45 protein-coding genes (2 of these 45 cut by a window edge) are annotated in these 57671 nt (G+C 37.7%); 22 read left to right on the forward strand and 23 right to left on the reverse strand.

Annotated elements, in window-relative coordinates:
* Both greA and B5V81_RS02845 read left to right on the forward strand, forming a co-directional pair.
* On the forward strand, positions 1-219 hold the final stretch of the coding sequence (gene greA, locus B5V81_RS02840; protein ID WP_005773808.1) for a transcription elongation factor GreA. Its footprint begins 255 nt before the window's first position; 219 of the gene's 474 nt are visible here — the last part of the coding sequence; its start codon lies beyond the left edge, outside the window; it ends in the stop codon at positions 217-219.
* Between the two features lie 14 nt (positions 220-233).
* A complete protein-coding gene (locus tag B5V81_RS02845; protein ID WP_212112003.1) occupies positions 234-1292 on the forward strand; it encodes a glycosyltransferase family 4 protein in 1059 nt (352 codons plus the stop codon).
* A 1011-nt stretch (positions 1293-2303) separates the two neighbouring features.
* Here the strand turns inward: B5V81_RS02845 and B5V81_RS02850 are convergent.
* A complete protein-coding gene (locus tag B5V81_RS02850; protein ID WP_212112004.1) occupies positions 2304-3698 on the reverse strand; it encodes a TrkH family potassium uptake protein in 1395 nt (464 codons plus the stop codon).
* Positions 3699-4010: 312 nt separating this feature from the next.
* On the opposite strand from B5V81_RS02850, the gene trxB reads away from it, so the two are divergent.
* Entirely contained in the window at positions 4011-4973 is a 963-nt protein-coding gene (gene trxB, locus B5V81_RS02855) for a thioredoxin-disulfide reductase (protein WP_212112005.1), read from the forward strand.
* A gap of 39 nt (positions 4974-5012) precedes the next feature.
* Entirely contained in the window at positions 5013-5918 is a 906-nt protein-coding gene (locus B5V81_RS02860; RefSeq protein ID WP_039759773.1) for a LysR family transcriptional regulator, read from the forward strand.
* A 2241-nt stretch (positions 5919-8159) separates the two neighbouring features.
* Here the strand turns inward: B5V81_RS02860 and B5V81_RS02865 are convergent.
* The 3 genes from B5V81_RS02865 to carB all read right to left on the reverse strand — a co-directional run bounded on the left by B5V81_RS02865 (position 8160) and on the right by carB (position 13635).
* On the reverse strand, positions 8160-9362 hold the full coding sequence (locus tag B5V81_RS02865) for a pyridoxal phosphate-dependent aminotransferase (protein ID WP_212112007.1): 1203 nt from the start codon (positions 9360-9362) through the stop codon (positions 8160-8162).
* 319 nt (positions 9363-9681) lie between these two features.
* Positions 9682-9891 (reverse strand): cold-shock protein, encoded by a 210-nt coding sequence (locus B5V81_RS02870; protein ID WP_212112009.1) that lies wholly within the window; start codon positions 9889-9891, stop codon positions 9682-9684.
* Between the two features lie 258 nt (positions 9892-10149).
* On the reverse strand, positions 10150-13635 hold the full coding sequence (carB, locus tag B5V81_RS02875; RefSeq protein ID WP_212112016.1) for a carbamoyl-phosphate synthase large subunit: 3486 nt from the start codon (positions 13633-13635) through the stop codon (positions 10150-10152).
* Positions 13636-14275: 640 nt separating this feature from the next.
* Between carB and B5V81_RS02880 the strand changes: the two genes are divergently transcribed.
* Positions 14276-14794 (forward strand): methylated-DNA--[protein]-cysteine S-methyltransferase, encoded by a 519-nt coding sequence (locus B5V81_RS02880; protein ID WP_212112018.1) that lies wholly within the window; start codon positions 14276-14278, stop codon positions 14792-14794.
* A gap of 13 nt (positions 14795-14807) precedes the next feature.
* Here the strand turns inward: B5V81_RS02880 and B5V81_RS02885 are convergent, their stop codons facing one another.
* The 9 genes from B5V81_RS02885 to thiC form a co-directional block, all read right to left on the reverse strand.
* A complete protein-coding gene (locus tag B5V81_RS02885) occupies positions 14808-17129 on the reverse strand; it encodes an ATP-binding protein (protein ID WP_212112020.1) in 2322 nt (773 codons plus the stop codon).
* 288 nt (positions 17130-17417) lie between these two features.
* Positions 17418-20045 carry an aminopeptidase N gene (pepN, locus tag B5V81_RS02890; RefSeq protein ID WP_212112022.1) on the reverse strand — a complete coding sequence of 876 codons (2628 nt, stop codon included), beginning with the start codon at positions 20043-20045 and terminating at the stop codon, positions 17418-17420.
* Between the two features lie 65 nt (positions 20046-20110).
* Complete coding sequence (locus B5V81_RS02895; RefSeq protein ID WP_212112025.1) at positions 20111-20950, reverse strand: uracil-DNA glycosylase; 840 nt, start codon at positions 20948-20950, stop codon at positions 20111-20113.
* Between the two features lie 321 nt (positions 20951-21271).
* Positions 21272-22030, reverse strand: a complete 759-nt coding sequence (locus tag B5V81_RS02900) for a hydroxymethylpyrimidine/phosphomethylpyrimidine kinase (RefSeq protein ID WP_212112135.1) — start codon at positions 22028-22030, stop codon at positions 21272-21274.
* A complete protein-coding gene (locus tag B5V81_RS02905; RefSeq protein WP_212112027.1) occupies positions 22021-22626 on the reverse strand; it encodes a thiamine phosphate synthase in 606 nt (201 codons plus the stop codon). The genes B5V81_RS02900 and B5V81_RS02905 overlap by 10 nt, the downstream gene beginning before the upstream one ends.
* Positions 22626-23396, reverse strand: coding sequence for a thiazole synthase (locus B5V81_RS02910; protein ID WP_212112029.1), 771 nt, complete (start codon positions 23394-23396; stop codon positions 22626-22628). Before B5V81_RS02910 ends, B5V81_RS02905 begins: the two co-directional genes overlap by 1 nt.
* Before the next feature lie 5 nt (positions 23397-23401).
* On the reverse strand, positions 23402-23599 hold the full coding sequence (gene thiS / locus B5V81_RS02915) for a sulfur carrier protein ThiS (protein ID WP_039759793.1): 198 nt from the start codon (positions 23597-23599) through the stop codon (positions 23402-23404).
* A gap of 3 nt (positions 23600-23602) precedes the next feature.
* Positions 23603-24553, reverse strand: coding sequence for an FAD-dependent oxidoreductase (locus B5V81_RS02920; protein ID WP_212112031.1), 951 nt, complete (start codon positions 24551-24553; stop codon positions 23603-23605).
* Entirely contained in the window at positions 24550-26370 is a 1821-nt protein-coding gene (gene thiC / locus B5V81_RS02925) for a phosphomethylpyrimidine synthase ThiC (RefSeq protein ID WP_212112033.1), read from the reverse strand. Before thiC ends, B5V81_RS02920 begins: the two co-directional genes overlap by 4 nt.
* A gap of 1377 nt (positions 26371-27747) precedes the next feature.
* Here thiC and bgtC point away from each other — a divergent pair.
* Complete coding sequence (gene bgtC, locus B5V81_RS02930) at positions 27748-28722, forward strand: gene transfer agent tail collar protein BgtC (protein ID WP_212112035.1); 975 nt, start codon at positions 27748-27750, stop codon at positions 28720-28722.
* Positions 28723-29225: 503 nt separating this feature from the next.
* On the opposite strand, the gene B5V81_RS02935 is transcribed toward bgtC, so the two are convergent.
* From B5V81_RS02935 to B5V81_RS02955, 5 genes are all read right to left on the reverse strand, one after another.
* Positions 29226-30026: a heme ABC transporter ATP-binding protein gene (locus tag B5V81_RS02935; protein WP_212112037.1), complete on the reverse strand. Its 801-nt coding sequence runs from the start codon at positions 30024-30026 to the stop codon at positions 29226-29228.
* Positions 30023-31102, reverse strand: a complete 1080-nt coding sequence (locus tag B5V81_RS02940) for a FecCD family ABC transporter permease (RefSeq protein ID WP_212112039.1) — start codon at positions 31100-31102, stop codon at positions 30023-30025. Before B5V81_RS02940 ends, B5V81_RS02935 begins: the two co-directional genes overlap by 4 nt.
* A gap of 20 nt (positions 31103-31122) precedes the next feature.
* Positions 31123-32028: a heme/hemin ABC transporter substrate-binding protein gene (locus B5V81_RS02945; protein WP_212112041.1), complete on the reverse strand. Its 906-nt coding sequence runs from the start codon at positions 32026-32028 to the stop codon at positions 31123-31125.
* Between the two features lie 13 nt (positions 32029-32041).
* Positions 32042-33085, reverse strand: coding sequence for a hemin-degrading factor (locus tag B5V81_RS02950; RefSeq protein WP_212112043.1), 1044 nt, complete (start codon positions 33083-33085; stop codon positions 32042-32044).
* Between the two features lie 260 nt (positions 33086-33345).
* On the reverse strand, positions 33346-35523 hold the full coding sequence (locus tag B5V81_RS02955) for a TonB-dependent hemoglobin/transferrin/lactoferrin family receptor (protein ID WP_212112044.1): 2178 nt from the start codon (positions 35521-35523) through the stop codon (positions 33346-33348).
* A gap of 241 nt (positions 35524-35764) precedes the next feature.
* On the opposite strand from B5V81_RS02955, the gene B5V81_RS02960 reads away from it, so the two are divergent.
* Positions 35765-36550, forward strand: coding sequence for an energy transducer TonB family protein (locus tag B5V81_RS02960; protein ID WP_212112045.1), 786 nt, complete (start codon positions 35765-35767; stop codon positions 36548-36550).
* 1007 nt (positions 36551-37557) lie between these two features.
* Here B5V81_RS02960 and B5V81_RS02965 read toward each other — a convergent pair.
* A complete protein-coding gene (locus B5V81_RS02965) occupies positions 37558-39651 on the reverse strand; it encodes a lytic transglycosylase domain-containing protein (RefSeq protein WP_212112046.1) in 2094 nt (697 codons plus the stop codon).
* A gap of 250 nt (positions 39652-39901) precedes the next feature.
* On the opposite strand from B5V81_RS02965, the gene dapA reads away from it, so the two are divergent.
* Both dapA and smpB read left to right on the forward strand, forming a co-directional pair.
* Complete coding sequence (gene dapA / locus B5V81_RS02970) at positions 39902-40786, forward strand: 4-hydroxy-tetrahydrodipicolinate synthase (RefSeq protein ID WP_212112047.1); 885 nt, start codon at positions 39902-39904, stop codon at positions 40784-40786.
* A gap of 18 nt (positions 40787-40804) precedes the next feature.
* A complete protein-coding gene (gene smpB, locus B5V81_RS02975) occupies positions 40805-41281 on the forward strand; it encodes an SsrA-binding protein SmpB (protein ID WP_100129991.1) in 477 nt (158 codons plus the stop codon).
* 24 nt (positions 41282-41305) lie between these two features.
* On the opposite strand, the gene B5V81_RS02980 is transcribed toward smpB, so the two are convergent.
* On the reverse strand, positions 41306-41974 hold the full coding sequence (locus B5V81_RS02980) for a uracil-DNA glycosylase (protein WP_212112048.1): 669 nt from the start codon (positions 41972-41974) through the stop codon (positions 41306-41308).
* 567 nt (positions 41975-42541) lie between these two features.
* Here B5V81_RS02980 and rpoZ point away from each other — a divergent pair.
* The 11 genes from rpoZ (at position 42542) to panB (ending at position 51943) form a co-directional block, all read left to right on the forward strand.
* Positions 42542-42940: a DNA-directed RNA polymerase subunit omega gene (rpoZ, locus tag B5V81_RS02985; protein ID WP_212112049.1), complete on the forward strand. Its 399-nt coding sequence runs from the start codon at positions 42542-42544 to the stop codon at positions 42938-42940.
* A 137-nt stretch (positions 42941-43077) separates the two neighbouring features.
* Complete coding sequence (locus tag B5V81_RS02990; RefSeq protein WP_212112050.1) at positions 43078-45300, forward strand: RelA/SpoT family protein; 2223 nt, start codon at positions 43078-43080, stop codon at positions 45298-45300.
* A gap of 16 nt (positions 45301-45316) precedes the next feature.
* Complete coding sequence (gene pyrE / locus B5V81_RS02995) at positions 45317-45895, forward strand: orotate phosphoribosyltransferase (protein ID WP_212112136.1); 579 nt, start codon at positions 45317-45319, stop codon at positions 45893-45895.
* Positions 45896-45989: 94 nt separating this feature from the next.
* Positions 45990-46580 (forward strand): DUF2062 domain-containing protein, encoded by a 591-nt coding sequence (locus B5V81_RS03000; protein WP_212112051.1) that lies wholly within the window; start codon positions 45990-45992, stop codon positions 46578-46580.
* A 20-nt stretch (positions 46581-46600) separates the two neighbouring features.
* Entirely contained in the window at positions 46601-47002 is a 402-nt protein-coding gene (gene acpS, locus B5V81_RS03005; RefSeq protein ID WP_212112052.1) for a holo-ACP synthase, read from the forward strand.
* Positions 47003-47082: 80 nt separating this feature from the next.
* On the forward strand, positions 47083-47895 hold the full coding sequence (gene lepB, locus B5V81_RS03010) for a signal peptidase I (protein ID WP_212112137.1): 813 nt from the start codon (positions 47083-47085) through the stop codon (positions 47893-47895).
* On the forward strand, positions 47876-48583 hold the full coding sequence (gene rnc / locus B5V81_RS03015) for a ribonuclease III (RefSeq protein WP_212112053.1): 708 nt from the start codon (positions 47876-47878) through the stop codon (positions 48581-48583). The genes lepB and rnc overlap by 20 nt, the downstream gene beginning before the upstream one ends.
* On the forward strand, positions 48576-49481 hold the full coding sequence (era, locus tag B5V81_RS03020) for a GTPase Era (protein WP_212112054.1): 906 nt from the start codon (positions 48576-48578) through the stop codon (positions 49479-49481). The genes rnc and era overlap by 8 nt, the downstream gene beginning before the upstream one ends.
* A gap of 14 nt (positions 49482-49495) precedes the next feature.
* Complete coding sequence (gene recO / locus B5V81_RS03025; protein WP_212112055.1) at positions 49496-50296, forward strand: DNA repair protein RecO; 801 nt, start codon at positions 49496-49498, stop codon at positions 50294-50296.
* A complete protein-coding gene (gene panC, locus B5V81_RS03030; RefSeq protein WP_212112056.1) occupies positions 50271-51131 on the forward strand; it encodes a pantoate--beta-alanine ligase in 861 nt (286 codons plus the stop codon). Before recO ends, panC begins: the two co-directional genes overlap by 26 nt.
* On the forward strand, positions 51128-51943 hold the full coding sequence (gene panB / locus B5V81_RS03035; protein WP_212112057.1) for a 3-methyl-2-oxobutanoate hydroxymethyltransferase: 816 nt from the start codon (positions 51128-51130) through the stop codon (positions 51941-51943). Before panC ends, panB begins: the two co-directional genes overlap by 4 nt.
* A gap of 588 nt (positions 51944-52531) precedes the next feature.
* On the opposite strand, the gene B5V81_RS03040 is transcribed toward panB, so the two are convergent.
* Positions 52532-53149 carry a YfbR-like 5'-deoxynucleotidase gene (locus B5V81_RS03040; protein ID WP_212112058.1) on the reverse strand — a complete coding sequence of 206 codons (618 nt, stop codon included), beginning with the start codon at positions 53147-53149 and terminating at the stop codon, positions 52532-52534.
* Entirely contained in the window at positions 53142-54014 is an 873-nt protein-coding gene (ygfZ, locus tag B5V81_RS03045) for a CAF17-like 4Fe-4S cluster assembly/insertion protein YgfZ (RefSeq protein ID WP_212112059.1), read from the reverse strand. Before ygfZ ends, B5V81_RS03040 begins: the two co-directional genes overlap by 8 nt.
* Before the next feature lie 64 nt (positions 54015-54078).
* Here ygfZ and B5V81_RS03050 point away from each other — a divergent pair, with 64 nt between their 5' ends.
* Entirely contained in the window at positions 54079-55407 is a 1329-nt protein-coding gene (locus B5V81_RS03050; protein ID WP_212112060.1) for a dihydroorotase, read from the forward strand.
* 413 nt (positions 55408-55820) lie between these two features.
* Here the strand turns inward: B5V81_RS03050 and B5V81_RS03055 are convergent, their stop codons facing one another.
* Positions 55821-56192 (reverse strand): TIGR02301 family protein, encoded by a 372-nt coding sequence (locus B5V81_RS03055; RefSeq protein WP_212112061.1) that lies wholly within the window; start codon positions 56190-56192, stop codon positions 55821-55823.
* Positions 56193-56675: 483 nt separating this feature from the next.
* Between B5V81_RS03055 and cysS the strand changes: the two genes are divergently transcribed.
* Positions 56676-57671 carry the 5' portion of a cysteine--tRNA ligase gene (gene cysS / locus B5V81_RS03060; protein WP_212112138.1) on the forward strand. The gene runs 513 nt beyond the window's last position, so 996 of the gene's 1509 nt are visible here — the first part of the coding sequence; it begins with the start codon at positions 56676-56678; its stop codon lies off the right edge, out of view.

Below are 57671 nucleotides of genomic sequence, written 5' to 3' on the forward strand. Positions count from 1 at the left end.
AAATTTGGAGCGACCATTAAACTCTTAGATGAGGATACTGAAGAAAAAAAAGTATATCAGATTGTAGGGGATCAAGAAGCTGATGTAAAAATTGGTAAAATTTCTATTTCTTCACCGATTGCACGTGCACTCATTGGTAAGCAAGAGGGTGATGTGATTGAAGTGAATGCGCCTGGTGGTGCGCATAATTACGAGATCATTAAGGTTCAGTACATTTAAATATCTAAAGTGTTATGCGTGTATCTTTGGAAGAAACTGAAATTATTGCACCTCACTTTAAGAGGCGTTTATCGGGGGTGACATCTACGATTATTCAGCTTATTCCATTGATGCGCAAACAGGGGATGCGTATATCCACTCTGGGGTTTGGATTGCCAAAAAAAATGCCGGCTCTTGCATTTATAGACCTTTTCGGACTTTGGAAAAGTCCGAAAGGGAAGCTGTTTCGTATTTGGCATGCAAGGCGCAATATTGAGATGCTTTGTGGGGTCTTTTTGCGCGATATCTTAAAAATGAAGCTGAAACTTATCTTTACATCGGCTTCACAACGCCATCATAAGCCTTTTACCAAATGGTTGATTCGCCGTATGGATAGGGTTATTGCTACTAGTACACATACGGGTGCTTATCTAGAAGTGCCTCATAAAGTTATTATGCATGGGGTAGATGTAAGGCGTTTTACGCCACCACAGACTCTTAATGATTACTTTTCTTCGACAGGATTTCCAGGGAAATATGCGGTAGGATGTTTTGGACGTGTTCGCAGCTCAAAGGGAACAGATTTATTTGTTGATGCCATGATAGCATTATTGCCCCACTATCCTGAGTGGACAGCACTTATTGCTGGTCGTACGACAGAACAACATTATCATTTTGAAAAAGAATTACGCAAAAAGATTGCTAAGGCTGGTCTGAATGATCGCATTATTTTTCTTGGTGAGATTCTGGATATCCCTGTGTGGTATCGTCGCCTGTCCCTTTATGTTGCGCCTTCTCGTACAGAGGGGTTTGGTTTGACACCCTTGGAGGCAATGGCATCACAGGTTGCGGTTGTAACGAGTGATGCAGGAGCTTATAAAGAATTGGTTGTAGAAGAAACAGGAACGGTTGTAAAAGCAGGAGATGGTTTGGCTTTAACGGCAGCAATTGAGCCTTATTTTGCTGATGTGGAGAAAACATTGGTAGCCGGAAAGAAAGCTTTAACCCATGTCCGTACGCATTTTCCTTTGGAAAAAGAGGCAAGAGAGATTGAAAGTGTTTACAAAGAACTGTTTGCGGAAAAAACACTTTAATATTATATCAAAAATCTGCTTGAGGAATGATAAAAAATACTTCCCTTAAAGGTTATTTCATAATCATTAAGAGAATAGCTCAATGATATAATGTTATTTAATAAAATTGATCTTGGCTTCAGTAGAATACTATAAGAAGTTTTCAAAATTTTAGATCAAGGATTAAAAATGTATACGCTTGAGAGCGATATGTGGCTTATGATAAAAGCATACGAGGAGGAAGAAAAGCTATTTTCGTTCTCGTGATATTTTAAAATAAGAAAATAATATTGTAACTCGAGTCTAGAGATTTATGCGCTATCTTAACGGTGTTGTGTTGATATTGTTACGTTTTGTAAGACTTAAATAGATAGAAAAAATATTTCCTTATCTTAAAAAATATAGTGATGGTATTATCCATAGATGAAATAGTCGTACATATTTTTAACAAATTCATAATAAGATGGATATAAGCTCAATATATTGATTAATATATATAATTTTTCTTTTGAATTTGAGTAAGAGCTTTGAATATCGTAAGATTTTCTCAAGTCAAACCTATTAATATTAAATCAATAAGAGCCACTTTTATACATATTAGGAGGATTATCGTGAAATGGGAGTGATGAGTATTGTGAGATGTTTTTTTAAAAAATTGTGAGTTTGTAATAAATAATATTTTGTTTTTTACAAGGACATAACTTATTAGAGAAAAAACATTTTTATCAGCAAATATTCATATTTTTTTAATGAGAGCTTATTCGTAAAAAAAGGATGTTCTATGTATCCATTTTATTCTATAAAAAAGCTTAATAATGTCATGTAAAGTGTTATATATTATGGCTTTGAAAGCTGTTGACACTTGATTGTCTTTTCTGAAATATTTTTATGTCAATCATTTATACGATGATTTATTTAAAATTTTAGGAAATATTCAGTCGATTAATTGAAGAGTGAATATTATTCTGCATATTGTTAATGCCTGTTTATCTTGTCAATTTTTTACCATGATAGAATAAAATGCTCTATGCATTAGAATTGTTCACGCCAGAAAGCGGGAATAAAAAGGACGAATATTGTTATGATTTCAAGGCGTCCAGCTAACATTAGAAAACTTAAAATCCATAAAGCATTATCGTTGATTGTAGAGAAATTACCAACGGGGCCAATAATATTTCCAAAGCCTGGGCCAACATTTGAAAGTGCTGTTAAGACTCCCGTAAAAGAAGAGGTAAAATCAAGACCGGTTGTAAGCAAAAGTGCAGTGCCGATAATAAGGCAGAACATATAAAGACAAACAAAAAACAAAACGGCTTGAGCAACATCGTTTGATATATTTGAGTGATCGTAGCGCGCCTTTACAACGACATGAGGAGAAAGAAGCTTTTCTATATTTGTTTGTGTAAGACGCCAAAGAATAATGAGACGATTGATTTTCATTCCACCAGAAGTAGAGCCAGCACATCCACCTGTAAAAGAAAAAATGAAGAAAATTCCAAGCGCAAATGGTCCCCAAAGTTGATAATCTTCAGCGCTGTAACCTGTGGTGCTAATAATGGATGAAAGGTGAAAAATGACATCAAGGAAAATTAAGTGAAAAGCACGATGATCATGAAATCGTAGCCATGCTGCTAAAGCAAAGCTGAAAAGGAGAACGATATGGAGGAAAACAATCACTTGTGGGTCAAGAAATCGTTTGGAGTGTCCAGGAAGGACTAATTTAACATAAAGTACGAAAGGCAAAGCAGAAAGCAACATGAAGATTGTTGAAATAATTAAAATAGCTGGTGTATCAGCAAAATAGCCAAAAGAAGCATCATGCGTTGAAAAACCAGCCGTTGCTACTGTACTCATTGCATGATTAATGGCATCAAATAAACTCATGCCCGCAGCAAAATAAGAAAGCATACAAGCCAATGTAAGTCCAACATAAGCGATAATAATTCCATTAGCAATTTGGTTGATGCGAGGCAATATTTTTTCAGATTTATCAGATGATTCCATATGAAAAAGTCGTACGCCCCCCACACGCAGTGAAGGCAAAAGCAAGAGAGCTAAACCGATAAAACCAATGCCTCCAATCCAGCATATAATAGAACGCCATAACAAAATACTTCGCGATAAATTATCAAGACCAGAAAGAACAGTGGAACCTGTTGTTGTAATGCCAGAAACAGATTCAAAAATGGCTCCTGCTAGAGAAATAGGAAGAGGGGAAAGATAAAGAGGTAAGGCACCTACGATGCTTCCTGTAAGCCACAGACAAACAGTGAGCATAAAGCCAAGTCGTGCTGAAAAACGACAAGTAGCTCCTTTCGTTGCCAAAAGAAGCAGCGTGGCTAACATGGTGGTTATGGCACAAGAATAGAGAAAGATTATCCAATTACGGTTATTGTCGTGCAAATCCACAAAAATTGGCAAAAGCATCGCTCCTCCCATGATTAACGCAAAACGTGCACAGACATTGATAATAAAATGAAAAATGACCGTTCCCTATCTTTGTATCTCTTTTTTAATATGGTTTTGTGCTCATAAAAATCTACGTTGTTCTCGTTATAGGATAAAGATTAATTCTTAACATGAGCATGCCTTAATGAATTGGTAATCAGACCTTTTCATAAAACTTGAAAAGGGATATACATATAACATAATTGAGACTCTTTAAAAATATTTTTTTAAAAGGCTGCATTCCGTTATCATTTATAGAATAATTAAGTTGTAAAAAGTGAAGGGGATTGAATGGTACAATCGCATATTCGTTTGCTGATTATTGGCTCAGGTCCGGCTGGTTATACAGCGGCGATTTATGCGGCAAGAGCAATGCTCCAGCCGGTTTTAGTGACAGGCTTGCAGCAGGGTGGACAATTGACAATTACAACGGATGTTGAAAATTATCCAGGTTTTTCTGATCCTATTCAGGGACCATGGTTAATGGAACAAATGGCAAAACAAGCTGAAAATATGGGGACAAAAATTGTCTATGATACAATTATAAAGGCGGATTTATTGAAGTATCCTTTTGTCTTATATGGAGATTCAGGAACACAATATTCTTGTGATGCACTGATTATTGCAACAGGCGCCCAAGCGCGCTGGCTTGGTTTAGAAAGTGAGCAGACCTTTATGGGCGGTGGTGTTTCTGCTTGCGCTACATGTGATGGCTTTTTTTATCGGGACAAGGATGTTATTGTTGTAGGAGGAGGGAATACAGCCGTTGAAGAAGCCCTTTATTTATCGCATATAGCAAAAAGTGTCAGTATGGTTCATCGGCGAGAACAGTTTCGGGCAGAGAAAATTTTGCAAGATAGGTTGCTTGCGTGTAATAATGTACGTGTTCTTTGGAATCATGTGGTTGAAGAAATTATGGGGCTTCCAGCTCAGGGGGCAAGGGGCGCTGTTGTAACAGGGGCACGTTTGAAAAATGTTAAGACGGGTGACGAGATGAAAGTGGAGGCAGAGGGAATATTTATTGCCATTGGGCATGATCCTGCTGTTTCTCTATTTGAAGGACAGCTGAAACAAAAGCAAAGCGGCTATTTATGGACAGCACCGGATTCAACAGCAACAAGCATTACTGGTGTTTTTGCTGCAGGGGATGTAACCGATGAAACATTTCGCCAAGCTGTAACAGCAGCGGGAAGGGGATGTATGGCAGCATTGGAAGCAGAACGTTTTTTAGATATATCTACTAAGCGTTCATAATTCATCGAGAACATAGAGAATCTAGAGGTAGGATTAATTGTGGCGCCACCGTTGGATTGGGACAAGTTAAGAGTTTTTCACGCTGCAGCAGAAGCGGGATCTTTTACGCACGCTGCTCAAAAGCTTCATTTATCCCAATCAGCAGTTTCACGACAGGTATCGGCTTTAGAACAAGAGGTTGGAGTATCTTTATTCCAGCGTCATGCACGTGGTTTGATTCTTACAAAACAGGGAGAAACTCTTTATCGTACAGCTCATGATGTTTTGATGAAGCTTGAAAGTGTACGTTTGCAATTGAGTGAAAGCTATACAAAACCAACAGGGCATTTGCGTGTAACTTCGACCTTTGGAATGGGGGCAGGGTGGATTGCAGAGCGTATGCCAGAATTTCTTAGTCTTTATCCAGATATGCAAGTTCAGCTTTTGCTTTCCGATGAAGAACTTGATTTGACAATGTGTCATGCAGACTGTGCTGTTCGCTTACATCAACCCCAACAACCTGATCTTATACAAAGAAAATTATTTACAATTCATATGCATGTTTATGCTTCGGAGAAGTATATTGCCAATTACGGAAAACCTGAAAAATTGTCTGATCTCGATGAACATCGTATTATTTCGTTCGGTGAACCTGTTCCCCCTTATTTGTCAGGTTTAAATTGGTTGGAAAAAGCTGGTAGAAGTGATGGATCATTGCGCATTTCAGTTCTACAAATCAACAGTATTATTTCAATAAAGAATGCGCTTATGCGTGATCTTGGGATTGCTGTGCTACCTGATTATATTGTCAATAATAATGAGCACTTGGTACGTCTTTTTCCTGATATGGTCGATATCCCTTCTTTTGATACTTTTTTTTGTTATCCTTATAATTTAAAGAATTTGGCAAGGTTGAATGCTTTTCGGGATTATATTTTCTTAAAAGCGCGTCAGTGGTCTTTTTAATATTCATGCCTTAATTTATAAGAGATAATTAAGCGTTTTACACCTTAAGATTTTCATAATATTCTTTCGTTTTAAATTTTCCCATATTGAATCAATCAAAATTACTTGCTTACACGTCACAAGCGCGTGGAACATGTGGATAAAAATGTACAAGAAAGATATACCTCTTTTGAACAGCCTCAAGTGCCAAGAGCTTTTGCAATATTAAAAGACTGGAAAAGTATGTGAGTGGTGTCTGCTTTCTTCTTCACAAGTATAAATATTGAGGGGAAATGGCTTTATCATTATAACATTCACGAGGGCAGTCGTGAGATGGAGGTAGATGTCTTGAAGAGATGTTTCTTTAAAACAAGCACGTGAGTATGTATGCAACGCAATGGCGATCTATTTTACGTGAAAGTTGAAGGGTGTGTCTCCATTAAAGAACGCGACAAACAAAAGCGTGAGGCAATAAGCAATTTCTATTATTTAAAGGATATTTTTCTAGAGACTTTTAAAAGTTGAAAAGCTGAATTAAAAGGCGATGGTAAAGAGAGCAGTTTGTTTTTTCCCCTTAAAAATTCATATTTTTTCTCCAATTAGGTTGCCTTCTCTTTTCAAAAATTACACAGAACAGAAATACGTTCACTTCCATCTGGCATATAAAAGCTAATAGGACTCGTAAAGCGCTGAACTATCGTAAGGATTTTTTCAAATATGCTGCGGCTGGTTAGTTTTGGATGTTGATTGACAAGCAGTAGAATAAGGACGAACTTTCTTAAGGAAATAACGCTATAAAACTCAAAATATACCAGCAACCGATTAGAGAGATATCTCGACTTTTTACAGAATATTTTGCCGAATAACAACCATAACCACAATTGACTTTGCATTTTCTTATTCTTACAGGGAGGCATTCTTTTCCCTTATGCTATATTCATAAAAATCAGGTTGAGGATGATATGGGGATCATCATTGATTCGAGAATATGAAAGACCGACAGATACGATAACAGAGTTTCACGTACCTTTATCATGAGAGGTATTAGAAATTTTAAAACAAGCGCATCTACTGTCTCACAAAAATTTTTTCTGTTAAAAGTTGTGGTCACTTTTTTGATAGTTGTATATCAAAGGATATGAAAGAATAAACTTCAAGCTTGTTTGCATGAGTTTCACTCTAGTTGACGGTATTGGCTCGCTGAAACCATTTTAGGTTATATGGTGAAGGTATTCGTTTGGATAAATACTTTTGCAGAAAGGGATAAAATATCTTTTATAAATGTGTTGAAATGTGGAGGCTATTATAACATTGAAAATTGGACAATCATATGAAGGATGACTTCTTTCTATTTAATTAAAGAGAGAAGTCCAAGATTGAGAAAAAGTTAAAGCTATGTGTTTATTGCATAGCAGATACGCTTAAGTCTTTATTGTGATTCTGCTTATAAAATGACATAAAATACCATCTCTTGATTATGTTGCCTCCCATTGCATTTTCTTGAGTGTTCCCTTACGAAAATCTGACAGATTGATTTTATCTCTGAAGATTTTCCAGATTTGCCGGGCATTTGTCCGGCTTTTTTTTATTCCTAAAAGAATGCCTAGAGATTGCAATGCATAGGAAGATTGATAAGGAAAAGATTTCAAAAATTGCGGATATCCAAATTTTTTTTTACGTAGACTAAAGCTCACCGAGGAATTTGGGAGAGGTTTATTCTGTTGGACCATAAAAACTCTCTCTTTAAGAGTGTGCTATAAAACATGTAAAACTTTGTGCATGAAGTGTTTTTTATGAGAGTATGAGGATGGATATTGAGGGCTTGTTGATAAAACCTGTAAGTCAATTAAGGGGTTAATAGTGAAAAATTAAGGGAAATTGAACTATTTTGTATAACGGAGAGGGGGGAGACATTTTTTCATTTTCAGGCGAAAAGGATGCCAAGAAATAGAAAAGATTTAATTGTAAAGGCCATTTAATTATAAGGGCAATCGTTTTTTTTAAGTACAAGCTCTTTCTTAATGTTATAAATTGGATAGAGAAAACTAAACAGTTTTTTATCTCTCATGACAACAGACAGATTCATTTTTTTGATTGCTGGATTTTTTTTGATCTTTATCTGCAGTTTCTATTTTTTTGTTATGTTTATGCGTGAATATTTTTACTGAATCGATAGGATCTATCCTTAATATAGCTTTTGATATTTTGTAGGATAGATTGACATTCAGCAAAAAATAATCACAAGAGATGATGTTAAAAATTTTAAATTAAGCTGTTGCAAAAGTACTGGATACGTGTGCAAGCTTCTTCAAGTAGTTTTTTTGAAGTTGCATAAGAAATACGAAAAGTTGATCCAAGTCCAAAAGCAGATCCTTGGACGACAGCGACAGCTTCTGTTTCCAGAAGCGCCATAGTAAAGTCTTCATCATTCCTAATATATTGGCCGTTTGGTGTTTTTTTGCCAATAAGTCCTGCGCAAGAAGGATAAACATAAAAAGCACCTTCGGGTGTTGGACAATGAATGCCAGGTGTTTGGTTTAGCATGGAAACAACGAGATCACGGCGTGCTTGAAAAATACTTTTATTTTTAGCGATAAAGTCTTGAGGCCCATTGAGTGCTTCAACCGCAGCCCATTGTGAAATAATACTCGTGCCAGATGTTTGCTGACCTTGAATGGTATCCATAGCTTTAATGAGTTCTTGTGGACCACCTGCATAACCGATTCTCCAGCCCGTCATCGCATAGGCTTTAGAAACACCATTCATTGTGAGTGTACGCTCATAAAGCGCAGGTTCTACTTGAGCGGGAGTCACAAAGGTAAAATCTTCATACGTGAGATGTTCATATATATCATCGGAAAGGATATAGATATGAGGATATTTTACTAAAACATCCGTGAGCTTTTTCAATTCATTATATGTATAAGCGGCACCTGATGGATTTGAAGGAGAGTTAAAGATGAACCATTTTGTTTTGGGTGTAATGGCAGCTTCTAGCTCTTGTGGTTGGAGTTTATAAGAAAACTCGGCTTTTGTTTCTAAAAAGACAGGCGTACCATCATTAAGTGCGACCATTTCTGGATAACTTACCCAATAAGGGGTTGGAATAATGACTTCATCCCCTTTATTCAATGTTGCCATCAAAGCATTAAAGAGAATTTGCTTTCCTCCGGTACCAACAATAATTTGTTCAGGTTGATAAAGAAGGTTATTTTCTCTTTTAAACTTTGCAGAAATTGCTTGGCGCAATTCTGCAATTCCAGATATAGGAGGGTATTTTGTTTCTCCCCTTCGAATGGCTTCAATGGCGGCATTTTTGATATTATCTGGGGTATCAAAGTCTGGTTCTCCAGCACTTAAAGCAATAACATCGTGCCCTAATGTTTTTAAGTGACGGGCTCTTTGGGAAGCAGCAATTGTTGCAGAAGGTTTGATATGAGACAGCTTGTCGGCAATAAAAGCCATAATTTAAAATCCTTATATTATATCAACAAATGGTTATTGCTTTAAAGATATTCTATAAGAGATTATATTGTATGCAATAAAAAACTTCTAAAATACTTTGACATACGTTTTTTTCGTATTGTTTTTTGAGAATTTTAACGAGAAATTCTTTTCTTAAGGATTATAAAAGTTTTAGAAGAAGGATAGGAATATTTTGATATATTGTGCAAAATAGATTAAGCAGTATTTTTTTCTCGAGGTCAATTTTACTTTATATAAAGTAAAAAATCTTCGTCGTTATAGACGAAGATTCTCAAATAAAATATTGCAGAATTTAACTTTAGAGCGCTGCAAGATTGCCCGCGGCAAATTTTCCTGAACGACGATCTTGAAGAACATCATAAGAAATTTTTTGCCCTTCATTAAGATGACTGAGACCAGAACGCTCAACGGCGGAAATGTGTACAAATACATCTGCACTGCCATCACTAGGCTGAATGAATCCAAAACCTTTTGTTGTATTAAACCACTTAACTGTTCCTGTAGACATAGGAAACTCCTTAGATATATAATTATATTGTGCACTGAAGCGATAATTCTTCAATACGATTTTAGATCGAAATTAGGTGGGAGAAGTTTCGTAAAAAGTGCAGAAAGCACAGGAAAGAAAGTCACGTAACCGAAAATTCGATAAAACTCATATAGGAGCCTTTAGAATAAAAAGCAAGCTTTAATTGCTCTTTTTTCTACAAAGAAAAAATCGAGAAAAAGTATCAAAAAGCGTATGCTTGTCCGCATAGCAAGAACGTTAACTGAAATAACTTTGCAAGGAACGTACTTCAAGGCGCTTTTTCTTGATTGCTTTGATCGCTTCTACAACAGCTTCGGCTCCCGCTATTGTTGTGTAATAGGGAACATTTTGCATGAGTGCTGCATAGCGTAATGATTTGGAATCTGAGATGGCACTGGCAGTGCTGGTTGTATTAAAAATCAATTGAATTTGGCGATTACGAATGGCATCTTCGATATGTGGGTGCCCTTCTAAAACTTTATTGATTTTTTTTGCCTCAACATGATGTTCGGTGAGAAACTTTTGTGTTCCACTTGTAGCAACAACAGAAAAGCCAAGCTCTGTTAAACGTTTTATAGGATTTAAGATGCGCTTTTTATCTTCATCTCTTACAGAAACGAATAAAGTTCCCTCCTTAGGAAGTTTTACACCAGCCCCAAGTTGCGCTTTAGCAAAAGCAAGCGCAAACTCATAGTCAAGTCCCATAACTTCACCGGTTGAGCGCATTTCTGGACCAAGAAGCGTATCAACACCTGAAAAACGAGCAAAAGGAAATACGGCTTCCTTAACGGCAATATGTTGTTTTTTCTGCGAAGAAGGCAATCCACCATAAGCTTGGAGAGCATTATGAAGCGTTTCTCCTGCCATAATACGTGCAGCCATTTTAGCGATAGGGCGACCAATTGTTTTTGCAACAAATGGGACAGTACGTGAGGCACGGGGATTGACTTCTAAAACATAAATGGTGTCATCTTTAATGGCATATTGTACATTCATTAAGCCACGAACATGAAGTGCTTGTGCTAATGCTTTGGTTTGGCGCTCTAATTCATCGACTATGCTATGGGAGAGCGTATGGACGGGTAAAGAACATGCTGAATCACCAGAGTGGATTCCTGCTTCTTCAATATGCTCCATAATCCCTACGATCAGTGTTTCTTTGCCATCGCAAAGACAATCAACGTCTACTTCAATGGCTTCTGTTAGATAGGTATCAAAGAGAAGCGGATTTTTACCAAGTAATATATTGATTTGTCCTGTTTTGTCGTTGGGATAACGGGCTTTGATATCTTCTGGAATTAATTCAGGAACAGTTTCAAGTAAATAATTTTGCAAGCTTCGCTCGTCACGGATAATTTGCATAGCACGTCCTCCTAAAACATAAGAGGGACGTACAACCAGAGGAAAGCCTAGTTCATGGGCGATAAGGCGTGCTTGTTCGATAGAGTGGGCAATTCCATTTTTAGGTTGTGTTAAATTAAGTTTAAATAACAGTTTTTGGAATCGATCTCTATCTTCTGCTAAATCAATGGCGTCAGGTGAGGTCCCTAAGATGGGAATGTTGTGTTTTTCAAGGGCGCTTGCCAATTTCAATGGTGTTTGTCCGCCAAATTGAACGATAACTCCAACGAGTTCGCCTTTTTCCTGTTCTGCTTCTAAAATAGCGATAACATCTTCTGTTGTTAAAGGTTCAAAGTAAAGACGATCAGAAGTATCATAATCAGTTGAAACAGTTTCAGGATTACAGTTAATCATAATCGCTTCAAAACCTGCATCACGCAGTGCAAAAGCCGCGTGGCAGCAACAGTAATCAAATTCAATCCCTTGTCCAATGCGATTTGGTCCACCACCTAATATAGCAATTTTTTTGCGTTCAGAAACGTGTGCTTCTGAGTATTCTACACCGGCAAAGGGAACTTCATATGTTGAATACATATAAGCGGTAGGAGAAGAAAATTCAGCAGCACAAGTGTCAATCCGTTTGAAGACGTGTTTAACATTCAGTGATTTGCGTAAAGCCGCGATATCGTCGGGTTCTTTTCCGGTAAGAGCGGCTAATCGTGCATCTGAAAATCCCATAGTTTTTAACATACGTAAGTTATCTGCGTCCTGGGGTAAGCCATGGATGCGGATACGCTGCTCCATTTCAATGATAGAGGCTATTTGTTCTAAAAACCACGGGTCAATTTTGCTGATTTGGTGAATTTCATTTAAAGGTAAGCCTGCGCGCATGGCTTGGGCAATATAGCGCAGACGATCAGGGCTTGGGATGGCAATGGCTGAGCGTATAGAATTTTTTTCATCACCTTCAGCATGTTCTGGAATCACAATTTCATCAAGACCAGTGAGTCCTGTTTCAAGTCCACGGAGTGCTTTTTGTAATGATTCCTGAAAAGTACGTCCAATGGCCATGACCTCTCCTACAGATTTCATCGCAGTCGTCAGAACAGGTGATGCTCCAGGAAATTTTTCGAAAGCAAAACGAGGAATTTTTGTCACGATATAGTCAATAGAAGGCTCAAATGATGCTGGTATCGCACCTCCCGTGATATCATTTTTTAATTCATCAAGCGTATAGCCAACAGCGAGTTTTGCTGCTACCTTGGCAATGGGAAAACCCGTTGCTTTTGAAGCAAGCGCTGAAGAGCGCGAGACACGCGGATTCATTTCAATAACAATGAGGCGCCCGTTTTCAGGATTGACAGCAAACTGTACATTGGATCCACCCGTTTCAACACCAATTTCACGCAAGACAGCAATCGAAGCATTACGCATACATTGATATTCTTTATCGGTTAAGGTGAGAGCAGGTGCTACGGTGATCGAATCACCGGTATGAATCCCCATCGGATCAATGTTTTCAATAGAACAAACAATGATACAGTTGTCGTTTTTATCACGAACAACTTCCATTTCATATTCTTTCCACCCTAAAACACTTTCTTCAATGAGAACTTCTGTTGTAGGAGAAGCTTCAAGCCCACGTTCAATAATTTCATAAAATTCAGAGCGGTTATACGCGATCCCACCTCCAGTTCCACCGAGGGTAAATGAAGGACGAATAATAGCTGGAAGCCCAACAACATCAAGCGCCTGAACTGCTTTTGCTGTTGCATGGGCGATATAATGTTGTTTGCGATCAGCTTCGGTATGTCGCCAGTCGCGTTCAAGTTCTTCGAGGGCTTTGTCAAGGGCTGCACCAGAAAGTTTGTCTTTAAGTTCAGCTCGCGTTTTTGCATGTTGTCGGCGATTTTCTTCTTTCAGTTCTGTTGCATTGGCTAACATAGACCGTGGTGTTTCCAAGCCGATTTTTGCCATCGCTTGGCGGAATAAAGCACGATCTTCCGCTTTATCAATAGCTTCGGCATTGGCCCCTATCATTTCAACATGATAGCGGTCTAAAATACCCATACGCTTTAATGATAAAGCGGTATTGAGAGCTGTTTGTCCTCCCATGGTGGGTAAAAGAGCATCAGGACGTTCATGGGCAATAATTTTAGCAACGATTTCAGGCGTAATGGGTTCTATATAAGTTGCATCCGCTAGATCTGGATCTGTCATAATTGTGGCAGGATTAGAATTGACCAAAATAATTCTGTACCCTTCTTCTTTTAATGCTTTACAAGCTTGTGTACCTGAATAGTCAAATTCACATGCCTGACCAATGATAATAGGTCCTGCTCCGATGATAAGAATAGATTTTATATCTGTGCGTTTGGGCATGGCTTTTTCCTATGACAAATATCCGTGTGCGATTGTGGCAAGAAAAATATTTAAGTTCTGAGGCTAAAGTTATTTTATAAGTTAAGTGACAAAGAAAGTAAGTACTAAAATACCTTTTCCATGCTTTTTTTCATAAAATTAAAGATAAATTTATTTTTTGGGTTGAGTGATCTTATCAGTATATCAAAAAGATAACCTTTTATAAGAAAATAAGAGTGCTTTGAAGAACGAGAATATTCAAGCATTCGCGGGAGATAAAACATGAACGATGATTTATGGTTCGATAGAGTTTCGTAAAATGAAATGGGAAACTTAATCTTGTTGTTCCCTAAGCTACTACTGTTTAGAGCGATGATATAGGGCATGAAAATTTATACATGAGGTGTTTTTTGTTAGAATCTGTAAGATAAGAAGCTACATTATTGATAGATCAGATCGGGTTAGAGTTTTGGTTCTTTAGGGTAAGAAGAAAGCCAATCTCTGTATGATTCCATTCCGTAAAATAGTGAGAGTGTATTTTGGTACAATAACGAAGAAGATAATTTCAGGATAATCATGTTTGGATTTAAAAGATAGTAAATACTCTCCCTTTATTTTATAGATAATGTTCAAAACTTTTTTAAATGTAGAGAAAGTTAAAATGCTGAACATTTCCCAAAAGAGAATATTCTGTTTTAAAGATGTATCCATAGGAAAGCTTTTGGTGGGAAAATCTCAAAAAGGGATTTTTCATATAGCTTTAGGAGATACGACAGAGCAATTACTGCAGAAATTCATGGTACGATTTGGTGATGCACAACAAGTTGTAGATGACAATGCATTTAAAAGAGAAGTTGCTCATATTATAGCCATGATAGAAACGCCTAAGTTGGTAAAGAAATATAATTTTCCCTTAGATATAAGTGGTACAGTTTTTCAACGAAAAGTATGGGAAACATTATGTAATATACCATGTGGTGAAACAATTTCATATAAGGAATTAGCATGCCGTGTGGGTATGCCAAATGCTTTTCGTGCTGTTGCTCATGCGTGTGCACGTAATGAATTGGCTGTCATCATTCCTTGTCATCGTGTTGTGCGTAAAAATGGTTGTATCTCAGGGTATCGTTGGGGGAAGAAACGAAAACAGATTTTGCTACAACGGGAACAAAATGGTTGAATTAAAAACAAATTTAACTTTGTGTGATGGGCATTATAATCGTTACCGTTGTTCCTTTCATTTCTTTTGACGTAATTTCAAGTTTCCCTTTATGGAGTTCTAACAAAGAGCGTGAAATAGCCAACCCAAGACCCGATCCCGTATGAGATTTAGTAAGCTGATTTTCAACTTGTTCAAAAGGTTGTCCAAGTTTTTTGATGGCTGATTGCGGAATACCAACACCAGTATCTGTAATTTTAAAAATAAGATTATTTTTTTTCTTGAAAGCGCAGACATCAATACTTCCACCAGAAGGCGTAAATTTAACGGCATTAGAGATGAGATTAAGGAAAATTTGTTTCATTGCACGCCCATCAACTTCAGCATGAAGCTCTGGGGTGATATTTGTTGTAACAGCAATATTTTTTTCTTGAGCTTGAGGCGTTAGTGTTCGGACTGCTTCACTAATGATGGGTTCAAGATCGGTATTTTTACAATCAAGTGTAAATCTTCCAGCTTCGATTTTTGACATATCAAGGATATCATTGATAAGGGTTAGAAGATGGGTCCCTGAATTGTAAATATCATGCATATATTCCTTATAGCGTTGTGAACCAAGAGGGCCGAAAGTCGATTGCAACATGATATCTGAAAAGCCGAGAATAGCATTCAATGGAGTGCGCAATTCATGAGACATATTGGCTAAAAATTCTGATTTAGCCTTATTCGCACTTTCGGCACGTTCTTTTTCTTCTTTCAGACTTTTATTAAGCTTTTCAACTTCTGTTGCACGTTGTTGAGCATTTCCTCTCGTGCGTTTGAGTTCTTGAATGAAAGAAAAAAGACGTCTTTCGCTGTCTTCAAATTTTTCTTGTTGTTGTTTAAGTTCAGAAATGTCAGTACCAATACAAACCAATCCTCCATCTTGAGTTCGCCGTTCATTAATTTTAAGCCAATAACCATCTGCTGTTTGGCGAATGCTGGTTAAGTTACCGGTACCATCATCTTTAAGAGGATATTCACTGAGTGCAGGGCGGGCCATAGCTTCGACGGTCGCACGTTGGATTCCTGATTGTAGAATTTGTTTAGGAATAGCGGCATATTCGCAAAATTTGCTGTTGGACATGACTAAACGTCCCTCAGCATCCCACAAGACAAAAGATTCTGAAATATTTTCAATTGCATCACGGATGCGAAGGTCGGCTTGCGCTGTTTGTTCAGCCAGTTGTTGCTGTTCACTAATGTCGAAAGAAATACCAACCAAATGAGGTTCTTCTTCTTCAGTAACTTCAGCGCGAAGTCGCATCCATACATAATGACCATCAGCATGACGCATGGGAACATTGATATCAATATGCTTTTTTTTGCCTCCCATTAATTCTTGAGCGAGGTCAAAAAAATTAGCATCATTTGGATTGATAATGGCGCTAATTTGTGAAATTGAGAGCAATGCATCTTGAGGGACATAGCCAAGCATTTCGTACATTGCTCGTGACCAATAGACGCGCCCACTTGCCATATTCCAATCCCATAATCCGCAACGCCCACGCATCATTGCCATATCAATACGATTTTGAATTTTTTCTGAAACAAGATCTGTCTTACGCGCTCGTAAAAGTTGATTATAATAAGCATAAAGAAGAACAAGAATAATACCGCTTGTTCCGATGAAGAGGGTTATATTAAGCGAAAAAAATTTGCGCCATTTCATAGCGCTATCTTGTATCTTTTCACTAATAAATACGCCATATTGCCCGTTTTCTGTTTGGTGAAATGAGGCAAGAGCAGGGGTATCTTTGCCTATTGTGATTTTCATAATTCCAGCGTCTTGTCCAAGAGATTGCAAAGCAATGCTATCAGAGATAAAATCTTGCAAAGGTTTTCCTAAGACGATTTCTGAACTGGATGAAGCCAAGACATTGCCTTTTTGATCAACAATGGCAATCAGCGTGCTGGGATTAATAAGATCTTGATTGCGAAAAGTGGCGAGAATATTTTGTAAGTGATTATGAGAAAGGGCAGAGCCTTTTCCTTTCTGAGAAACAGCCAATAAGTCACGATCAAGAGTATTGGTAATATGAGAAGCTAAGAGAGCAATGGTAGAACGCGTGTTTTTATCAATTGTATTGCGCCAATCATAGACTGATACAAAACGAATTGCTGCAAGGATAATAAGAAATGCGACAACGATAAAAGGAAGTGAGCGTCGTAACCAAGGTTCAATAAAGAGAAGTTTTTTATAGGCAAAGCCAGAAAGCAGATGAGTAGGTTTTGTCTGCGCTTTATGACTTTGAGCGCTCGATTTTGAATCAGCATATATCTCCGTTGGCGCATTATATGCGTCCAATTTAGTCATCTCTTGTTCCTTTAATTCCGGAATAATGTGATTTAAAAACTGCTTCGATCTTCATGAATAAACCCCATGAGAATGCAATGAATCAAAACAGGAGTCTTCTGTCCAGTCTTTTTTTTAAAAAAAAGTATTTTACTTTTATGAATGTGGAATATGAAAAGGAAAAGGTATTTGAAACATGACCAATAAACAGGCTTAGATTGCCTGTTTATTGGTTTAATGATGGTCGATGTGTTTATAGAATTTATTTTAAAAATATTATAGAATATTGATTTAAAATAATTTTTTGTTTTAAGCAAGCAGACGATTTATGATATCAGACACATCGCTTGATAATTTTGGCGCAGCAGCAATCGTTTTTAATTCAGCTTCAATTTTTTGTTGCCGAATGGGTTCTAATTGTCGCCAAGAGCGCATCATTGTTAATAATCGTGAAGCGAGCTGTGGATTTTTTTTGTCAATTTCCAAAATGATTTGGCAAAGAAAATGATAAGATGCTCCATCCATCCTGTTGAAGCCTGTGGGGTTGTGAGATGCAAAGACACCGATCAGGGACCGTACACGATTAGGATTATCTTTTGAAAACAGCGGGTGGTGCATGAGCTTTTTAACATTCTCGAGTGTTTCTGCGCCAGCAACCATTGCTTGAACAGAAAACCATTTATCCATGACCAAAGGGTCATGCCGATAGCGGTTTTCGAAGTCATTTAAGGCATTTTGTGCCTGCTCACTTTCATTAAAATGCTTTACGAGAACAGCAATACTCGCCATTCGGTCAGTCATATTATCAGCTGTTGCATATTGTGTCGCTGCACGATTTGGATTGTTCTCAGCAATGGAAAGATAATCCAATATTATATTCTTAAATGCTCGCTTTCCAGCTTGTACGGTATTGGGAGAATAGGGTTCTTGGGTTTGCATTTGCTCATAAAATTTTGTTAAGAGCTTTTGATGTGTTTGTGCAAGGGAAGCTAAAAACTGATTGCGGATATAATGAATACGATCTGGATCAATATTTTTACCGATTGTATGCGCAAGCTCAACTTCACTAGGTAAATTTAAACAGAAGGCACGAAACTCAGACTCTAAGTTTTCATCTGTTATAATTTTTTCAATCAGCTCTAGCAAAGCAGAGGGGAGTGTTACTGTTGTCTGTGTCTTATCTTGAATGCTTTGAATTAAAGCTTGTGTCATTAACTGATTAAGAGATTGCCAGCGATTGATGTGATTGTCATCATGTTGTGCAAGAAAAATAAGTTCACTTTCATTGAATGGCGTGTGTAGAATGATTGGCGAAGAAAAATCTCGCAGGAGTGATAAAATGGGTTTTTCACGAAGGCTTGTTAATGTAAAGGTTTGGCTTTCCTCAGATAAAAGCATAATATCTGATTGAATACCTGTATCCGCTTCATAAGTGAGCTTTTCCCCGTTAGATCCTAACAAGCCAAATACAATAGGGATGAGCATGGGCTTTTTTGTATTTTGTTGTGGAGTTGTGGGAATATGTTGCTTTGCATGAATTGTTAAAACTCCATCACTATAATGACTATCGATTTCTACATTAGGAGTTCCAGCTTGTTCATACCACAGCATGAATTGGGAGAAGTCTTGGCCAGACACTTCAGCAAAACAAGTGATAAAATCTTCAATTGTACAAGCTTGTCCATCATGACGTTGAAAATAAAGATCAGTGCCTTTACGAAACAGAGAGGGACCTAAAATCGTTCGTATCATGCGAACAACTTCAGCACCTTTTTCGTAAACCGTTGTGGTGTAAAAATTATTAATTTGGCTATATTGACGAGGACGAACAGGATGAGCAAGAGGTCCTGCATCTTCGGCAAATTGCATCGCTTTTAATGTTTTTACATCTTCAATTCGCTGTAGGCTGCGTACATTTTGATCTGATGAAAATTCCTGATCACGATAAACAGTGAATCCTTCTTTTAAACAGAGTTGAAACCAATCGCGACAGGTAACACGATTACCACTCCAATTATGGAAATATTCATGGGCAATGACGCGTTCAACATTTCTATAATCATGATCGGTTGCTGTTTCGGGATCGACAAGAACATATTTATCATTAAAAATGTTAAGTCCTTTGTTTTCCATTGCCCCCATGTTAAAGTCTGAAACAGCAACAATATTGAAAACATCAAGATCATATTCACGCCCGAAACATTGTTCATCCCAACGCATGGAACGTTTGAGAGCATCCATTGCATAGGTTGCACGTTTTGTTTTTCCTTTTTCCACATAGATACCAAGCTCGATACGTCGTCCAGATACAGTTGTAAAATGGTCTTCTAACTTATCAAGATCACCACCTACTAAAGCAAAGAGATAAGATGGTTTAGGATAAGGATCTTCCCAAACGACAAAATGGCGATTATTCTCTAAAGTTCCAGTTTCCACCAGATTACCGTTTGAAAGCAAGACTGGGATTGTTTGTGAGTCTGCTTCAATTTTCACTTTATAGGTAGAAAGAATATCTGGACGGTCATAAAAATAAGTCATACGACGAAAACCTTCCGATTCGCATTGTGTGCAATAAACACCATTTGAAAGATAAAGCCCCATGAGTTGGCGGTTACTTTCAGGATTCACTTCCGTAACTAATTTCAATGTAAAAGGAACCGCTGGTGGCATTGTAATTTCTAAATGTGAAGGCGTAACTTTATAAGTGTTTGGGGCTAATATCTCACCATTAATCGCAACAGAAATTAAAGTAAGGTCATCTCCAGAAAGTACAAGAGGTGTGAATTCTTTTGTATCGTAACGGGGTTCAATGGACAATAGGGCGCTAACATAGGTTTTTGTTGGTGCCAATTGGAAAGAAAGTTGTGTTTTGGGGATAGTATAAGGGGTTGGTTGGTAATCTTCCAAACGATACATAGATGTTGTTGGCTGTTCCATAGTTTTCACATTCATATTTTAAGAGTTAAAGAAGGTATTTAATTTTAGAAGCAAGATAGGATGAATTACAAAAGGCTATCGAGGCGACTTTTTACTTCTAAGAAGTCTATCCATGTAAGCTTCTTTTGACTAGGGGTTCTAAGAAGATAGGCAGGATGGAAAGTTGGCATGACAGGTATTTTTATATTATCCTCACTTTCATAAATATACCATTTGCCTCGCGTTCGGATGATTCCGTTTTGAGATCCGGTAAGAAACTGTGCAGCAACGCCTCCTAGTGCTACAAGAACACGAGGACGCGCTAAATGAATGTGTCGTTCAATGAAAGGGCGGCACAAGGCGACCTCTCTTGGTGTTGGTGTACGATTTCCTGGTGGACGCCAAGGAATAGTGTTGGCGATGTACACATTATTTCTTGTTAAGCCAATTGATGCGAGAATTTTATTCAGTAACATTCCTGCTTTTCCCACAAAAGGAATACCCTGTATATCCTCTTCTCGTCCTGGGGCTTCGCCTATGAGCATCAGGGGACTTCCTGCTGTTCCATCTGAAAAACAGGTGTTTTTTGCTGTCAATTTTAATGAACAGCCATTAAATGCAAGGAGAGCAGATTTTAATTCATCAAGTGTTTTTGCATTTTTTGCACTCTCTACAGCTGTAGGTTCGTTTTGTATAGCCCTAGAGTTATGCAGCGGGTGATGATCTAATTTTATGGTTGGGGATGTTTTGGGGGATGTTTGTTGATGATGAGAAGCGTTAACAACAGGCGTTGACTTTTTCTCTGAAGAAGCAGATTGCTTAAAACGATCAATAGGTAAATCTGCCAAGACAGCATCCGCACCACTTTCTTTATAAAAGCTTAAGAGTTCTTCATAGGAAATTGGGCACAGAGTTTGATTGAACATTTTATTTTTTCTAATGATCTGACAATTATAGATCAAACAAAATTATTCTTCAAGTTTTATAAATATGTTTATTCGTGCATAAAAACGCCGACAGTATTTTCTCTTTTCACAAAAAAGACAAACCATCAAATACAGATATTTGTGATTATAGACATTTTAAAATGTATAATTTATTCAAATCGCACGATTTAAACTTTTTAAACAGAATAATCTCTTCATGATAAAAGAATTCTCTATTGAATGCAAGTGATGTGAATAATAATATTTTTATTTAAATAAGATAAAATACATAAATATTACTTTTATATAATCTAGTATTATTTAAAAACTATTTTTACAATGGGTTAAAAGCAATGTGTGGGTATATGCTTTTGCTTTTTTTACAGCTGAAATAAGAGATTCATTGAGTGCCAAATGAGCTGCAATAGCAGTTGAGAGAATGCAACCTGTTCCACGCATTGTTCCTTTTAAACGTGGAGCAGAAATATTGATGACTTCAGTTTTGTCAATGAAGCTATCAATTGCAAGAGATCCCTCTGCATGTCCACCTTTTACTAAAATAGAGCGAGCTCCCAATGACAAAAGTTTTTTTGCTTGTTGTATTGTCTCTTCATGATGAGATGTCAGTGGGGTTTGGCTAAGAAGAGCGAGTTCATCTCTATTTGGTGTCAAAAGAGTAACATATGGGAGAAGCTTATTTATCATAATTTCTATGATTTTTTCCGTTGTTAGTTTTCCTCCTGATGAGGCAACCAGTACAGGATCAAGAATAACCGGAATATGGGGGTAATCTTCGAGGACATGACAAATTGCTGCTATAATTGCTTGATTTCCTGTCATACCAATTTTTATTGCGCTGATAGGATGAGCTTCTAAGGCTATGCGCATTTGTGCGGCGATAAGTTTCTCATTCATAGGCACGATTTCAGCGACGTGATGATCATCTTGTACATTCACACAAGTGATGGCTAAGTTTGCTTTAATGTGAAAATGTGCAGCTGTTTCTATATCACGAACAATGCCAGCACCTCCTGTTGGATCAGTGCCTGCGACAATAAGAATAGAAGGTGTCAACGCCATGGTTGGGTTACCTTGATCCATTGTTGTACGCGCTCTTCTGGTTTTTTATGAAGGATAATGTCGGTGACAACAGCCGCGCTATTGGCGCCCGCTTTCAAAACATCTATTGCACGTTCTGGCGTTAAACCACCAATGCCAACGAAAGGTAAATGACCAATCCGCTTTCTCCATTGTTTAATTTTTTCTAGTCCTTGCGGCATCCATTTCATTTTTTTTAAGATTGTCGGATAAATAGGACCAAGAGCGATATAGTCAGGATGAACAGAGAGTGCGGTATCCAATTCATCTTCATCATGGGTGCTAAGACCAAATCTTATACCATTTTTACGAATTGCAGGAAGATCAGCATTGCTTAGATCTTCTTGCCCAAGATGAATAAAATTGCATTTTTCATCGATAGCGATGCTCCAGTGATCATTAACAATTAATTGTGCGCCCCATTTATCACATATATTTTTTGCGCGCTTAATATGTTGACTGATTGTTTTAAAATCTTCATCTTTCATACGCAATTGTATGAGTTTAACACCAAGAGGAATCAAACGTTCAACCCAATCAGCGCTGTCAACGATGAGGTAAAAGGGATCCAACTTCATCAAAATACCGCTTTACCAATGACGGGGGTTGAAGGAACTGCGACATTGCGTGCTTCGAGAATACCTGCTTTATACCCCATACGTCCTGCTTGAATAGCTTTGGAAAACGCTTCAGCCATCAAGACAGGATCACCTGCTTTAGCAACTGCCGTATTGAGAAGAACTGCATCATAACCGAGTTCCATAGCAACAGCAGCATGGGATGGGCGCCCAATGCCAGCATCAATAACGAGAGTAACATCAGGAAGATAAGCACGGATAGAGCGTAGTCCATCGGTATGGTGAGGTCCTTTGGCGGATCCAATAGGGGCACACCAAGGCATAATGACACGGCAACCAGCATCTAAGAGTTTTTCAGCAACAATGAGATCATCGGTCGTATAGGCAAAAATTTTGAAATCTTCGCTGTTTAAAATTTTTGCTGCTTCAATTAAAGAAAAAATATTGGGTTGTAAGGTATCTGCATTACCGATAATTTCGAGTTTAATCCAAGAGGTTTTAAAGAGATCACGAGCTAAATGGGCTGTCGTTACGGCTTCTTTAACAGTATAACAACCAGCAGTATTAGGAAGTATTGCTATATCGAGTTCTTGAAGAAATTGCCAAAACTTCCCTCCTTGTTTTCCACCTGCACTTTCTCGACGCAATGAAACGGTTACAATTTCTGTATTTGATTTATGAATAGCATCACGAAGGATAGCGGGAGAAGGATATTGCGCTGTACCTAACATAAGACGGGACGAGAATTCACGTCCATAAAGATTCAACATGAATATTAGCCTCCTTGCATTGGGCTTAAAATTTCAACTTTATCTCCTTCATGTAAAATAAATTGATCGCGCGCCTCTACAGGAATAACTTCAGCATTAACAGCAGTTGCTAGCCAACTCCCTTCATACCCCAATTCCACAAGCAAGAGACTAAGAAAAGAGGTTTCTGTTTGAATTGTTTCACCATTAACAAATATTTGCATGTTTTATTCCAATGCCAATTTCATTGCTCGTTTTGCCATTTCTGGAGACAAAAGAAAACCATGTCTATAAAATCCATTCACAGAAATATGATTACCATATTTGCATACAGAAGGGAAGTTATCAGGATAAGCTGGACGAACTCCAACGCCGGATTCAATAATTTCTGCTTCAGCAAAAGCAGGATGCAATGTATAGGCAGCGTTGAGCAATTCCATCATGGACCTCACAGAGATTGGACCTCCAAAGTCACTTTCAATCATTGTTGCACCAATCATGAAAATACCATCTTGCCGTGGAACAACATAGAGTGGAAACCGTGGATGAAGAAGACGAATTGGGCGGGAAAGTTTAATATCCCTACTGCGTAGGAGCAGCATTTCACCGCGCACTCCCCGTATATTTTTATCTTTTCCTAAACGTGCTATTCCTGTTGCATCAATGATCATATCAAAATCTGTTTCAGATGTTTTGACATCAACAAAACATGCACCATTTTTTATCAGGTGTTCTTTTAAAGCGATGAGTGTTTTACGAGGATCAAGGTGAGCTTCACTTTCATAAAAAAGCGCATAGTCAAAATGTTCAGCAATATCTGGTTCCAGATGGGCTATTTCTGTGCGATTTATGGTTCTATGATGATGGGTGCGAAGTGAAAATCGTTCAAGTTCCCCTCTATCGCGTGTAGGAGCAACCACTAAGGTACCTTTTTGTGTAACAAGATCTGGAAATGTTTTGCGCCACCATTGTATAGCTTGTACACCAAGGTCTTCAACAATCTGTTCAGTGTTTTCTTTTTCACAATAAGGAGCGAGCATTCCTCCTGCATACCAACTGGATGATCCTATAGGAGAATGTCGAGGAGCCGATACAGTAACACGAGCGCCTTTTTGTCGTAACATAAAAGCAACGGTTAAACCAGCAACGCCCGCACCTTTGATAAGAATATTCCTCAACTATTTACTCTCTTTTTTTGAGCAATATCAACATAAAGATCTCCACTTTCTTGATATTTTTCAGCCATAGCAACCATACCTTCACCTTTTGTTTTTTGGAGTACTGCAGCATCACGAATATCATGGGAAATACGCATAGAACAGAATTTGGGTCCACACATAGAACAAAAATGCACCAATTTATGGGCATCTTTAGGCAATGTTTCATCATGAAAGCTACAAGCTGTTTCTGGATCAAGAGATAAGTTGAATTGATCATGCCATCTAAAGTCAAATCGTGCACGTGAAAGAGCATTATCGCGTAACTGCGCTCTGGGTAAACCTTTTGCAAGATCAGCAGCATGAGCGGCGATTTTATAAGTGATAACTCCCGTTTTAACATCATTTTTATCAGGAAGTCCTAAATGTTCTTTAGGTGTTACATAGCACAACATAGCAGTTCCAAACCACCCAATCATAGCAGCACCAATTGCTGATGTAATATGGTCATAACCAGGAGCAATATCCGTTGTAAGAGGTCCCAAAGTATAAAAAGGGGCTTCATGACAGAGATAGAGTTGTTGTTCCATATTTTCTTTAATTTTGTGCATTGGGACATGTCCCGGTCCTTCAATCATAACCTGTACATTTTTTTCCCAAGCAATTTTTGTCAATTCTCCTAACGTTTTAAGTTCGGCAAATTGTGCTTCATCATTGGCATCGGCAATAGAGCCAGGGCGTAATCCATCTCCTAATGAAAGAGAAATATCATATGTTCTTGCAATATCACAAATTTCATCAAAATGTTCGTAGAGAAAGCTTTCTTTGTGATGATGGAGACACCATTTTGCCATAATGGAACCGCCTCGTGAAACGATACCTGTTACACGATCAATGGTCATAGGAATAAATGCTAATCTTAATCCTGCATGAATGGTGAAATAATCAACGCCTTGTTCTGCTTGTTCTATAAGAGTATCGCGAAAAATATCCCATGTTAAATTTTCAGCAATACCTTGTACCTTTTCGAGTGCTTGATAAAGAGGAACAGTTCCGATGGGGACAGGAGAATTTCGAATAATCCACTCACGAATATTGTGAATATTACGCCCTGTTGAGAGATCCATAACTGTATCGGCCCCCCAACGAATAGCCCAAACCATTTTATCAACTTCTTCTGACATTGATGAGGTTACCGCTGAATTACCAATATTGGCATTAATTTTAACACGAAAATTACGTCCAATAATCATTGGTTCGCATTCTGGATGGTTGATATTTTGCGGAATAATGGCTCGTCCGTTTGCAATTTCATTCCGAACGAATTCCGCAGTGTAAATTTCTGGTATTTCTCCACCCGATATATTTGAGTGCACTTTTTGTTGGTTTTTTATTGCTAGCCCTTCATTTTCACGTATAGCAACATATTCCATTTCGGCGGTAATAATACCTGCGCGTGCATATGCCATTTGTGTAATTTCTTTGCCACTTTTGGCTCGTAAAATAGGACGTTTTTGTTCAAATTCTGGTATAGGAGAGCTCGTTAATCCATTATCTTCAGGTTTAATTGGGCGCGCAGGGTAAGATTCAGTATCAGCACGCTGAAAGAGCCAAGATGAGCCAATCGCAGGTAAACCTTTTGTAATATCAATGATTGCATCTTTATCGGTATAGGGACCAGAAGTATCGTAGACATTTAAAGGTTTTTCACCACTATCATCAGTCAACGAAATTTCACGCAATGGAACATGCACATCAGAAAAAAGAGGACTCTGTTGATAAATTTTGCGTGAGGCGGGAAAGGGGCAGCAACTGATTAATGGAATATTTTTCGGCACAAATTTTTTCCTTCTAAACACAGAGTTCAAAAACTAAGGTATCATGGGATATATTCAAATAATCAATTACATACTCTTGAATGAAGAAATGCTTATAAGACTTTTATAGTAAGCGATCTTTAATAAAGCTTAAGAAAATTTATTTTGAAAAGATTAATGCGATATCTAAATAATATCTCACGCTCCCCCATGTAAACACTTTTGTTAGCACCGATATGATTGGCTTAAATACGGACATTGTCAATCACAAAGATATATTTTTAACGATTTTGGTGTATTTTTTAAGAATAAAAGTGGTCTTGTGAAGTGATAAACGATAATATTAAGAAGTTATCTTTGATAGCTGCGGGGATAGCAAATGTTAAATCAAAGGGGTATTTTTTATTTCGATTGATAAGGCAGATGAGTTAGCAAAATAGTTTTTAGAATACTCATTTTATATTTCAATGAATTAAAGAGATATCAATAATTGCAAGATGTTGTTTAGAAGGATTTATTGTTCTTGCAAAAAAAATATACCTATAATAAAATATACACACCGAGAGAGCCGTTCTAAATGTTGGAGGAGGCAAGCGATTACGGAGGGTTGGATTTTAAAAACCGACGGTGTGTGTTCATAAAAGATCCGAGATGAGGTTATATTTTTTAACATCCAGAACAAGGGAGATCTTCAGAATTGAGGGAATTCTGTGGTATTTTCTGAGTATTTCAGTTCACTAAAAATATGAAAAATTATCATATCGAATATATTCTCTATAATACATTGAGGTTGGGAAGAAGTCTATTCAAAAAACATTGATGTTGATCTCATAGCACAATTTCAGGAATAAATTAAATAGAATAGAGCAAAGTATATGCATGTAAATAAAAATAGAACGGGGCATGCAGAGAATTTGAAGCTAGTTTTTGATTTCTTTAAATACAAATCAAAGTCAAAAGACAGACTTAACATGCTGAAAAAAATAGAATATTTCATTAAAAATTTAAATCAGTGACTTTCTATGCAGATGACAAATTATTACATTTAATAATGGTTATATAAAACCCATCGTAAGGGAAAATTTGAACAGTATTTGTAAACTTTACAATAAGATACAGGATTTGAAGATAAAACTATGTAATCAATAGCTAAGTAACAAAACAAGATACAAATAATATCAGATGAGGCTACATTACACATTAGAAGTGGAAACATTAAGACTGATGTTATGAAAAAAAGTTTGATGAAATGAGCTTATTAAATGGGAAGGTGAAGAGAGAAAAAATACGTAAAATACGGATGGTGCAGTGGTTATGATGTACTAATGCGGCGGGCACATTTTAGAACACAGAACGAGAAATTATTAGAAAAACGATGAAAATAATGGGGGATTTATAATGTCTAATATTTACGATTGGTCGCTAAAAGCTGATGAAAATGCTCATTCAGATAATATCATTAATTGGGCAGAAGGTCAGCCACCTAGTTCTGTCAATGATAGTGCACGAGCAATGATGCAGCGTGTGCGTGAATATCTTGCAGATAATGGTGGATCTATTGATTCACACTTTATGGTAAATGCAGAAGATAAAACAACATTAATTACCTTAAAGACAGTTTCACCGATAAAAAAATACAGCAATGATATTATTGTTCGTTTTAAAGCTCGTGGTGTGAATATTGGTACGACGACAATAACTGTTAATAATATAGGAGAAAAGTTTATCTATAAAGCTACTGATGTGGGGGTTATACCATTAGAAGGTGGAGAGCTACAAACAGATGGCATTTATGAAATGGTATATAATAGTGGTGCTTTAATAAAAGAGCATGAGGGTTGGTATTTATTAAACCCTACACCACCAAAGGTAGAAAGTTTTCCCGCTGGATTCATTGCAACATTTGCTATGCAAAATATACCGAATGGTTGGCTTTTATGTGATGGTACGGCTTATAAACGTGAAGATTATCCGCAATTATTTAAGGCTATAGGTTATAAATGGGGAAAAGATAGCGATACGACTTTTAAAGTTCCTGATTTTAGAGGCATGTTTCTACGTGGCTTTGATGATGGTCGGGGGTTAGATGATAATAGAAAATTTGCTGATGAGCAACAAGATAGCATAAAATCACATACGCATATTGGGACCATTGAAGAATCAGGAGAACATGTGCACGATTTTGAGTATAAAGGAGTTGGATGGCCAACTGGTAATATCGGGAGATTACCGAATTATTATACCTATAATACAACCCTAAAAGGAACAACAGCTTCTGCTGGTGCCCATACACACAAGATAACTCTTTCCCATACGGGTGAGACAGAAACACGCCCTATTAATACAACAGTTGTCTACGCTATAAAATCATAAGTATGATTGGGTAATCAATAATCGATACACTCTGATAATTTTATTAACGCGGAGGAGTTCCGCGTTATTTTCTATGCATGTGAAGAAAAAAACTATCTTATTTATACAATACTTGAGAGAGTTAAAAAACAATTTGTAAATAAAGAGAGAAAAGTAAAAAATATGATTTTATATGCTTTTACTATAGAGATATTATAAATTAATATTTGTATGTCAATTTTGTATATATTTCTTGGATTATGTTTATAAAAACATAAAGTTATAGAAAAAGCAGGAGAGTTCATATCGATATTATACAAAATGAAATCTCAAGTGTTTTGAATTACGTAAAATCTTGAAAGATTTTAAACAGGGTGTTTTTTACAAAATATGGTGTGTTGGATTTTCTTTTTTAAAATGACAGATGATAGAGAGGTGCTCATTTAAAAATAAAACAGACTTTTTAATATTTGCATGTTTTATTTTTTCTGTGGATTTTAATTTTTAGATTGCAGCCGATAGCTTTAGGATTTAATTTCATAGGAGGATGCCTTTTGAGGAAGTATAAACGGGATATCTTCTTTAGGTAATTCAGAAACGTTTAAGGAGCAATGATAAACATCGCGGAGATTTTGTGTTGTCAAAACGGCAGGAGCATTCCCTTCGCAATAAACCTCTCCCTCCTTGAACAAGATCATATTATCTGCATAATGTGCAGCGAGATTGAGATCGTGAAGAACGGCAAGAACACCACCACCAGAATGAGCAAATTGTTTTGCAATATCCATAACAATAATTTGATGTTGAATATCGAGGCTAGCAATAGGTTCATCCAATATCATCCAACAAGGAATTCCTTTATAAACGGGTTTCCAGATTTGGCAGAGAACACGCGCAAGTTGTACACGCGCCTGTTCTCCACCTGATAATTGGTGATAATACAGGTTACCATAATCAGAAAGGTCAACGCGCTCTAAAGCTTTTTGAATAAGATTTTGCAATTCGGCTTTGGCAATGTGGTTTACAGAAAGGCCAAGTCCTACAACTTCATGGACTAAGAATGGGAATACGAGCGTTGTTGATTGTGGTAAAATAGCGCGCATTTTTGCCATTTCATAAGTCTTTGTTTGGCGTACATCATAACCATTTAAGGTTATTTTCCCACTGTAAGGAATTTCTCCACTCAATGCTTTGACAAAAGTACTTTTTCCTGATCCGTTAGGACCAATAATGATGGTAAAAGCTCCACTTTTAGCTTGAAGATTAATGTGGTTAAGAATCTGTTTCTTTCCACGCTGAACGTAAATATTTGTCGCTTCAATCATGAAAAGTTTGTTCCTCGTTTGCATATAAGGATCCACAGGAAGAAGGGGGCTCCAAAAAGTGCTGTTACGATTCCAATTGGCAATTCTGCGGGAGCGACGATTAAGCGTGAAAATGTATCAGCAAAAATAAGCAATGCTGCTCCCAAGAGAGCAGAATAAGGAATGAGATAGCGGTGATCAGGACCAATGAGCTGACGTAAAATATGAGGAACAATAATACCAATAAAACCAATACCACCACTGACAGCAACAGAACTTCCACACATAAGAGCAACAAGGGGAATAGCAATATTTTTAACACGTTGAACAGGAAAACCGATATGACCAGCAACGGCTTCTCCAAGCGCAAGAGCATTAAGTGCTCGTGATAAAAAGGGGGAGAAAAGAAGACCAATAAAGATGAAAGGGAGAACAAGCCATACTTTCAACCATGTCGCCCCCGCAAGAGAGCCAAGACTCCAAAAAGTGATATCGCGTAATTGTTGGTCATTTGCGATAAAAATCAATGTTCCGACAACTGCACTGCTCAAGGCACCAAGGGCAATACCGGCAAGCAACATCGTTGCAATAGAGGTAAAGCTATGATGCGTTGCTATTACGTAGAGAATAATCGTTGACAAAAGCCCACCAAAAAAAGCGCCTATGATAACTTTGTACGGCTCTAGAAAAGGTGCAAATGAAACGGGAAAGACAAAACCTACAACAATTGCTAAAACAGCACCAAGACCGGCTCCCGCTGATACACCTACAATTCCAGGATCGGCAAGAGGATTACGGAAAAGTCCTTGCATCAGAACACCAGAGACAGCCAAAGCTGCTCCGATCAATAGCCCTAAGATAACACGAGGAAACCTTATATCAATAAATATGAGATAATTGCGTGTTTTACTACTGACAGAAAATTCTTGCGTAAATATGCTATAAAGAAAATCAAAGAGAGAAGTATTTGAAGCACCATTTAAAAGTCCGCTTAAAATACTGAAGATAAGGAATATTATTAGACCTAAGAAGAGTATTTTTCTCAAACTCTCGCGATTTGTTTTTTTATTTTTTTTTGTTTCAGATGCATAAACCATAGGTGGTTTCTCTAGCAATTTTATCCGTTTTTATCGTTTTGGTTTGCACCATAAAGCATATGAATAAGTTCTCTTGATGCGTACGCAGTGCGTGGACCAAATCCTAAGAGGTACATAGCATCCATTTGTTTAATAGCATGATTTTTTGCGGCGGTTGTTGCTTGAATTGCTGGTATAGCTAAAAGCTTTTCAAGATTAATAGATTTTCCACTATGAGTGATAAGCAAAATAGCATCAGGATTTGCTTTCAATAACGCTTCATTATTGAGAAGTTTATACCCTTTATAATCAGTAATGGCATTAATGGCACCTGAAAGTTTTATGATACCATCAGCAGCTGTATCTGTTCCAGATGCCATAACACGTCCATTTTGCACGGACAAAATAAAAAGGACACGCTTTGGTTTCGTTACTTTTGCCAAAAGAGCATCATTATCTACAAAATCACGACTCACTTTTTGAATTAATGCAGCGGCTTGTGCTTCACGATGGATGGCTTTTCCAACGAGGTGAATTTTTTCTATGACACTTTCTCGAGAATAGTTCTCAGGTATGATCACGATAGGGATTGATGTTTTTTTGAGGATTTCAATTGTTGAAGGAGGCCCGCTTCCTTCAACGAGCAAGATTCCCTCTGGAGCAAGAGACAAAACACCTTCAGGTGAAAGAGCACGCATATAGCCAAGCACAGGAAGTTTAAGGGCTTCTTTAGGATAAACGCTTGTACTATCACGGGCAACAAGTTGATTTTGTGCTCCTAATGCATAAACAATTTCCGTCAGAGAACCACCAATAGAGACAATTCGTGCATTTTCAGAAAAATGTGTGGTAGGTTCAGCAGTGACATGGTGAGAAAAGAAACTAAGAGAAAACAATATAAAAAGAAGAGAAAACCTTAATCGTCTGTGCAAAAGAAGTATAAGCATATTTTATCTCTTTCTAAGCGACGACTAATTCTTGATAGGGAGGAAGAGACTTCAATAAAGAACGCCAATCCTCACGCTCTTTTTGACCTTCTTTGCGCAAGCCAAAGAATTGAACAATCATTTCATCATTTTTATCGAAAACTTCAAGTGAACTAACATAACCATCACGGGTAGGTTTGCGAACATGCCATACATGAGAAATCCCAGACGTAAGTAAATGGAGATCAAACCCTGGATCAAGAACATTAAGCCAAGGTCCCATTTGCTTAATATTCTTTACAGTCCCACTAAAAATTTGAATACACCCTCTATTCCCAACAAAACACATAATTGGCAGTTCTTGTTGTGCGACTTGGTTAAGCATCATTTCAACAGCATCTATCTGTAATTCATCAGCAAATTCATTGCCAACATATTTCACAGCATGATGCCGATTAATTTTAAATTCAGAAACAATTTTGTGAAGTTGATGTACATCTGTCATTTTCCGCCAACGATCCCGAAAAGCTTCAATATCTAAGTTTGTTACATCACATTGAACTGGAAGGGAAACGGGAAGAATGTCAAGAGCAGAGGACTGATCTTCAAGAAGGAGCTTTTCAACAAGTCCATTCCACTCTTCCATATTTGTCATATCTTTAGAATAGATCTTTAAAATAGCAACGCCATGTTGATCAAAGAATTGTAGACTTTTTGTAGGTTTTCCACGAATAATAACATCATATTCGAAACCAAACTTCCATTGTTTTGTAAAAATACGCAAATCAATTTCACCAAGTGTGATAGGAATATGCTCGTTTTGAACAATCTTTTCAAAACGTCCTGTTATTTCGTGAACAGCATGTTCGTTTCGTGTTAAGACCATAACTGTTCCAAGTCGAGGAGCACTCTCCAAGAGAGTAGCAACATCAACTTGTAGTCTTTTTGCTTTTCCAACGCTACAATAGGCCGCAATAAGTTCCGCTTCAGATATACCAATCGAAACCGCAAAATCACGGTTACGCATTTCCTTTTTTTCTTCACGCAAACGAAGAATCATTTCAGCTGTATGTTCCATGACTTTACCTTATGCTTAACTCAAAAACTAACTTTCAAATTTTACAATTCCAAAGCAATAGATTAAACTCTTTTAAGAGTTCAATCTATCACAAAATAACGCTCTATCGCCAACAGCCGGACAATTAAAAAGTGATAAAACAGAAAGAATTAAAAACCTTCTATCAAATCTTTGTAATTTTAAAGATGTTGAAAATAGAAACACAGTAATTGATCCTTTTATCGATATGATTTTATTGACCGAATAGTTAACAGAAGTGACTAAAACTTTTGTACAAATGACACCTTAAAGTTACGACCAGGCTGACTATAATAATCTTTCGGTGTTGAACTTTTCCCTGAAGGAAGTTCAGAGGCATTCCAATATTTCGTATTGAAAAGATTATAAACACCGGCTCTTAGAACAGGTCCTGTTTCACCGAATGGCTTCCACCATCCTGTCATATCAACGACATGATATCCTGGAGTTTTTTGGTAATCAGATTCTTTAGCGACTTTGTCACGTTTGGCTGCCAAAGTAAGGATAATATCGCTTCCCCAAACTTCTTTGGCATACCCTAGGCCGATAACTGCTTTTAAAGGAGGAATTGAGTTAAGATACTCCTTTTTATCAAGATCTTTTCCTTGTGAATAAGCGAGAGAAACATTGCCATGGAAACCATTTTTAAGATTTAAATGTGCTTTTGTTTCAATACCAAAAATTTGCACGCGAAAACGATTCATGTAATGCCGACGCGCAAATCTGAATTCTTCTGATGGCCCTCTATCCTCGGTATCTATGAAGTTCTTATATTGGTTGATAAAGGCATTGAAGGAACCACCAAAATTTGCATTTCCATACCGTAGACCAACATCATACCCATTGCTTGTTTCTGGTTGAAGATCAGGATTTCCTTTCACGTAGTAAGCAGAAGGCTTGATATAAGAGACATAAAGTTCTGAAATACGCGGTGCACGAAAAGCCTGAGCCCACTGAGCATAGAGCGTTACTTGATTATGAACATCCCACTCCACGCGCAATTTAGGAGAAAAGCGCGATCCACTTCTTTCTGGAGGGAATTTATCAGAAATCAGTGCTTTTTCATAAGCAGGTGTTTTCTGAGGAACATATTTGTACCAATCATACCGAATTCCTGGTGTTACACGAAAACGATTATCAACCAGACCAATTTCATCTTCAAAAACAAAGCCTAAATTGTAACCATTTGTGTCTGGTGAATCTGATCGATTAGCAGGAACAAAAAGACATCCCCGCGCGTATTCTTTTATATGACAATTGTCTTTACCCAACAAATAGTGATGAAATTTAGATGACGAAACATTTGTTGCAAACCGTAACGTATGGTTTGTAGTGCCAAAATCCACGTTCTTAAATGCATCAGCATTGAAACCATAATTAATATTACGCAAGAAATTATCTCTTAAATAATCCCCTTTGGGTGCTGAAACACGAACGCCCGTCATAACGTAACGACTTGATTGCCTTTGCCAATAAAGCACCCCACTAAACGCATCAAGAACCGCATCGCCATTACCCTTATAATTATAAGAAAGAGAAACACGCTCACGAAGCTTATCATCACGCTCATAAACAGAACCTGGAGCATACCTTTTAGACGAATTTAATTCATGCGTGTTACTGTTATGACCAAAACGCTCTGCGGTAAAACCAAGCCGGTGATTGTCACTCAAATATTGATGAATCTTAAAAAGCAAGTTATTTTTATCAAAGTGAGAAGGGTTTTTACGCGTGCGTTCTTCATATCCTCCCACTGTTCCCATATTTTTGCGCTCATGACCCTCTACATAAGATCCTTGGAAAAGCAAAAATGTTCGGTAATTACGCACAGCAAAAGCTTGATCAATGCGCCAGCTATTATCAATAGAATGATAACCACCTTTTATAAGGCTTCCCCATTTCTTTCCTTCCACGATAAGGTCTTCAGGATCAAGGGTCCGCAACGCAATCACCCCCCCTAAGGCGCCAGAACCATAAAGACTGGAATCTGATCCTTGAATAGTATCAAACGTAGAAAGAGCATTGAAATCAAAAGTTGTGTTTCCACCTCCACCACGGAATATATCATTAAACCATGGAAGAGAAATACCATCCATTGTTGTAAGAACACGGTTTGCATCTAAACCCCGAATAACGAAACTGTTATTTTCTGAGTTATAGGATACAGAAGGATTAAGGCGACTCACATCATAAACATCAGTTATTTGTTTTTCATCAATATTCTTGTTGGTTTTACGATCAGTCAGAACAGTTATTGAATTTGAAGAATCTTCTACTTTTTTTCCTTTAATAAGGATTGGCTTGAGCTCAGTCACAACATTCTTATCGCTGTTTTGTGCAAAAACAAATGAAGGTATACAGACCGACAACGCACCTAAAATCACACAGCTTTTATGGATATTTTTCCGTCTTATTTGCATAACACATTATAACCTTTTTCTTAACATCCCCTCTCTAAGCTTGAAATTTTACATATAAAAATGCTTGACTTAACCCTACCAAAAATTAGCCAACCAAGCAGAGATGATTTAAATATAAAATCACAGAGGAACCATATTAAACATGATAAAATCAGTCAAGAAAAAAGTTGCAATTTCAAAATAGCTTGTTTTAATGAGATGAAATACCAATATTGTACTTAGAATAGCGGCGGGAAAAACGATGGATTTTGCAAATATGAGGCAGTTATCAACTCTTTGGATGATTGCATTTGTTGGTGCTCTGTCTCTGCATATTGCATTGGGAGCGCAGTTTTATTTTCGAAAGGTTGGTGTCAGTAATGGTATGCTCTCGTCGACGGTCATGCTAACTCTTGCCCAAGAGAGTATATATCTAGATGCTGATATAGACTCGTTAAATTTGGATCATAATACAGATTTATCAAATGTTAGCACAAAATCAGAACTATTGCAGCCAGATCTTTCTGAGCAAGAGCCAGAGATATCGGAAACGGTGGGTGACATTCAACCAGAAGAGTCCCAGCATACCGTAGAAAAAGATGATTTTACAGTAAAGTCTTTGGAAGAATCTCTTCCTCAAAAAGTAGAAGATAAAATATTTGAAAAAAAAACGATACGGATACCAAAGACAGTTGTAAAAAAGCCATCTGTAAGGGCCGTGCGTTCACTTAATGCCAGACAGAGCGGTAGTACAGCAGGGCTGGAAGATATGGTGTTAATGGAGTGGTTAGCAAAGGTACAGTCGCAATTAGAAAAGCAAAAAAATTATGTTGTGGGACAACGTATCAGTCGAGCAAAAGGAACGGTGAAATTAGAATTTAGGGTACATGAACGGGGGAGTATTTTTTCCAGCCGCGTCGTCGTTTCTGCTGGAGATCCAGAACTTGATCGATTGGCTATGGTAGCTCTTCAACGCGTTGGTTCTTTTCCACCACCACCACCATCAAAAGTGAATAAAATTATCAGAGTCTCCTTGATCTTTAGCTGATTTTTTATAAGGGCTCTGTTCATATAATATATTGGTTTATAATGACTATTTATCATTTTATAATTTTAATGAAAGTTCAAATGTAGTTTTTTCGAAATCTTTTTGACATTGAAGCAATCAAAATCACCCACTGACTTACGACACAAGTGGGAAGCGTATGGATAAAAAATTTTAAAAAAGCAGTAAACATGCTTCTTATGAATGCTCTAAATGAAAGGGCTGTTGCAACATTGGGAGTTAGGAGATGATAGAACAATAGCTTTTATTAAGTGAAGGTTAATCGTGTCTAATAAGATTTTACACCGATCGTGAGAATATTTTCATAAGTACTTTTCAACTATACAATGGTGAAGTAGACTTAGAGACATTAAAATAAAAATAGGAATAAGAAAGCATATTATTTTAGCTAAATATTCTGTTTTGTATAAAGGATGTGAACTTATATATAAAAATGAGAGAAACAAAAGGCAAAGCTTCACCTTCATTCTTAAAAGATATTAATATATTTGAAAGTTGTAAAGCTGCATGACAAGGGAAGAGATAAGGTTTTCTCACTCAATGACTGTCTGTCTTTTTGCTTTAGAGATGTTTCAAACAGATATACATAATAACACGCCCTTATTGGTATAGAAATAGTGTCAACAGAAAAAACTCAAAACATGCTATTATACAAGATTTGAATGTTGATTAATAAGCAACCATAAAAGGATGCGCTATTCATTTCGCTCTTTTTACATTAAACTTCTATGCTGTTATCGTTTATGTGTTGAGAAGAAATGAAATATTTATGCAACATGATGATTTATAATAATAATTCATTATTTTATATTTGGAATGAGAGTCTCGAATAGCGTAGAATTTTTCCATTTCAACTCTATTGATACTGAATCAATTAAAATCGCGTACTTGCACATCAAAAGTGAGGCTGTATGTAGATCCTCTTTAGGAAAGAATAAAAATGCCTTTTAAGAACGCTTTCAAATGCTCTTTGGGAAGATTAAGGTATATTATTTCCGTCGACCAGAAAGGAGGTCGGTTTGTATATCTATTTTCCCAGTGAGTCTTGCTTTGTAAACACCGTAATTTTCCATAACACGCATCACGTAATTCCGCGTTTCTGTATAAGGGATACGTTCAATCCAATCAATGACATCATCAAGAGATTGTCCTCGAGGATCGCCATAACGTTTGATCCATTCATTGACCCGACGAGGTCCCGCATTATAGCCAATAAGAGTTAGGATATAAGATCCATTAAAACGTTCTAATTGTTCATTGAGAAAATAGGTGCCTAATGTTACATTATAACGAGCATCACTACTGAATTTTTTATGAGACCATGCGATTGAGTATTTTTTTGCGAGTGCTTTTGCTGTTTTAGGAAGCAATTGGAGTATTCCTTGTGCACCTGCTTTTGATATGGCTGTTGGATTAAATTCGCTTTCTTGGCGTGCGATGGCATAGATAAGCGATTTTTCTTCTACAGAAATATGAGCAGAAGCTGGTATAGCGCCTAGAGGATGAGAGAGCGCCCCAACATTTTTTCCCTGAAAAGCAGCCATTTTTCCGATTTTGAGGCTGGTATAATAGTCACCATTTTTTTCTGCCATAACAGCTAGAAGTGCTAATTCACCGGGGCTTTCTATTTTTTTTCCGAGTTCTCTGTAAAAAACTTTAGCAAAATCAGCATATCCAGCTTCTTCAAGACGTTGAATTGCTTTGATCACTTTTCGTGCGCTAAAATGTTGTCGCTCAGCGGTTGTTGGTTTAGGAAAGGAAATGTTAAGCTTTTTTTGGTTGAGACGCGCAGCGGCTAATTGACCATAATAAGTTGCACCAAAGTGAGCCGCACGATAAAAGTAATGCTGGGCATTTTTGTGTTCTCCTAGTGTTTCTGCTGTTCTCCCCATCCAGTAATATCCACGTGATACAGAAAAAGGTGAAGAGGAGAGTTGAGGAATGCGTGAAAAATGTTGCATTGCCAATTTAGGGTTATGAAGAAACCGTAGTGCGTACCATCCTGCGTGAAATTCAGCATCAACGGCTAATGCAGATGGCATGTCAATGTGCATTGCAACGAGTTGATAAGCCATTTTTGGTTTGTTTAAATCAAGCATTTCTCGAGAAAGGGCGCGTTGCTCTTTCCACAATGAATGAGGGTTCATAAGATGGAATGCATCTTTTGATGTTTTCATCATGAGCGTTGCGGCTGCATCATATTGCTCTGTGTGCCGAAGATGGCGCATTCGAGCAAACTGGAAAAGAGGATCTTTCTTCCATGTTCTCTCTATAGCTTGTAATTTTTGCGTTGCTCTAGGATCATTTTTTTCAACGGCTACAAAAGCATCAAAAAGAGATTGAGCACGAGCTAATTTTGCAACGCGTGCCGCTGAATCAAAACGATGAGCATACAGCATAAACTGCATGCGTTTTAAATGATCAATAGGTTTTAAGGCAGTGCTTGCATTTTTAAGAACAAACATTTCTTCTTTTGCATTAAGCTGTGTTTTATGCCACCATGGTGCAATAATGTGTTGAGCACGGGTGATTTGTCCCATTGCAATAAGTGCTTTAGCGAAGAGGGCCATGCCTTGTGTCGTGAGGGGGGGGTGGTGAGAAAATTTTTGGATAATGGCGCGTGTGACATTGGTTTCGTTAAGAAAAGCACGTTCAGCATTGCGTTGCATCGTTTCTATACCAGGCCATCCTTTTAGCATGTTAATGGCATTAAATATTTCAGAGCTTGGTATATTATCTTGGTTTGATAGCCCTAGCGCCCATGTCAAAATGTAACGATCAAGGCTATGTTTCTCCATTGAATTACGCAAGTTTATTGTTTTTGTAATATTATTATTTGCAAGGGCATCTAATCCAGCTTTTAGTTGTTTGAGTGTCCCAGTATTGTGCGATGTCGTGTGTCTCTGTTGAAGAAGTCCTTGAGTTTCTTGTTTGATAGTAAGGGGGGTAGGACGTGTCGAAGGGATTGGTGCTTTCCCATGTAAAAGAGGTGTTTGAGCATGTGCACTTGAAAATAAAATTCTTATTGCCAGTATAAGTGCAGTAAAGGTTGATACGAAAAGAGAGGTGGAAAATACGCGCATAGAGAAAAGACCTTGAGACCTTGCTTTTTGTAAAAACTTTTAAGGGTTTATAAAACACAAGCATGAAAAACGCGTTAATACAGATGGCTTATTTTAAAGAAATGTTCAAAATTTAAGGAGGGAGATGTTCATTTTGTAGAGGCTTTTTTTGAAATTCATCTTGCTTCAATGATAGAGCAAGATTATGCTCTAGTTAAATTTATAAAGGCGATTATAAAAAAATAAAAGCGAACATTATAGGGAGTTTATCATGCTCAAGGGAGCTATAACTGCGCTTATCACACCGTTTGATTATAAGGGTGAAATTGATGAGAAAGTGTTTTGTGATTTTGTGGAATGGCAGATTACACAAGGGATTAATGGTGTAAGCCCTGTTGGGACAACAGGTGAATCGGCAACTTTAAGTCATGAAGAGCATAAGAAAATTATAGAATTGTGCGTTGAGCAGGTTGCAAAGCGCGTTCCTGTTGTTGCTGGGGCGGGATCAAATAGCACAAGTGAGGCTATAGAGCTTGCGCAGCATGCAGAAAAGGCTGGTGCAGATGCAGTTTTAGTTGTCACTCCCTATTATAATAGACCCAATCAGTCTGGTTTATACAAGCATTTTTCTTCCATTGCCAAAGCTGTTTCTATTCCGATTATAATTTATAATATTCCGGGGCGTTCTGTTATCGATATGGCTGTGGAAACGATGAGAGATCTTTATCAAGATTTTAACAATATTATTGGTATTAAGGATGCCACGAGCAGAATTGAGCGCGTGAGTGAACAAGGTGAAAAATGCGGCAAAGATTTTGTGCAGCTTTCCGGTGATGATTGTACAGCATTAGGTTTTAATGCACATGGAGGTATCGGGTGTATTTCAGTTTCCTCCAATGTTGCTCCAAAACTTTGTGCGGAGCTTCAAGCTGCTTGTTTTCGTGGTGATTATAAAGCAGCACGGGAATTAAATGATCGCCTCATGCCTCTCAATCGTGCTGTGTTTATTGAGCCTAGCCCAGCAGGTATTAAATATGCTGCTGCAAAGTTGGGATTTTGTGGTGAGACTGTGCGTTCTCCGATTGTTCCATTAACAGAGAGCACAAAGAAGATTATTGATGTAGCCCTTAGTCATGCTGGTCTTTTAAAAGCATAAAATGATATTGACAAAGCCATGAATAAAAAAAAGAACGCGCCCGTACGGAAAATAATTGCTGACAATCGTAAAGCACGTTTTAATTTTGAAATTCTTAATAATCTTGAAGCGGGTCTTGTTCTTCAAGGAGCGGAAGTGAAGTCTTTACGTTCTAATCATGCTAATATTGCTGAAAGCTATGCTAGTTTTGAAAATGGGGAATTATGGTTAGTAAACAGCTATATTCCTGAATATACGCAGGCTAACCGTTTTAATCATGAGCCGAGACGTTTGCGTAAGTTATTACTTTCAAAACGTGAGATGGCACGCTTTTTTAATGCAACATCCCGTGAAGGAATGACACTTATTCCTCTCAAACTTTATTTTAATGAACGTGGGCGCGTTAAGTTAGAAATTGCTCTAGCACGTGGGAAAAAACTTCACGATAAGCGCGAAACGGAAAAAAAACGTGATTGGGGACGTGAAAAAGCAAGACTTTTAAAAAGATATGGATGATCGATTTGGATATCCTTTATTTATTTAGCATTGATCTAAGTATGTTTTTGCGGCTTGAAAAATTTGGTGAAACATAGCGTCTGTCAAACGGCCAGTATTCGTATTATAACGAGAACAGTGATAACTTGAAAAGATCCGTAATCTGCCAATGTTATTGATTTTCCCATGTTCAAAAGGATGAGCCAAAACTTTTGCATTAAGAGCGCGTATGGTTGAGTGGTGTGCGATGGTGCCTAAGGTAATAACGGCTTTAAGTTTGGGAAGATTTGTTAAAAGAGGCGAAAAGAAAGAGCGGCACGTGTTAATTTCTGCACCGGTGGGTTTATTTTCTGGTGGGACACAACGAACAGAATTAACGATTGCAACGTCAATGAGTTCAAGATTATCGTCTGCTCTTTCTTCAAAGGTTCCTTGGGCAAATCCGAATTTTTTCAAAGTGGAATAAAGTAAATGCCCAGCATAATCACCCGTGAATGGGCGTCCAGTTCGGTTGGCGCCGCGTAATCCAGGAGCAAGACCAACAATGAGAAGGCGTGTTGTGTCTGCACCTTTATAGGGAAAGAAAGGGCGGACCGGTGCGTTATGCCAACGTGGTTCTTTCACACGCCAGTCAGCGATAAATTGATGGAGCCTAGGACATAAATTGCAATTTTGGGGTGGCTCTGGGCAAAGCGATGTTAATGGGCTATTCATGGCGTTAGGTATCAATATTTTTTTATTCTTTCGAGTCTTTTATAGCGTATATGACGGGTTATGTTTTGATAAACAACCTAGAATATCAATAAACTGTTTTAGAAGAAAGTTTAATATAAACTTATCGCTGATTATAATGTAATGAAAGGCAATTTTTCAGTCATTTATTCAATGAATAAGAGTACAATACAGAATGATATTTAAAGAAAAAATTCTGTCTTTCATAAATATATAATCATAAAAACCGTGCATAAGGCTGTTGTTATTGGAAAGTTTTTTTAAGAGTTCGTATTCCTTTTAAAGGGATAAAGACTCTGAAGAGATATTTTGTCAAGAGACACCTTCTTTTGCTTCAAGATAATCTATTGGAAATTCTTTTAAGGGCAGCTTTGATAACGAGCATGAATAGGATATACATTTTTTTATCAAGTCTCCAAGAATTTTCTCAAATAATTTCTTTAAGCAAAAAATATGAAAGCTTGAGTTGTTTTTCTTGTGTTTTATTTTGATTATTGTATATACTCATCTGTCCGCTATTAAATTTTTTTATTTGAGAAAGAGGCATAAATGGCCCGCGTAACGGTAGAAGATTGTATTGATAAAGTTGATAACCGCTTTGAATTGGTACTTTTAGCAGGTCATCGGGCGCGTCAGATTTCACAAGGAGCGCAGATTACAGTTGATCGGGACAATGATAAAAATCCGGTTGTTGCTTTGCGTGAAATAGCAGAAGAAACATTATCGCCTGCTGATTTAAAAGAAGATCTTATTCATTCGCTGCAAAAGCATGTGGAAGTAGATGAGCCAGAAATGGCAAGTGAATTTATTACCCATTCAAGTGAAGCTGAAAGTATTTTTAATACTTCATCGCAAGAAGAAGGGACTTCATTTGATCATATGTCAGAAGAAGAGCTTTTAGCGGGTATTGAAGGTTTGGTTGTTCCAGAAAAAAGTGACGATTATTAGATTATTAATTGCATCTGTTGATATTACAGGAGTTAAAGATACCTTGTCGTGTAAGGGGCAGTTATTTTTCTTGTCTTTTATTGATAAGATGTGTTCAATAAGGATAAGAGGTGTGAAAAAATAAAGGATATGCTCGTATGATGCGTCAGTGTGAGCTTGTTGGGCGTGTTCAGCGTTACAAGTCTGACGTAGATGAAGCTCTTTTAAACAGAGCTTATGATTATGCAATGAGAAAGCATGCACATCAAAAGCGTGCGTCAGGTGATCTTTATTTTTCTCATCCTTTAGAAGTCGCTGCTATTTTAACAGATATGCGGTTGGATGAAGCAACGATTGCTGTTGCTCTTTTGCATGATACAATTGAAGATACAAGTGCTACACGAGCAGAAATTGATCAGCTTTTTGGTTCTGAAATTGGAAAGTTGGTTGAAGGGCTTACAAAGCTTAATAAGCTTGATCTTGTATCAAAGAAAGCTGTACAGGCAGAAAATCTTCGTAAACTCCTTATTGCCATTTCTGATGATGTTCGTGTTCTTTTAGTCAAACTTGCGGATCGCCTTCATAATATGCGTACCCTTGGTGTTATGCGTGACGATAAACGTCGACGAATTGCTGAGGAGACAATGGATATCTATGCGCCACTTGCGGGGCGTATGGGTATGCAGGATATGCGCGAGGAATTAGAGGATCTCTCTTTCTTTTATTTAAATCCAGAAGGTTATCGTACCATTACCAATCGACTTTCTGAATTATTGAAGCACAACCGTGATTTGCTTTCCACAATTGAAAATGAATTGACAAAACTTTTTTTGGAAAATGGCATTAAAGCAGATGTTAAAAGTCGTCAGAAAAAATCTTATTCAGTTTTTCGCAAAATGGAAAGTAAAGCATTATCTTTTGAGCAGTTATCGGATATTTTTGGATTTCGTGTGATTGTTGAATCCGTGAATGATTGTTATCGTGCTCTTGGCGTTATCCATACGACATGGCCGGTAGTTCCTGGCCGTTTTAAAGATTATATCTCTATACCAAAGCAAAATGATTATCGTTCTATTCATACAACCATTGTGGGGCCTTCGAGACAACGCGTTGAATTGCAAATTAGAACGGCTGCCATGAATGAAGTTGCTGAATATGGCGTTGCTGCCCATTCCATATATAAAGAGCAAGGTTCCAATTATTCGACTTCGAAGTTATCAAGTGAAACGAATGCCTATGCATGGTTGCGTCAAACGATACAATCTTTATCTGATGGAGATAATCCAGAAGAGTTTTTAGAACACACAAAACTTGAGCTCTTTCAAGACCAAGTTTTTTGTTTTACGCCAAAAGGTCGTTTAATTGCTTTTCCTAAAGGCGCAACACCTATTGATTTTGCTTATGCCGTTCATACAGACATCGGTGATTCTTGTGTGGGCGTAAAAATCAATGGTCGTATTATGCCTTTAATGACGAAATTAAAAAATGGTGACGAAGTTGATATTATCCGTTCACATGCTCAAATTCCACCAGCGGCGTGGGAGTTTCTTGTTGTTACAGGTAAAGCACGTTCAGCTATTCGACGTGCAAGCCGAGCAGCGGTACGTAAGCAATATTCGGGTTTAGGATATCGTATTCTTGAGCGTTCGTTTGAATATATGGGAAAACAATTTTCAAAAGATGTTTTGAAGAAAGTTTTACCACGTTTAGCACGTAAAGATGTAGAGGATGTATTGGCTGCTGTTGGGCGTGGAGAGCTGTTTTCCGCTGATGTGATTAAAGCGGTTTATCCTGATTATCAAGAGCGTGTGGTACAAAAGTCATCTTTTAAGCCTGGGGAAGAAGGGTGGTTCAATATTGAAAATGCTCAAGGTATGATTTTCAAGGTTCCAGAAAATGAAAAGGATACAATGGTTGAGAGTCATCAATCTAAAGCATTACCTATTCGAGGAACCCGTGGAGATATCCCTGTACGTTTTTCACCAGAAGGAGCAGTGCCTGGAGATCGGATTGTTGGCATTATGCAACCAGGGGCTGGGATCGTTATTTATCCAATACAGTCTTCGGCTTTGATGGCGTATGATGATCAGCCAGAAAGATGGATCGATGTCCGCTGGGATATTGATGCCCAAATGAATGAACGTTTTCCAGCACGGATGAATATTTTGGCTGTAAATAGTCCTGGTTCTTTGGCTGAAATTACGCAAATAATTTCTGCTAACGATGCCAATATTCACAATTTATCTTTTATTCGTACAGCACCAGATTTTACAGAAATGATGATTGATTTAGAAGTTTGGGACTTAAAACATTTGAATCGTATTTTTTCTCAGTTAAAAAAGGCAGATTCAGTCAGTACAGTACGGCGGGTTCATGGATAACAAGAAAGATTTTGCAATGAATACACAAGATGTCATTGATATTTTTAAACAAGCAGATGCTATTCTAGAAGGGCATTTTATTTTAACGTCAGGGCGCCATAGTGCAACTTATATGCAAAAGGCGAAAGTATTTATGCATGCTGACTTGACGGAAAAGCTCTGTCGTGGATTGGCTGAAAAAATAAAAGAATCTATCAAAGAACAAATTGATTGTGTTGTTGGTCCTGCAATTGGTGGTCTTATCCCTTCCTATGAGACTTCACGTCACCTCGGTGTTCCTTCTCTTTGGGTAGAGCGTGTCAATGGTATCTTTGAATTGCGTCGTTTTGAAATCAAGAAGGGTGCACGGGTTGTTATTGTTGAGGATATTGTGACAACGGGTCTTTCCATTCGTGAGACCGTTGAGGCGCTGGCAGCAGCAGGAGCAGAGATATTGGCAAGTGCCTGTATCATTGATCGTTCTGGTGGTAAGGTTGATGTTGGCGTTCCATTGATTGCGCTTGCTGAGTACGAGATAGCCTCTTACGCGAGTGATGCACTTCCTGCAGATCTTTCTGTTCTTCCAGCAATTAAACCAGGTAGTCGAAATATTTAATTGTCTTTCTATTTTTTTTTATGCAAAAACTTTAAAAGATTAATTTGGATGATATAGATTATTTCATCATCAAAAGGTGTATATTGAGAGTCATATGCTTTTTCGTCGTCGAGAACCAATAGATTTTGTAACGCGTATTCGACTTTGGTTATGGCCACGTCGTTCATTTTCTCGCTCATTTTCTTACATCTATAAGCGTATTTTGCGTATATCAGCAACACCGCATGAAGTTGCATTAGGGTTTGCTATTGGCATTTTTTTAGCCTGTTCCCCTTTATTCGGGGTGCATATTATCTTGGCAATATTTTTTTCTTGGATTTTGCGTGCAAACTTTGCAGCTGCAATCATTGGGACGGTTTTTTCTAATCCACTCACGTTTTTATTGATTGTCATGGCTGATTATAAAGTAGGGTATTTTTGTTTATCGCTTTTTAGTGATGTCAATGAAATTTCTCTTTCTCAAATTCGTGCTCTGTTTAATGGTTTGACAGTGTCAAATCTCTCTCTCCTTTTTAAAGGTGCATGGGATTCAATTATGAGTCCTATGATTTTAGGAGGAACCATTTTAGGTGTTGTTTTGGGTGGTTTATCTTATATAGGTGTTTACAGAGCAACGGTTCGTTTTAAACAAAAGCGATATCAAAAGATTGTAAAAAAAAGGCGTTTAAAGAAGCGCTCATCGTAAGAAAGAGCGGGTAATATCTTATGATTGTTGGTCTTGGAAATGATTTGGTTGATATACGACGGATTGAGAGAATGTTGGTTCGTTATGGCGAGCGTTTTATCCAACGTATTTTTACGGATATTGAAAGGAATAGGTCCGAAAATCTCAAAAAAAAATCTTCTTCTTATGCGAAAAGATTTGCCGCTAAAGAAGCATGTGCTAAAGCCTTAGGGACGGGAATCGCGAGTGGTATCAATTGGAAAGACATGGGGGTGGTTAATTTGCCATCGGGTAAACCAATCATGCAATTAACAAATCGTGCGCAAGTACAACTTCAGAAGTTATTACCTCCTCATCATGATGCGATTATTCATCTCAGCATAACAGATGATTTTCCTTGGGCGCAGGCATTTGTTATTATTGAAGCACTTCCACGTGGATAGATGGCGTGAGAGATTGTACTTTTATTATTTGAATATTATGATGGAAAAAAGTTATATTTGTGATGAGAAGGTAGTTGATGATGGTCCAAAAAGATGAAGTGCATAAAAAAGAAAAAAAAGGTGGGATTCTTGAATTAATTTCTGTTTTAATACAAGCTTTGCTTTTAGCAGCGTTTATTCGGACACTTTTTTTTCAGCCTTTTAGTATTCCTTCCGGTTCGATGCGTCCTACTTTACTAGTGGGGGATTATCTCTTTGTTTCTAAGTATGCATATGGGTATTCTCGTTTTTCTATCCCCTTTTCTCCCGCCCTTTTTTCTGGACGTATTTGGGCTTCTCAACCTAAACGGGGAGATGTGGTCGTTTTTCGTTTACCAAGTAATCCGAAGATTGATTATATAAAACGCGTTGTTGGGCTACCAGGTGATCGTATACAAGTTCGCCAAAGTGTCCTTTATATTAATGATGAGGCTGTTTCGCGTCACTTTATGGGGGAGATTGATAATTCTGATATAACGGAAGTGAATTATCCTGTTGAGGTTTATCGTGAGACACTGCCTAATGGTGTTCGCTACGATACGCTTGATTTAGCTTTCATCCCAAAAGTTGATGATACAAAAGTCTTTGAAGTTCCTCAGGGACATTATTTTATGATGGGTGATAACCGCGACAATTCAGATGATAGTCGTTTGGATGTAGGCTATGTTCCAGAAGAAAATCTTATTGGTCGCGCGAGCATAATTTTCTTTTCTATCAGTAATGGTTCAAGTGCTTGGCAGCTTTGGCGTTGGCCATTTGATGTGCGTTGGAAACGTTTGTTTTCTTTCATAAATACGGTGCATGATTTGCCGCTTATCAAGCAAGGAAACAACGATGAAACGTCTCATAATTGATCAGCTTTTCAAGCTGACGGGGCATCGTTTTAAAGATGAAGAGAAATTAAAAAGAGCATTAACACACGCAAGTGTACAAGATTCGGAACAGGGGAATTATGAACGACTAGAGTTTCTAGGTGATCGGGTTTTAGGGCTTTTGATCGCAGAAATGCTGTATCAACTTTTTCCTCAGGCAAGTGAAGGTGAATTATCAGTCCGTTTAAATCATCTGGTTAATGCGCAGACATGTGCTGATATTGCACGCGAAATGAGGCTGCCTGATATGATCCAAGTTGGTTTTGAGATAAGAAATTTTGAAGGACGTCGACTTATCAATATGCATGCAGATGTCGTGGAGGCTTTGATTGCTGTGATGTATCTTGATGGAGGATTGGAAAGCGTTCGTCCTTTTATTCAAAAATATTGGCAAAGTCGGGCAAAGAAAATGGATGCAGGTCGACGTGATGCCAAGACAGAGCTACAAGAATGGGCGCATATCCAAGGCAATGCACAACCGCATTATCAGGTTATCAAACGTTCAGGTCCAGATCACGATCCTGTTTTTATGGTAGAGGTTAGTATTTCAGGTTTTGCTTCAGAGATTGGGCAGGGGAGCTCTAAAAGATATGCCGAAAGAATGGCCGCTGAAAAAATTTTGCGACGAGAGGGAGTATGGAAAACGGTGGAAAAAAATAATCATGAGTGATGTTATGAAAACGCGTTCTGGATTTGTTGTGCTTATTGGAATGCCGAATGCCGGTAAATCGACATTGGTTAATCAATTGGTTGGAACAAAGGTTTCAATTGTAACGCATAAGGTACAAACAACACGAACTTTAATCCGCGGCATTGTCATTCATGATGATGTGCAAATTGTGTTGGTCGATACACCGGGTGTTTTTCGTCCCCATAAGCGTTTAGAACGTGCCATGGTCTCTGCTGCTTGGGGAGGGGCTAAGAGTGCTGATGTCCTTCTCGTTTTAATTGATGCTCAAAGTGGCTTTTCGGATGAAGTTGATATGATGTTAGATATTGTAAACAATATGAAACAAGAAAAAGTTCTTGTTCTAAATAAGGTTGATACAGTTGTTAAATCATCTCTTCTAACGTTAACCACTAAAATAAATGAACGTGTAAAGTTTGCGCAAACATTTATGATTTCTGCTCTAACCGGTTCTGGTTGTAAGGATTTACTTCATGCATTGAGTAACATGATGCCGGAGGGGCCATGGTATTATCCGGAAGATCAAATTTCCGATATGCCTATGCGTCATCTTGCTGCTGAAATTACGCGTGAAAAACTTTTTCTTCGTCTTCATGATGAGCTTCCTTATTCTTCAACGGTTGAAACAGAAAGCTTTGAAGAGCGTTCAGATGGTTCCGTTAAAATTAATCAAGTTATTTATGTAGAACGTGAGAGTCAGAAGAAAATTGTTTTGGGCGCAAAAGGCGATACAATTAAAATGATTGGTCAAGCAGCACGCAAGGAACTTATGGAAATTATGGATCAAAAAGTTCATCTTTTCCTTTTTGTGAAAGTGCGCAATAATTGGGATACCGATCCAGAACGTTATCGCGAAATGGGATTGGATTTTTTAAAATAAATAATTAAAATAAAATGAAGTGGAAAGAACAAGCTGTTATTCTTGGGGTGCGCCAATATGGTGAAACAAGTGTTATTCTTGAAATTATGACGCGTGAACGTGGCCGTTATATGGGTGTGGTAAAAGGGGGGCATTCGCGTCGTATGGCGGCTCTTCTTCAGCCCGGAAATTTTGTGGAGGCTGAATGGTGGGCGCGTTTGGAAGAACATTTGGGACTTTTTCGCCTTGAAGCACTTGATTTACATGCGGCACGATTAATCTGTCTACCAGAAGCACTGTATGCTTTGCAATTGATTGCTTTTCATTTGCGGCTTCTTCCAGAGCGTGATCCACATCCCGTTTTATATGATATTTTACACCTTTTTATACAGAATTTTGATGAACCATTTATCAATGCAGAATTGCTGGTACGTTTTGAAATGCGGCTTCTTGAAGAATTTGGTTTTGGTCTTGATTTATCTTGTTGTGCCGCAACAGGCCGTCGTGAAAAGCTTTATTACGTATCGCCAAAATCTGGACGGGCTGTCTGTGAAGAAGCAGGGGAATCTTGGAAAAAAAAGCTTCTCATTCTCCCACAATTTCTTGTGCAAAGAGCAACTCGTCCTGCTGATTTTAGGGATATAATAAATGGTTTTAACTTAACGGGTTTTTTTCTTATGCGTCATGTTTGGGAGCCACGAGATATAAAACAGCCATCAGTGCGCATGAATTTGATGCAGTTGTTTGAGCGTCGATTTGGTATACAGCCATTTATTCGCTGGTCTGATAATAATGGAATAAAATGGGAAAATGAAAATTTTAAAAACAATTGCTGAAGTTCGCCAATATACTTCAAAGGAACGACGTTTAGGCTTTTCGATTGGTTTCGTTCCAACAATGGGAGCACTCCATGAGGGGCATCTTGCACTAGTACAGCGTGCAAAAGCCATGTGTGATCGCGTATTGGTGTCTATTTTTGTCAATCCAAAACAATTTGGACCTCATGAAGATTTTGCCCAATATCCAAGAGATTTGAGGGGTGATTGTGCTTTGTTAAAAAAAGTGGGTGTTGAATACGTTTTTGCTCCTTCTGTCGATGAAATATGGCCACTGGGAAATGATACAATTGTGCGGGTGGAAAAATTATCACGCATTTTGATGGGAAAACTACGTCCAGGGCATTTTTGTGGTGTAACGAGTGTTGTTGCGAAGCTTTTTAATATTGTTCAGCCTGACAAGGCTTTTTTTGGAGAAAAGGATTTTCAACAAATTTTAATTATTCGACGTATGGTTGAAGATTTAGCTTTTCCTGTTGAGATTATTGGCATTCCTATTCTACGTGAAGCAGATGGTGTTGCGCATTCTTCACGCAATCAACTTTTAACATTCGAAGATCGTAAAGCGGCCAAAATTATTCCTGAAAGTGGGAAAGCTGCTGAAAAGCTTTACCATGACGGTGAGCGGTCGGTTGATAAATTATGCGAAACTGTTCGTGATATTTTACAACAAGAAACGCGTGCAATCATTGAAGCTATAGATTTACGGGATATGGAAACTTTATGCGTAGTCAAAGGAACATTGAATAAACCAGCAGTTTTACTCCTTACCGTCCGTTTTGGCGAGGTAAGGCTTATTGATCAATATATCTTGCAAGAGAAGGGTAGAAAATGAGTGGACACAAAATGGTCAAACGTATAACATCTTCTGAAATACGCTCAAGAAAGGGACAACAGCCGATTGTTTCTTTAACAGCTTATCAAGCTTATACTGCGCGGATTGCTGATCCCTATTGCGATATCCTTTTGGTTGGTGATAGCGTTGGTATGGTTGTGTATGGGTTTGAGACAACACTTCCTGTTAATTTAGATATGATGATCTTACACGGAAAAGCTGTGGTACGTGGGTCTCAAAAAGCTCTAGTCGTTATTGATATGCCTTTTGGCTCTTATGAGGAAAGTAAAGAGCAAGCTTTTTTAAATGCATCGCGTATTCTTGCCCAAACAGGGTGTGGTGCCGTTAAGCTTGAAGGTGGTGTTTATATAGCAGAAACAATAGATTTTTTGTGTAAACGTGGTATTCCAGTGATGGGGCATATTGGTCTCACACCCCAAGCGATGAATCGTTTTGGTGGTTTCAAAACACAAGGACGCAAGGAGAGTGATTGGCAAAGAATTGAAGAAGATGGAGCAGCGATTGAAGAGGCTGGTGCTTTTGCTGTTGTTCTAGAAGCAATTGTCGAGCCTTTAGCGGTGAAACTTACAGAAAAGCTTTCTATCCCCACGATCGGGATAGGCGCTTCCAATCAATGTGATGGACAAGTATTGGTGATGGAAGATATGTTAGGTTATGGCTCCCATGTGCCAAAATTTGTACGTCGTTATGGAGACCTTGAACAAGCCATGGAAGCAGCAATCAAGCATTATGCAGAAGATGTTACATCTCGTGCTTTTCCAGCGGAGAGTGAAGTTTATAAACTAAAATAAACTTTAATTTAAGATGAGAGTTTTGAAAAAAACATTTGCTCTTTTTATAATGAAAGTGTGTAATTTCATATATTTTTGTATGTAATTTGAACGATGATTTTTTCCATTGGCTGTACAGGGGCGGTTTTCTTACGCAAAACAGAGCGCCATTGGGCAACTAATTTGCGTGCTTTTTCAAAAAAAACATTGAGAACCTGATTTCACTTTCGCGACAGTGCCTGTGAATGGTATGATAGTGAATTCTCTAGGAAGTGTATAAAATTTATAAAGCACGATCATCTTTACGCTTCATAAAAAAGAAAGCGGGAACCATCATACACTTTGCCAACTTCCAATGTTAAGACAAACGCTGGTATTTGAGGTCGTCCATAAAAGGCATTTTTAGCCCTTTCTTATAAAAATTTTACCCACACACTCCTCCTGCTTATGATATGCAGGAAAATAATTTTGATTGATGCAATATAAGAAAGTTTGAAATGATTTAATCCTATGTATTCGGAGCTCTTATTCAACATGAAAAACAATAAATTATGATTATAAATTAGTGTGATGTGTCTGTAATGACAAGGAATCAATAATGGGAGAATTCTAAAATTTTTTGGCATCCAAGTCATTAAAGCGTGTTAAAAATGCGTTTTCAATTTGTTGGGTAGAGTAGGGGTGTAAGTTGAGGTCATCGGGTAAAATATTATTAGGTGTGCCAAAATAGCGAAGGGCTTCTTCTGTACTAAATCCAGCAAGCGTGATCGCTTCATGATACGCAGCAATACGGTCGGCTTGTTTGATTTTTTTTAAAAGTTTTTGAGAAAGGTCAACGGGAAGAGAAAAGCGCATGTGGATTGCATCTTGGATGCATTTTTCAATGCGTTCATACTGTTTTCCTATGATAGCTTTAAAGGGTGAAATCATATCGCCGATGACATATTCTGGCGCATCATGAAGAAGAGCACAGAGACATTCATTTCTGGGCGACTGTTGAAAAAGTTTTTGAAATATTTGTTCGACTAAAAGTGAATGTTGTGCAACAGAATAGGCATGTTCTCCTCGTGTTTGACCATTCCAACGTGCTACACGAGCAAGTCCATGGGCAATATCTTCAATTTCAATATCAAAAGGAGAAGGATTGAGAAGATCAAGTCTGCGCCCAGAGAGCATTCTTTGCCAAGCGCGTGCTTCTCCATTTTTTAAGTGTTCAGCTTTAGCCATGCGTATTTTCTACAGTATTTTCAGGAAAGGTAAAATTCATATTTTCAGCAATATGTATGGTGACAGGAATGTTTTTTACAGAAAAGGAAATGTTATGATCCATAGCATCTTTGACGTGGTCAATACGCATTAAAGCGAGAGCCTCATTTGCAACACATGTTGCCAAGTGGCCAAGGATTTTTGTTCCTGCTTCAAGGCTCGATTGAGGGTGGAGGTCACATTGGCCTTTTACAATAAAAATACGGCGCCGTGCGGCACGGCGGTGGTGCATTCGTGAGACAATTTCTTGTCCAATATAACACCCTTTGTTAAATGCAAGTCCATTAATTTGATCGTAATTAATATCATGAGGAAAGACTTTGCCGACCTCATAGTCTTGACCACTTTCTGCAATTGCATAACGGATACGCAATTGATTCCATATGTCATAATCTTCTGAAGTTAAAAGAGGAACTTTCCCATAGATTCGTATTATTTTTTCTTGTTGTGGGAAGCGTTTATCAACAAAACTTGAATCAAAATTTAAAGTATCTGATTCATTCTTCCAAGAAACTGTAACAAGCTCTTGTAATGGTTGTGTAATTTCTACTTTTTTACGCAATTTATAGAGCAACAGACGCTTGTAGAGTGTATCGGCTAAAGACATTACAATATCAATAAAATACCCCTCCTCTTTTTTTCCGATGAGAAAATCAGCAAGAACCTTTCCTTGTGGAGATAAGAGGGCTCCAGGGAAAATTTCTTGTGAGCTGATTTTTTTTACATCTGTCGTGATCAGGGATTGCAGAAAATCTGTTGCTTCTTCGCCTGTAATTTTAATAATTGCGCGGTTTTTTAAGCAAATGGCGTTTTGTTTTTCAATCATGGTTCTTGCCTTTCTGCTCAAAGTTCCATAATCGATAAGTGAGCAATATGTAAGGAGCCTGCCTATGTTTAAAACATTTGATAAAATTTTTAAAGGTGCAACACTTGTGAATCATGATGGAAGAAGCAAGCGCGATATTGGTGTTACAAATGGCCGTATTGCTGAAATTGGTGACCTTACATGTGCCTCGGCTGGTGAGGTGATTGATTGTACAGGGCTTCATATTTTGCCGGGAATTATTGATAGTCAAGTGCATTTTCGCGAGCCAGGCAATGAATATAAAGAGGATTTGGAAAGTGGCTCATATTCTGCTGTGTTAGGGGGGGTTACAGCAGTGTTTGAGATGCCTAATACCAATCCATTGACAACATCAGAAGAAACATTAAGCGATAAGGTTAAGCGCGGATTTCATCGAATGCATTGTGACTTTGCATTTTGGGTTGGAGGAACGCGTGAAAATGCTCATGAATTATCAGAGTTAGAAAGACTTCCTGGTGCTGCTGGAATTAAAGTCTTTATGGGATCTTCTACCGGTGATCTTTTGGTCGATGACGATGAAAGTGTACGCCTTATTTTGAAAAATATACGCCGTCGTGCAGCTTTTCATTCTGAAGATGAGGAAAGGCTTAAAGAGCGTAAAATATTGCGTATTGAAGGAGATGCATCATCACATCCAGTTTGGCGTGATGAAATTGCGGCGTTAAAGTGTACGCAGCGTTTGGTAAAAATTGCTCATGAGACGAAAGCACGCATTCATGTATTACATCTTTCGACAGAAGAAGAAATTGATTTTCTAAAAAAACATAAAGATGTTGCAACAATTGAAGTGACACACCATCATTTGACTCTCACGGCTGATGATTATGAGCAGTTTGGTACATTAATTCAGATGAATCCACCTATTCGTGAACCGCGCCACCGTGAAGCTCTTTGGTACGGTGTTCAACAGGGAATTATTGATGTTTTAGGCTCAGATCATGCACCTCATACCCTTGAGGACAAGATTCAATCTTATCCCTCTTCACCTTCAGGAATGACAGGAGTGCAAACAACAGCAGCGATTATGTTGACACATGTGAATGCAGGAAAAATATCCCTTGAGCGTTTTGTTGATCTCACGTCACATGGCCCTAGTCGTATTTTTGGTATAAGCTGTAAAGGACGTCTTGCTGTCGGATATGATGCTGATTTAACTATTGTTGATCTTAAGCGTGAAGAAGTTATTACCAATGCACTGATTGGTTCGCGTGCTGGTTGGACACCTTATGATGGTCAAAAGGTTAAAGGTTGGCCTGTCGGGACTATTATCCGTGGTATGCGCGTTATGTGGGAAGGTGAAATCGTCACACCTTCACAAGGAGAGCCTGTTAAATTTACAGAAACTTTGGTGTAAACAGCATAAGTTTTATCCTGTTATGCCAAAACAGCATCTTTTAGAGCGGTGATGTAATATAAGGCATAGCAGCCTCCTTAATACGTAAATGTTTTTTTAGTGCGTGATGAATGTTCTTAGGCTTTTTTGTAAAGTCTTAAATTAAGCACATCACATGAGTGGAAAGCCAAGTAGAATTCACGAGCACTTGGGCTATTTACAAACCAGATTGGATTAAGAATCTTCATCCTTTAAGGAGCGAGGAAGTCAAAGAATAATTTTCTACAGAGAAAAGGTAATTATAAGAATAAAAGCATATCGAGGCACTATTCTTCAAAAGTATCTTTATTTTCAAAATTAATTTATTGATCTCTTCATTTATAAGGGGACATCATTGGTATCGCTTAAATTGAAAGAGGTGCTTTTTATATAGGTTAGTTGTTATAATGCATGAGAAGATTTTCAGATAAAGCTCTTCCTTCCTCAATGTATCTTTGATTGGCTTCAATGGCTGCTTTTGTACAATGATGATAATTTTCTGAGAAAGCGCGATAGGCTTCATTAAATGCTTCATAAAAATAAGCGCGTTTTTGTGGAATAGGGTGTTCTGCTTCAACCAGCGCGTTCATATAGTCATACCATTGGTTTGTTGGAGGCTCACAAAGATTTTGGAGAGAATGCAATGATCCCAAAATTTCTGCGAGGCGAAGTAATTTTTTCTCATAAGGTGGAGATTGTTGCGCAAAAGCTGGCATTGAAATAACAAGAAATATTAAAATAATGATTTTTCTCAATTTATTACGCATTATTTTTATTGCTTTCTTTGAGTAAAATTCTGTACAGATAAGATAATTGTGTCATGAGAACGAAGTTAAAAAATAGGGTTAATTGCGACATTATTTTCAATTGTTGTTTATAAAATATAGGGCGTAAGAGACAGGAAGAAAGCCATTATGGAACATTGAAAATATTGACGAAGTTTTTTACGGTTAAAAATTTAAGATTTGCTTCCTGTAATCTATTGTTCATATAAATATTCTATTGCCTATAGAATTTTTTCTAAACTTATTTTCTTCAAGGAGGGAGAAGCTCTCTGTCTATAGAATGCTTCTATCTAATCAAATAAAAGGAATTGTTTTGATGATAAATGATAGATACAGCTTCACTTACAATAGGGGAAGAAGAATTGACTATAAAGTAAAAGTTTTAGTCTAAATCGCATAATGCGATCATTTGAGATAAGAGATATCTAAAGGAGCGGTGCGTAATACCGTTCACGGAGTAGAATGATGAAAGAGTTGCGATTTTATAATACGCTGACACGTAAAAAAGAAAATTTTATACCAATAGATGCGACAAAAGTACGTCTTTATGTTTGTGGTCCAACGGTTTATGATTATGCACATATAGGAAATGCACGTCCTGTCATTGTTTTTGATATTTTATTTCGCTTATTACGTCATGTTTATGGCAATGATCATGTTCTATATGCGCGTAATATTACAGATGTTGATGATAAAATTAATGCACGAGCTGCTTGTGAATATCCAAATTTTTTACTAAATGACGCTATTCGTCAATTAACAGAACGCACATATTCTCAGTTTCAACAAGATACAATAGCGCTCGGTTGTCTATTGCCAACCAGTCAGCCGCGTGCAACCGAGCATTTAGAAGAGATGCGCGCACTCATCGAAAGATTACTTGAAAAGGGGCACGCTTATAAAGCGGAAAATCATATATTATTCTCTATAAGTAGCATAAAAAAAACTCCCCATTATGGGGAATTTGCAAATCGTTCTTTAGATGAAATGAGGGCAGGGGCGCGTGTCGATGTTGCTGCTTATAAAAGGGAGGAGATGGATTTTGTTTTATGGAAGCCTTCTGTAGAGGGAGAGCCAGGTTGGGAATCGCCGGGCGGAATTCCTGTTTTAGGTCGCCCAGGTTGGCATATTGAATGTTCTGCCATGTCAATGGCAAAGTTGTTAGCGCCCTATGGTGGTGGTTTAACTTGTGATGATCCGATCGCGAATATTTTTGATATCCATGGTGGTGGACTTGATCTAATTTTTCCTCATCATGAAAATGAGATTGCGCAAAGTTGTTCAGCTTTTGGGACGGAGCGAATGGCTAATTTTTGGATGCATAACGGCTTTTTACAAGTTGAAGGTAAAAAGATGTCGAAAAGCTTTGGCAATTTCATAACCATTCGTTCCATTTTAGAGAATAATTTTTTGGAATTTAATGGTATTTTATCCGATGAAATGAAGCAAAATTGGGCGGGT

It is taken from the genome of Bartonella queenslandensis (assembly GCF_018155095.1).
Lineage (GTDB): Bacteria > Pseudomonadota > Alphaproteobacteria > Rhizobiales > Rhizobiaceae > Bartonella > Bartonella queenslandensis_B.

Coding starts and splice junctions, on each gene's coding strand:
- B5V81_RS02845 (WP_212112003.1), top strand. CDS start 234: ATGCGTGTATCTTTGGAAGAAACTGAAATTATTGCACCTCACTTTAAG.
- B5V81_RS02850 (WP_212112004.1), bottom strand. CDS start 3,698: ATGCTTTTGCCAATTTTTGTGGATTTGCACGACAATAACCGTAATTGG.
- trxB (WP_212112005.1), top strand. CDS start 4,011: ATGGTACAATCGCATATTCGTTTGCTGATTATTGGCTCAGGTCCGGCT.
- B5V81_RS02865 (WP_212112007.1), bottom strand. CDS start 9,362: ATGGCTTTTATTGCCGACAAGCTGTCTCATATCAAACCTTCTGCAACA.
- B5V81_RS02870 (WP_212112009.1), bottom strand. CDS start 9,891: ATGTCTACAGGAACAGTTAAGTGGTTTAATACAACAAAAGGTTTTGGA.
- carB (WP_212112016.1), bottom strand. CDS start 13,635: ATGCCCAAACGCACAGATATAAAATCTATTCTTATCATCGGAGCAGGA.
- B5V81_RS02880 (WP_212112018.1), top strand. CDS start 14,276: ATGCTGAACATTTCCCAAAAGAGAATATTCTGTTTTAAAGATGTATCC.
- B5V81_RS02885 (WP_212112020.1), bottom strand. CDS start 17,129: ATGACTAAATTGGACGCATATAATGCGCCAACGGAGATATATGCTGAT.
- pepN (WP_212112022.1), bottom strand. CDS start 20,045: ATGGAACAGCCAACAACATCTATGTATCGTTTGGAAGATTACCAACCA.
- B5V81_RS02895 (WP_212112025.1), bottom strand. CDS start 20,950: ATGTTCAATCAAACTCTGTGCCCAATTTCCTATGAAGAACTCTTAAGC.
- B5V81_RS02900 (WP_212112135.1), bottom strand. CDS start 22,030: ATGGCGTTGACACCTTCTATTCTTATTGTCGCAGGCACTGATCCAACA.
- B5V81_RS02905 (WP_212112027.1), bottom strand. CDS start 22,626: ATGAAGTTGGATCCCTTTTACCTCATCGTTGACAGCGCTGATTGGGTT.
- B5V81_RS02910 (WP_212112029.1), bottom strand. CDS start 23,396: ATGTTGAATCTTTATGGACGTGAATTCTCGTCCCGTCTTATGTTAGGT.
- thiS (WP_039759793.1), bottom strand. CDS start 23,599: ATGCAAATATTTGTTAATGGTGAAACAATTCAAACAGAAACCTCTTTT.
- bgtC (WP_212112035.1), top strand. CDS start 27,748: ATGTCTAATATTTACGATTGGTCGCTAAAAGCTGATGAAAATGCTCAT.
- B5V81_RS02935 (WP_212112037.1), bottom strand. CDS start 30,026: ATGATTGAAGCGACAAATATTTACGTTCAGCGTGGAAAGAAACAGATT.
- B5V81_RS02940 (WP_212112039.1), bottom strand. CDS start 31,102: ATGGTTTATGCATCTGAAACAAAAAAAAATAAAAAAACAAATCGCGAG.
- B5V81_RS02945 (WP_212112041.1), bottom strand. CDS start 32,028: ATGCTTATACTTCTTTTGCACAGACGATTAAGGTTTTCTCTTCTTTTT.
- B5V81_RS02950 (WP_212112043.1), bottom strand. CDS start 33,085: ATGGAACATACAGCTGAAATGATTCTTCGTTTGCGTGAAGAAAAAAAG.
- B5V81_RS02955 (WP_212112044.1), bottom strand. CDS start 35,523: ATGCAAATAAGACGGAAAAATATCCATAAAAGCTGTGTGATTTTAGGT.
- B5V81_RS02960 (WP_212112045.1), top strand. CDS start 35,765: ATGGATTTTGCAAATATGAGGCAGTTATCAACTCTTTGGATGATTGCA.
- B5V81_RS02965 (WP_212112046.1), bottom strand. CDS start 39,651: ATGCGCGTATTTTCCACCTCTCTTTTCGTATCAACCTTTACTGCACTT.
- dapA (WP_212112047.1), top strand. CDS start 39,902: ATGCTCAAGGGAGCTATAACTGCGCTTATCACACCGTTTGATTATAAG.
- smpB (WP_100129991.1), top strand. CDS start 40,805: ATGAATAAAAAAAAGAACGCGCCCGTACGGAAAATAATTGCTGACAAT.
- B5V81_RS02980 (WP_212112048.1), bottom strand. CDS start 41,974: ATGAATAGCCCATTAACATCGCTTTGCCCAGAGCCACCCCAAAATTGC.
- rpoZ (WP_212112049.1), top strand. CDS start 42,542: ATGGCCCGCGTAACGGTAGAAGATTGTATTGATAAAGTTGATAACCGC.
- B5V81_RS02990 (WP_212112050.1), top strand. CDS start 43,078: ATGATGCGTCAGTGTGAGCTTGTTGGGCGTGTTCAGCGTTACAAGTCT.
- pyrE (WP_212112136.1), top strand. CDS start 45,317: ATGAATACACAAGATGTCATTGATATTTTTAAACAAGCAGATGCTATT.
- B5V81_RS03000 (WP_212112051.1), top strand. CDS start 45,990: ATGCTTTTTCGTCGTCGAGAACCAATAGATTTTGTAACGCGTATTCGA.
- acpS (WP_212112052.1), top strand. CDS start 46,601: ATGATTGTTGGTCTTGGAAATGATTTGGTTGATATACGACGGATTGAG.
- lepB (WP_212112137.1), top strand. CDS start 47,083: ATGGTCCAAAAAGATGAAGTGCATAAAAAAGAAAAAAAAGGTGGGATT.
- rnc (WP_212112053.1), top strand. CDS start 47,876: ATGAAACGTCTCATAATTGATCAGCTTTTCAAGCTGACGGGGCATCGT.
- era (WP_212112054.1), top strand. CDS start 48,576: ATGAGTGATGTTATGAAAACGCGTTCTGGATTTGTTGTGCTTATTGGA.
- recO (WP_212112055.1), top strand. CDS start 49,496: ATGAAGTGGAAAGAACAAGCTGTTATTCTTGGGGTGCGCCAATATGGT.
- panC (WP_212112056.1), top strand. CDS start 50,271: ATGAAAATTTTAAAAACAATTGCTGAAGTTCGCCAATATACTTCAAAG.
- panB (WP_212112057.1), top strand. CDS start 51,128: ATGAGTGGACACAAAATGGTCAAACGTATAACATCTTCTGAAATACGC.
- B5V81_RS03040 (WP_212112058.1), bottom strand. CDS start 53,149: ATGGCTAAAGCTGAACACTTAAAAAATGGAGAAGCACGCGCTTGGCAA.
- ygfZ (WP_212112059.1), bottom strand. CDS start 54,014: ATGATTGAAAAACAAAACGCCATTTGCTTAAAAAACCGCGCAATTATT.
- B5V81_RS03050 (WP_212112060.1), top strand. CDS start 54,079: ATGTTTAAAACATTTGATAAAATTTTTAAAGGTGCAACACTTGTGAAT.
- B5V81_RS03055 (WP_212112061.1), bottom strand. CDS start 56,192: ATGCGTAATAAATTGAGAAAAATCATTATTTTAATATTTCTTGTTATT.